This is a genomic window from Pseudomonas sp. MT3, assembly GCF_054720805.1.
This window is the reverse complement of the sequence record NZ_JBTVPY010000020.1, coordinates 1-57,671: the sequence shown is the minus strand read 5'-3', so window position 1 is coordinate 57,671 and position 57,671 is coordinate 1. Positions and strand designations below refer to the sequence as shown.

Annotated in this window: 43 protein-coding genes (1 of these 43 running past the window's edge); 26 read left to right on the top strand and 17 right to left on the bottom strand. The window is 66.5% G+C overall.

Annotated features, from left to right (window positions below):
* From ACYCAX_RS19780 to ACYCAX_RS19745, 8 genes are all read right to left on the bottom strand, one after another.
* On the bottom strand, positions 1-521 hold the 5' portion of the coding sequence (locus ACYCAX_RS19780) for a universal stress protein (RefSeq protein WP_460248664.1). Its footprint begins 286 nt before the window's first position; only the first 521 of its 807 coding nucleotides appear in the window; it begins with the start codon at positions 519-521; the stop codon falls past the left edge of the window.
* Positions 522-598: 77 nt separating this feature from the next.
* Positions 599-1,042, bottom strand: coding sequence for a YiiD C-terminal domain-containing protein (locus ACYCAX_RS19775; protein WP_294976802.1), 444 nt, complete (start codon positions 1,040-1,042; stop codon positions 599-601).
* A 103-nt stretch (positions 1,043-1,145) separates the two neighbouring features.
* On the bottom strand, positions 1,146-1,580 hold the full coding sequence (gene trxC / locus ACYCAX_RS19770) for a thioredoxin TrxC (protein WP_294976800.1): 435 nt from the start codon (positions 1,578-1,580) through the stop codon (positions 1,146-1,148).
* A gap of 544 nt (positions 1,581-2,124) precedes the next feature.
* Positions 2,125-3,402, bottom strand: coding sequence for a bifunctional O-acetylhomoserine aminocarboxypropyltransferase/cysteine synthase (locus tag ACYCAX_RS19765; RefSeq protein ID WP_460248663.1), 1,278 nt, complete (start codon positions 3,400-3,402; stop codon positions 2,125-2,127).
* A gap of 114 nt (positions 3,403-3,516) precedes the next feature.
* Entirely contained in the window at positions 3,517-4,977 is a 1,461-nt protein-coding gene (selO, locus tag ACYCAX_RS19760) for a protein adenylyltransferase SelO (RefSeq protein ID WP_460248662.1), read from the bottom strand.
* A gap of 58 nt (positions 4,978-5,035) precedes the next feature.
* Entirely contained in the window at positions 5,036-8,398 is a 3,363-nt protein-coding gene (mscK, locus tag ACYCAX_RS19755; protein WP_294976795.1) for a mechanosensitive channel MscK, read from the bottom strand.
* An 83-nt stretch (positions 8,399-8,481) separates the two neighbouring features.
* Positions 8,482-10,224: a potassium/proton antiporter gene (locus tag ACYCAX_RS19750; protein ID WP_015479222.1), complete on the bottom strand. Its 1,743-nt coding sequence runs from the start codon at positions 10,222-10,224 to the stop codon at positions 8,482-8,484.
* Positions 10,225-10,482: 258 nt separating this feature from the next.
* On the bottom strand, positions 10,483-12,300 hold the full coding sequence (locus ACYCAX_RS19745; RefSeq protein ID WP_460248661.1) for an acyl-CoA dehydrogenase: 1,818 nt from the start codon (positions 12,298-12,300) through the stop codon (positions 10,483-10,485).
* A 133-nt stretch (positions 12,301-12,433) separates the two neighbouring features.
* On the opposite strand from ACYCAX_RS19745, the gene ACYCAX_RS19740 reads away from it, so the two are divergent.
* Positions 12,434-13,270, top strand: coding sequence for a 23S rRNA (adenine(2030)-N(6))-methyltransferase RlmJ (locus ACYCAX_RS19740; protein WP_015479220.1), 837 nt, complete (start codon positions 12,434-12,436; stop codon positions 13,268-13,270).
* A gap of 71 nt (positions 13,271-13,341) precedes the next feature.
* On the opposite strand, the gene msrA is transcribed toward ACYCAX_RS19740, so the two are convergent.
* The 4 genes from msrA to aceE all read right to left on the bottom strand — a co-directional run bounded on the left by msrA (position 13,342) and on the right by aceE (position 21,410).
* On the bottom strand, positions 13,342-13,989 hold the full coding sequence (gene msrA, locus ACYCAX_RS19735; protein WP_460248660.1) for a peptide-methionine (S)-S-oxide reductase MsrA: 648 nt from the start codon (positions 13,987-13,989) through the stop codon (positions 13,342-13,344).
* Between the two features lie 110 nt (positions 13,990-14,099).
* Positions 14,100-16,799: a putative bifunctional diguanylate cyclase/phosphodiesterase gene (locus tag ACYCAX_RS19730; RefSeq protein ID WP_015479218.1), complete on the bottom strand. Its 2,700-nt coding sequence runs from the start codon at positions 16,797-16,799 to the stop codon at positions 14,100-14,102.
* 274 nt (positions 16,800-17,073) lie between these two features.
* Positions 17,074-18,750, bottom strand: a complete 1,677-nt coding sequence (gene aceF / locus ACYCAX_RS19725; protein WP_460248659.1) for a dihydrolipoyllysine-residue acetyltransferase — start codon at positions 18,748-18,750, stop codon at positions 17,074-17,076.
* An 11-nt stretch (positions 18,751-18,761) separates the two neighbouring features.
* The gene (aceE, locus tag ACYCAX_RS19720) at positions 18,762-21,410 is read right to left on the bottom strand and encodes a pyruvate dehydrogenase (acetyl-transferring), homodimeric type (RefSeq protein ID WP_015479216.1); all 2,649 of its coding nucleotides are present in this window, start codon (positions 21,408-21,410) and stop codon (positions 18,762-18,764) included.
* 245 nt (positions 21,411-21,655) lie between these two features.
* Here aceE and glnE point away from each other — a divergent pair, with 245 nt between their 5' ends.
* The 17 genes from glnE to ACYCAX_RS19635 all read left to right on the top strand — a co-directional run bounded on the left by glnE (position 21,656) and on the right by ACYCAX_RS19635 (position 41,899).
* The gene (gene glnE, locus ACYCAX_RS19715) at positions 21,656-24,601 is read left to right on the top strand and encodes a bifunctional [glutamate--ammonia ligase]-adenylyl-L-tyrosine phosphorylase/[glutamate--ammonia-ligase] adenylyltransferase (protein WP_015479215.1); all 2,946 of its coding nucleotides are present in this window, start codon (positions 21,656-21,658) and stop codon (positions 24,599-24,601) included.
* Positions 24,602-24,867: 266 nt separating this feature from the next.
* Positions 24,868-25,902: a lipopolysaccharide heptosyltransferase II gene (gene waaF / locus ACYCAX_RS19710; protein ID WP_015479214.1), complete on the top strand. Its 1,035-nt coding sequence runs from the start codon at positions 24,868-24,870 to the stop codon at positions 25,900-25,902.
* Positions 25,899-26,972, top strand: coding sequence for a lipopolysaccharide heptosyltransferase I (waaC, locus tag ACYCAX_RS19705; protein WP_460248658.1), 1,074 nt, complete (start codon positions 25,899-25,901; stop codon positions 26,970-26,972). The genes waaF and waaC overlap by 4 nt, the downstream gene beginning before the upstream one ends.
* Entirely contained in the window at positions 26,969-28,090 is a 1,122-nt protein-coding gene (locus ACYCAX_RS19700) for a glycosyltransferase family 4 protein (RefSeq protein ID WP_294974159.1), read from the top strand. Before waaC ends, ACYCAX_RS19700 begins: the two co-directional genes overlap by 4 nt.
* A gap of 115 nt (positions 28,091-28,205) precedes the next feature.
* Positions 28,206-29,012 carry a lipopolysaccharide core heptose(I) kinase RfaP gene (gene rfaP / locus ACYCAX_RS19695; protein WP_460248657.1) on the top strand — a complete coding sequence of 269 codons (807 nt, stop codon included), beginning with the start codon at positions 28,206-28,208 and terminating at the stop codon, positions 29,010-29,012.
* On the top strand, positions 29,012-29,746 hold the full coding sequence (locus tag ACYCAX_RS19690) for a lipopolysaccharide kinase InaA family protein (RefSeq protein WP_294974167.1): 735 nt from the start codon (positions 29,012-29,014) through the stop codon (positions 29,744-29,746). Before rfaP ends, ACYCAX_RS19690 begins: the two co-directional genes overlap by 1 nt.
* Positions 29,743-30,498, top strand: a complete 756-nt coding sequence (locus ACYCAX_RS19685) for a lipopolysaccharide kinase InaA family protein (RefSeq protein ID WP_460248656.1) — start codon at positions 29,743-29,745, stop codon at positions 30,496-30,498. Before ACYCAX_RS19690 ends, ACYCAX_RS19685 begins: the two co-directional genes overlap by 4 nt.
* Positions 30,495-31,982, top strand: a complete 1,488-nt coding sequence (locus tag ACYCAX_RS19680) for a lipopolysaccharide kinase InaA family protein (protein WP_015479208.1) — start codon at positions 30,495-30,497, stop codon at positions 31,980-31,982. The genes ACYCAX_RS19685 and ACYCAX_RS19680 overlap by 4 nt, the downstream gene beginning before the upstream one ends.
* 5 nt (positions 31,983-31,987) lie before the next feature.
* Positions 31,988-33,745, top strand: a complete 1,758-nt coding sequence (locus tag ACYCAX_RS19675; protein ID WP_015479207.1) for a carbamoyltransferase family protein — start codon at positions 31,988-31,990, stop codon at positions 33,743-33,745.
* Positions 33,729-34,859, top strand: a complete 1,131-nt coding sequence (locus tag ACYCAX_RS19670; protein WP_460248655.1) for a glycosyltransferase — start codon at positions 33,729-33,731, stop codon at positions 34,857-34,859. Before ACYCAX_RS19675 ends, ACYCAX_RS19670 begins: the two co-directional genes overlap by 17 nt.
* Before the next feature lie 31 nt (positions 34,860-34,890).
* Entirely contained in the window at positions 34,891-36,489 is a 1,599-nt protein-coding gene (locus tag ACYCAX_RS19665; RefSeq protein WP_294974181.1) for an aldolase catalytic domain-containing protein, read from the top strand.
* Positions 36,490-36,496: 7 nt separating this feature from the next.
* On the top strand, positions 36,497-37,240 hold the full coding sequence (locus tag ACYCAX_RS19660; protein WP_015479204.1) for a 3-deoxy-manno-octulosonate cytidylyltransferase: 744 nt from the start codon (positions 36,497-36,499) through the stop codon (positions 37,238-37,240).
* Positions 37,240-37,911: an HAD family hydrolase gene (locus ACYCAX_RS19655; RefSeq protein WP_294974186.1), complete on the top strand. Its 672-nt coding sequence runs from the start codon at positions 37,240-37,242 to the stop codon at positions 37,909-37,911. Before ACYCAX_RS19660 ends, ACYCAX_RS19655 begins: the two co-directional genes overlap by 1 nt.
* Positions 37,908-38,810: an LPS biosynthesis protein gene (locus tag ACYCAX_RS19650; protein WP_041712220.1), complete on the top strand. Its 903-nt coding sequence runs from the start codon at positions 37,908-37,910 to the stop codon at positions 38,808-38,810. Before ACYCAX_RS19655 ends, ACYCAX_RS19650 begins: the two co-directional genes overlap by 4 nt.
* Entirely contained in the window at positions 38,807-39,763 is a 957-nt protein-coding gene (locus tag ACYCAX_RS19645) for a glycosyltransferase family protein (protein ID WP_294974194.1), read from the top strand. The genes ACYCAX_RS19650 and ACYCAX_RS19645 overlap by 4 nt, the downstream gene beginning before the upstream one ends.
* Positions 39,764-39,778: 15 nt before the next feature.
* On the top strand, positions 39,779-40,660 hold the full coding sequence (locus ACYCAX_RS19640; protein WP_015479200.1) for a glycosyltransferase family 2 protein: 882 nt from the start codon (positions 39,779-39,781) through the stop codon (positions 40,658-40,660).
* Between the two features lie 15 nt (positions 40,661-40,675).
* Entirely contained in the window at positions 40,676-41,899 is a 1,224-nt protein-coding gene (locus ACYCAX_RS19635) for an O-antigen ligase family protein (RefSeq protein ID WP_460248654.1), read from the top strand.
* Here ACYCAX_RS19635 and ACYCAX_RS19630 read toward each other — a convergent pair.
* Positions 41,883-42,533: a BUD32 family EKC/KEOPS complex subunit gene (locus tag ACYCAX_RS19630; RefSeq protein ID WP_015479198.1), complete on the bottom strand. Its 651-nt coding sequence runs from the start codon at positions 42,531-42,533 to the stop codon at positions 41,883-41,885. The two genes, ACYCAX_RS19635 and ACYCAX_RS19630, sit on opposite strands and share 17 nt — an antisense overlap.
* 99 nt (positions 42,534-42,632) lie before the next feature.
* Here ACYCAX_RS19630 and msbA point away from each other — a divergent pair, with 99 nt between their 5' ends.
* The 6 genes from msbA (at position 42,633) to ACYCAX_RS19600 (ending at position 51,248) form a co-directional block, all read left to right on the top strand.
* Entirely contained in the window at positions 42,633-44,459 is a 1,827-nt protein-coding gene (gene msbA, locus ACYCAX_RS19625; RefSeq protein ID WP_015479197.1) for a lipid A export permease/ATP-binding protein MsbA, read from the top strand.
* A gap of 22 nt (positions 44,460-44,481) precedes the next feature.
* On the top strand, positions 44,482-45,378 hold the full coding sequence (locus tag ACYCAX_RS19620; protein WP_294974203.1) for a GNAT family N-acetyltransferase: 897 nt from the start codon (positions 44,482-44,484) through the stop codon (positions 45,376-45,378).
* Positions 45,379-45,546: 168 nt separating this feature from the next.
* Entirely contained in the window at positions 45,547-46,959 is a 1,413-nt protein-coding gene (locus ACYCAX_RS19615) for a PIG-L deacetylase family protein (protein ID WP_294974206.1), read from the top strand.
* Between the two features lie 87 nt (positions 46,960-47,046).
* Complete coding sequence (gene hldE / locus ACYCAX_RS19610; RefSeq protein ID WP_294974209.1) at positions 47,047-48,471, top strand: bifunctional D-glycero-beta-D-manno-heptose-7-phosphate kinase/D-glycero-beta-D-manno-heptose 1-phosphate adenylyltransferase HldE; 1,425 nt, start codon at positions 47,047-47,049, stop codon at positions 48,469-48,471.
* Positions 48,472-48,748: 277 nt separating this feature from the next.
* Positions 48,749-50,032: an acyl-CoA dehydrogenase family protein gene (locus ACYCAX_RS19605; protein ID WP_015479193.1), complete on the top strand. Its 1,284-nt coding sequence runs from the start codon at positions 48,749-48,751 to the stop codon at positions 50,030-50,032.
* A gap of 10 nt (positions 50,033-50,042) precedes the next feature.
* Positions 50,043-51,248, top strand: coding sequence for an acyl-CoA dehydrogenase family protein (locus tag ACYCAX_RS19600; RefSeq protein WP_015479192.1), 1,206 nt, complete (start codon positions 50,043-50,045; stop codon positions 51,246-51,248).
* Positions 51,249-51,400: 152 nt separating this feature from the next.
* Here the strand turns inward: ACYCAX_RS19600 and ACYCAX_RS19595 are convergent, their stop codons facing one another.
* The 4 genes from ACYCAX_RS19595 to ACYCAX_RS19580 all read right to left on the bottom strand — a co-directional run bounded on the left by ACYCAX_RS19595 (position 51,401) and on the right by ACYCAX_RS19580 (position 55,102).
* The gene (locus tag ACYCAX_RS19595) at positions 51,401-52,312 is read right to left on the bottom strand and encodes a hypothetical protein (RefSeq protein ID WP_015479191.1); all 912 of its coding nucleotides are present in this window, start codon (positions 52,310-52,312) and stop codon (positions 51,401-51,403) included.
* 311 nt (positions 52,313-52,623) lie between these two features.
* Positions 52,624-53,427 (bottom strand): aldo/keto reductase, encoded by an 804-nt coding sequence (locus ACYCAX_RS19590; protein ID WP_015479189.1) that lies wholly within the window; start codon positions 53,425-53,427, stop codon positions 52,624-52,626.
* Positions 53,424-54,599: an NAD(P)/FAD-dependent oxidoreductase gene (locus ACYCAX_RS19585; RefSeq protein ID WP_294974217.1), complete on the bottom strand. Its 1,176-nt coding sequence runs from the start codon at positions 54,597-54,599 to the stop codon at positions 53,424-53,426. Before ACYCAX_RS19585 ends, ACYCAX_RS19590 begins: the two co-directional genes overlap by 4 nt.
* Positions 54,600-54,769: 170 nt before the next feature.
* Entirely contained in the window at positions 54,770-55,102 is a 333-nt protein-coding gene (locus ACYCAX_RS19580) for a DMT family transporter (protein WP_015479187.1), read from the bottom strand.
* Positions 55,103-55,239: 137 nt separating this feature from the next.
* Here ACYCAX_RS19580 and ACYCAX_RS19575 point away from each other — a divergent pair, with 137 nt between their 5' ends.
* Both ACYCAX_RS19575 and waaA read left to right on the top strand, forming a co-directional pair.
* Positions 55,240-56,124, top strand: a complete 885-nt coding sequence (locus ACYCAX_RS19575; protein WP_460248653.1) for a LysR family transcriptional regulator — start codon at positions 55,240-55,242, stop codon at positions 56,122-56,124.
* Between the two features lie 172 nt (positions 56,125-56,296).
* Complete coding sequence (waaA, locus tag ACYCAX_RS19570) at positions 56,297-57,574, top strand: lipid IV(A) 3-deoxy-D-manno-octulosonic acid transferase (protein WP_294974221.1); 1,278 nt, start codon at positions 56,297-56,299, stop codon at positions 57,572-57,574.
* The last annotated feature ends 97 nt before the right edge of the window (positions 57,575-57,671 follow it).

Genomic DNA, 57,671 nt, shown 5'->3' with positions numbered 1-57,671 from the left:
GGCTGATAGGCGTTGAGCGCCAGCAGCGCGGCGTCGGTCGGCAGCAGCCGGTAACCGGCACGCCAGGCCTGGCAGGCGCACAGGGACAGGTCCAGGCCGGCCAGCGCCCTGGCGTAGGGCGCGGCGGACTCGTCCACTGCCAGCAGGATCGGCGTGCGGCAATGGCGGGCGATGCGCTCCAGAGTGGTGCCGTCGAAACGCTCAAGTAGTTGCTGGTGATGCGCACCGACCAGCAGCAGGTCGGTCTTGAGCTCCTGCGCCGCCTGGGTAACGGTGGTCGCGGCGCGGCCCTGGCGGATCAGCAACTGATAGTCGGCGATGGCGTTGGCCACTGCGGCGTCGCGCAGCGCGACCTCGGCAGCCTCACGGACGGTGTCCATCATGCGGTCGGGGAAATACTCCTCGATCACATGCAGCAAGGTGACGTGCGCACCGTGCTGGCGGGCCAGTTGGGCGGCGCGGCGTACCGCGATGTCCGCTTCTACGCTGAGGTCGTGGGCGACGAGCAGGTTCCTGTACATGGTGGCTTCCCTCTGTGGCGCATCCACTGTCGCGCCACGTAGGAAATTTCACCTTGATACAAGGCAACGGCCTGTCGTCAGCGGCTGCGCAACTGATAGATGGCGTGGCTCTCGGCAACGACGGTGCCGTCTTTATCCTTGAGTTGCAGGTCGAGGACGAAGTCGGACTTGCCGTTGTGGGTCGCCTCTTCGGCGATGCGCTGGATTTCTTCCTCGCTGAGCCAGGCGTCGACGGTGATGTCACTGGCGGCGGGGCGCAGGAAGCGCAGGCCGGCTTCCTTGACGATGGGGTAGTAGCGCCGCGCATCGAAGCTGGTCAGCATCAGGATGCCACCGGGCAGTTCCGCCACGGTGAACAAGGCGCCGGCGTACATGTTGTGGATGTGGTTCTCGTTGCCCTTGAGCGGCATGCGCAGGCGCACGTGGCCCGGCTCCAGCACTTCGGCCTTGAGGCCGGTGCGCTTGACGAAGGCGATGTGTTCTTCGGTGAGCTGACGGATGAACTCTTCGGGATAAGGCATGGGTGCGCTCCGGTTCGCCTGTTTGTCGTCTGCCCAAGGTTAGCTGCGCCGCGCGGCCTGGCAATGACCGCGCGGATTGACCGGAACGCTCAGGGGCGAGGCTTCAGATACCGTTGCGCGATAGCCAGTCCAGCAACTGTGGCAGTGGCATGGCGCCGCTCTGGCGCGCGACTTCCTGGCCGTTGCGCAGCAGGATCAGGCTGGGAATCGAGCGGATGCCCAGGCGTGTGGAGAGGTTCGGGTTGGCGTCGCTGTCCAGCTTGGCCAGGCGCACCTTGCCTGACAGGCGTGCGGCGGCCTGCTCGAACACCGGCGCGAAGGCCTTGCATGGGCCGCACCAGTCGGCCCAGACGTCCACCAGCAGCGGCAGGTCGCCCTTGGCCTGGGCGGCGAAGCTGGCTTCATTCAGCTCGAAGGGATGGTCGACGATGACCGCCGACTGGCAGCGGCCGCAGCGCGGCGCATCGCCCAGGCGTTCGGCGGGGACGCGGTTGAGACCGTTGCAGTGCGGGCAGGGGATGATCAGGGAATCGGACATGCTGGGGCTCCAGAGGCTATGAGGCCAAGGTGGAGGCTTGCTTGTGAATAATCAACTGCGAGGAGCATCCGGTTCTTCGGTCGGCTGATCCGCGGGATATGCCACCCGGCATGGTTCTGGCGTCTATGGGGGCTCGCTATTCGAGTTGGATGGCTTTTGTCTCGCCCCTTCGGGCGAGTCTCTTTTGGCCAATACCCCAAAAGGTCTTGCCTCATCATCCGGCCCCCGACAGGTTCCTACCCCAATGCCATACAAGCGGAGCTTGTCCGCGAAATCCAGCGCGGCGGAATTTACGCGGACAGGAAAGCACAGGTGTTTGCCGACAACCTGTAGGACCGAGGGGGACGCCCAGTCCTTGCTCGCGAACCGTCCAGAACCGATGCGGCCGGATAATTCTGTTCGCGAGCAAGCTCGCTCCTACGAAAAGCAACCGCTCACAGTCCGTAGGGCGAATAACGCGTAGCGTTATCCGCCGCGATGGGTGTCGCTTCGCTCCACGCCATCCTGCGAAAACATCCACGCTGCCGGCACGCGCCGCTGGTCATCAGCCCTCGGAGGCCTGCAGCGACTGGGCGAGGTCGGCGAGGATGTCGTCGATGTGCTCGATGCCGATGGACAGGCGCACCATGTCGCGCGGCACGCCGGCCTTCTCCAGTTCCTCGTCGTTGAGCTGGCGATGGGTGGTGGAGGCCGGGTGGCAGGCCAGGGACTTGGCATCGCCGATGTTGACCAGGCGCACCACCAGCTTCAGCGCGTCGATGAAGCGCGCACCGGCCTCCTGCCCACCCTTGATGCCGAAGGAGAGGATCGATGCCGGCTGGCCGCCCATGTAGCGCTGGGCCAGGGGGTGTTCGGGGTGATCCGGCAGCCCCGCGTACTTCACCCAGCTCACCTGCGGGTGCTGCTTGAGGTACTGCGCGACCTTCAGGGCGTTGTCGCAATGGCGCTCCATGCGCAGTGCCAGGGTTTCCAGGCCCTGCAGGATGAGGAAGGCGTTGAACGGGGAGAGCGCGGCGCCGGTGTTGCGCAGCGGCACCACGCGGCAGCGGCCGATGAAGGCCGCGGGGCCGAAGGCTTCGGTGTAGGTGACGCCGTGGTAGGACGCATCCGGCGTGTTGAGCAGCGGGAAGCGCGCCTTGTTCTCGGCCCAGGGGAATTTGCCGGAGTCCACGACCATGCCGCCGATGCTGGTGCCGTGGCCGCCGATGTATTTGGTCAGGGCGTGGACCACGATGTCGGCGCCGTGCTCGAAGGGCCGGCAGAGGATCGGCGTGGCGACGGTATTGTCGACGATCAGCGGCACGCCGTGGCGATGCGCGGCGTCGGCCAGGGCCTGCAGGTCGACGATGTTGCCCGCCGGGTTGCCGATGGATTCGCAGAACACCGCTTTGGTGCGCTCGTCGATCAGGGCTTCGAGGGCGGCGATGTCGTCATGGGGCGCGAAGCGGGTCTGGATGCCGAAGCGCGGCAGGGTATGGGCGAACAGGTTGTAGGTGCCGCCGTAGAGCTTGGCCACCGAGACAATGTTGTCGCCGGCCTCGGCCACGGTCTGGATGGCGTAGGTGATGGCGGCCATGCCCGAGGCCACGGCCAGCGCGCCGACGCCGCCTTCCAGTGCCGCCACGCGCTCCTCCAGCACCGCGTTGGTGGGGTTCATGATGCGCGTGTAGATGTTGCCGGCGACCTTGAGGTCGAACAGGTCGGCGCCGTGCTGGGTGTCGTCGAAGGCGTAGGAGGTGGTCTGGTAGATCGGCACGGCCACGGCCTTGGTGGTCGGGTCGGGGCTGTAGCCGGCGTGGATGGCCAGGGTTTCCAGTTTCATTGTTCGAGCATCCTGTTGGCAGAAAGGTCCGAGGATGCGAGCGGCGGCCGGCTCCGGTCAATGACCGGGAGCAATGCGGGGCGGGCGCCGCTAGATCGCTTTTCGCTGAGCCGCTCAAGACGAGCAGCTGATCTCCAGGTGACGGCCCCAGTCCGGCGGGCGCCGGGTGAAGACCTCGGCGTCGGGCTGCTCTTCGAAGGGTTTGCTGAGCACTTCGTGCAGCCGCCGTACCACGCTGAAATCGCCTTGCTCGGCGGCGCTGATGGCTTCCTGGGCGAGGTAGTTGCGCAGCACGTAGAGCGGGTTGACCGCATGCATGCGGGTGCGGCGGTCGTCCTGGCTGCCGCCTTCGCGCTCGACGCGGGCGCGGTAGTCGGCGGCCCAGGCGTCGAAACTGGCGAGGTCGACGAAGTCCGCGCGGACCACGGCCAGCGCCTGCTCTGGTGCCTGTTCGCCGAGGCAGCGGAAGAACAGCGAGTAGTCCACCGCGCCTTTCTGCATGGTCTGCAGCAGGCGCTGTACCCGCTCCAGGTCGCCGTCTTCGGCGCGGGTGAGGCCGAGGCGGCGGCGCATCAGGTCCAGGTAGTGCGCCTGGTAGAGCGGCAGGAACAGGTCCAGCGTGGCGCGCAGGTCGTCCACTTCGACGAAGGGCGTCAGCGCCTGGCCGAGCGCGGCGAGGTTCCAGTGGGCAATGGGCACCTGGTTGCTGAAGGCGTAGCGGCCGGTGTCGTCGGAGTGGTTGCAGATGTGGTTGGCATCGAAGTCGTCGAGGAAGGCATAGGGGCCGTAGTCGAAGGTGATGCCGAGGATCGACATGTTGTCGGTGTTCATCACGCCGTGGCAGAAGCCATAGGCCTGCCAGAGGGCGATCATCTCGGCGTTGCGCTCGACCACTTCGCGGAAGAACGCGAGGTAGGGTTTTTCGTCGGCCAGGCACTGCGGGTAGTAGGCGTCGAGGACGAACTCGCCGAGGGTGCGCAGGTGTTCTTCCTGCTTGGTGTAGTAGAAGTACTCGAAGTGGCCGAAGCGCACGTGGCTGGGCGCCAGGCGCAGCAGCATGGCGCCGGTTTCCTTGGTCTCGCGCCACACCGTGGTGCTGGAGCCGGTGACGCACAGGGCGCGGCTGCTGGGGATGCCGAGGGCGGCGAGGTATTCGCTGGCGAGAAACTCGCGGATCGACGAACGCAGCACCGCGCGGCCATCGCCCATGCGCGAGTAGGGCGTCTGCCCGGCGCCCTTTAGGTGCAAGTCCCAGTGCTCGCCGGCGTCGTTCACCACTTCGCCCAGCAGCAGGCCGCGGCCATCGCCCAGGCGCGGGTTGTAGGCGCCGAATTGATGGCCGGAGTAGACCATCGCCCGGGGTTCGGCGGCGTCCCACAGTTTGTGGCCGGCGAAGATTTCCGCGAACACCGGGTCGTCCGCTTCGCTCGGGGCGAGGTCGAGCAGCCTCATGGCCGAGGGGCTGGCGATGACCAGGCGCGGGTCGGCGATGGGGTCGGGCAGGACTTCGGTGGAGAAGACATCGCCCAGGCGGGCGAAGCGGTTATCGAAGGTCAGTTGGTCGAGCTTTTTCACAATCTAACTCCGGACAAGTCCGAGCATTGTGCTCGGACTTGTCCGAAGGCGTCCACCCTCAGGCCTTGTCGCCGCTGGGCTTGTCAGTGCCCTGGGGGGCGCTGATCTTCACCGGTGTGGCGGCGGGCTGCTGCTGCCCGACGATGACCTGCGCTTCCTGACCCTGGAAGTTCTTCAGGAACACGTCGACCTGGTTGAAGGCCATGTCGATGTTGTTCTCGCGGAAGGCCAGGGCGATGCGGGTGAGGGTTTCGTCCACCGCCGGGTTGCGGTCGCCCAGTTCGCGGACGTGGAAGCGCAGTTCGTAGTCGAAGGTGCTGGCGCTGATGGTGGTGAAGTACAGCACCGGCTCCGGGTCGCGCAGGACGCGCGAGTTGCTGTGGACGGCGTCGAGCATGATCTTGCGCGCCAGCGGCAGGTCGCTCTCGTAGGCCAGGCCGATCTTGATGGTCACCCGCGTCACCGTATCGCTCAGCGACCAGTTCACCAACTGGCCGGTGATGAAGGTCTGGTTGGGGACGATGATTTCCTTGCGGTCGAAGTCGGTGATGGTGGTGGCGCGGATGCGGATGCGGCTGACGGTGCCGGACAGGTTGCCGATGGTCACCACGTCTCCGATCCGCACCGGGCGCTCGAAGAGGATGATCAGGCCGGAGACGAAGTTGGAGAAGATCGCCTGCAGGCCGAAGCCCAGGCCGACCGACAGCGCGGCCACCAGCCATTGCAGCTTGTCCCAGCTCACCCCGAGGGTGGACAGCGCGCTGACGATGCCGACGCCGCTGATGGTGTAGGACAGCAGGGTGGTGATGGCGTAGGCGCTGCCCTGGGCCAGGGTCAGGCGCTGCAGCACCAGCACTTCCAGCAGGCCGGGCAGGTTGCGCGCCAGGGCGACGGTCACGGCGGCGATGACCAGCGCCATGATGAAGTCGCTCAGGCTGATCGGCGTGGTGGACGCCGCGTCGCCGGTGCCGCTGGTGTACTGGTAGAGGGTCACGTTGTCCAGGTAGGAGACCACGCTGATCAGGTCGGCCCAGACCCAGTAGAGGGTGACCACGAAGCCGATCAGCAGGCCCAGACGGATCAGGCGCATGGACTGGTCGTTGATCTGCTCGATGCCCAGGGTCGGCTCTTCCACCACTTCGGTGCCTTCGATGCCTTCCTTGGGCGCGTTCTGCCGCTTCGACAGCGCGCGCTGGTAGGCCAGGCGGCGGGCGGCGACGCCCATGCCGCGGACGAAGGTGGCTTCCACCACCATCCAGAACATCAGCAGGAACAGGGTGTCGATCAGCCGATCGGTGAGCTTGAGCGCGGTGTAGTAGTAGCCGAAGCCCACGGCCAGGAACAGCGCCACCGGCAGGGCGGTGAAGCCCAGGCCGACGATCATCTTGATCATCGACGGGCGCTCGCTGGACGGGCTGTTGAACAGCAGTTGGGCGAGCAACCAGGTCATGGCGGCGTAGCCGAAAAGCACCACGGCGATACCGATCACGTCATCGGCCAGGGAGGCCGGCGAGTGCTCGGCGACCGTGACCACCGCGACCAGCGACATCACCACCAGGCCCAGGCGGCGCATCAGCTTGCCGAGGAACAGTACCTGCGGCTGGCTCCAGTGGAAGTGCCGTTCGGCGATGCCGCCCGGACGCAGGATGCGGTGCGCGGTGTAGAACACCAGCCAGACCTGCGCCATTTCCAGCAGCGCGCTGCCCAGGGTGGCGTTCTGACCGCGGGCGTCGAGCAGCAGGGCGAGGCCGGCGATGGCCAGCGCCAGGGTGCCGGGCAACGCCAGCAGCACGGCGAGCAGCAGGGCCAGCGGGGTGTGGGCCTGGCTGTCGCGCTTGAAGTGGCCGATGTCGTCGTTCAGCGACTCCAGCTTGTCGTAGAGGAAGCGGCGCTTCCACAGCAGGCCGGCGACCAGCAGGAGCAACGGGAGGAACAGGAACGGGCGGTCGATCAGGCCTTCGCCCAGCTCCTTCACGCCCGAGCCCCAGGGCACTTCCGACAGTTGGTGGTGCAGCAGCGTGGGCGTCATCTTGAACCAGGACAGGTCCAGCGGGCGGTTGCTGGGGATCCAGAACATCTGCTCGTCGAGGGTGTCGCGCAGGCTGTCGCTGGTTTCCTTGAGCTGTTTCTGGTTCAGCTGCAGGGTGATGGCTTCGTTGAGCAGCGCGTTCAGTTCGTGGTTGAGGCGCTCCATCAGCTCCAGGCGGGTGTCGACCAGCGTTTCCAGGTCATGGCGCAGTTGCCGGGTGACGCTTTCCTGCGGCTGCTGGGCCAGCAGGTTGTCGAGATAGACCTGGGTGTTGTTGATCTCGTCGCGCTTCTGGTTCAGCTCGAACTGGTACAGGCGCAGGTCGGCGATTTCGTCGGCCAGGTCCCGGTCGGTCTTGATCACCGGCAGGGACTGCTTCTGCTGGTAGAGGATCTTCGCCAGCAGCAGGCTGCCGCGCAGTACGTTGATCTGCTCATCGAGCGCCTGCTCGCCCTGGGTCAGGGTGTCGAGCTGCTGCTTGGCTTCCAGGTTGCGCCGGGTCAGGGTGTTGAGGCGGTCGGTGGTGCGCAGCAGATAGTCGGACAGCTTGAGGTTGGCGGCGCTTTCCTTGCTCAACAGGCTGTCGGTGCCGGCGGCCTCGGAGTCCTTGGACAGCTCGGCGACGGTCTTCTCCGACTGCTCGCGGCGCTTGTCGCTGATCATCGCCTGCAGTTCGAGGGTCTCGCGTTCCTCGCGGCCGATGCGCTCGGCGAGCAGGTCACGCTGGCTGGAGGCGAGGTCGAGCAGCAGGTTGTTGCCGGCCAGTTGCTGGCGCAGGAGCAGGTTCTGTGCGGTGAGCGCGGCCTGTTCGGCGAGCAGCTCGTCGCGGTGCTCCTCGCCTAGCGGCTTGCTGCTTTCCTTGCCGGCCTTGAGCACGCCGGCGATCTCCAGCAGGCGGGTCTGGTTCTTGCTCAGGTCGGCCTGGGCGCGTTCCGGGCGGGTCTGCGCGGTCAGGATTTCGCTCTTGGCGTCGATGATTTCCTTTTGCCAGGCGGCCAGTTGGGCAGACTGCTCGTTGAGCACCATTTCCAGCTGGGTGGCGCTGTAGCCGTTGTAGCGCTGGCTGGCGGGCTTCTCGCTGCTGCCCTTGAGGCGATTCAGGGTCTTCTGGTTCTCGCTGATCAGGCGGGACGCGTCGGCGAGCTGGCCCTTGAGTTCGGCCAGCTGCTTCTCGCTGTCGGCCTTGGCCGCCAGCAGCTTGAGAGTGTTCTCGAGGCTGGCCTTGATCGGCTTGGCGTCGGTGTCGGGCAGCTTGCGCTCGGCAAGGCCGTCGAGGCTCTGCTGCACCTGTTCGGCGCTGGGCGGAGCGTTGTCGGCGGCCAGCGCGGGCAGGCCGGTGAGCGGGCCGCCCAGGAGGACGGCGGTCAGCAGGGTACGCAGCAGGAATGACATGGTCGCGGTCAGCGGCTCGTGCGGAAAGTGGAGTGAGGTTAGTGCTGGCTGACCGGCGCCCGCAAGCGGGCGCCGGTGGGCGGTCAGAGGAACAGGCCCGGGCCGGGCCGGCCTTCGGGGAATTTGACCCCGACCTTGCGGATCTTGTTCCCATCCAGGGCGGCGACGGTCCAGGTCAGGCCGTTCCACTCCACCTGGTCGCCGATGATCGCCTGGCCGCCGATCTCGTGGGCGATGAAGCGGCCCAGATGCTGTTCGCCGTCCACGCCTTCGAGTTTCAAGCCATAGAGCGAGGCCACGGCGGAGAGCTGGGCGTCGCCTTCGAGGACGAAGTCGCCGAAGAAGCGCGCGCTCAGACCGCGATCCGGCGCCTGGCTGAACAGCTTGCCCAGCGCGGAGAGGTCATGCTCGTGGCCGATGACGCAGAGGATGTCGTCGGCCTCGAGGATGGTACTGCCCGACGGGTGCAGCAGCTGGGTGCCACGGAACAGTGCGGCGATGCGAGTGCCCTCGGGCATCTTCAGCTCGCGCAGGGCGGCGCCGATGCACCACTTTTCCTTGCTCAGGTGGTAGACGAACAGCTCCCACTCGCTGGTCGGGTGGACTTCCAGGCCGGCGCGGGAGATCGGCGCCGGGTCCGGCGGCACGATCACCCGCAGCAGCTTGGCGGCCCAGGGCAGGCTGGTGCCCTGCACCAGCAGCGACACCAGCACGATGAAGAAGGCGACGTTGAAGAACAGTTGCGCGTTGGGCAGGCCGGCCATCAGCGGGAACACCGCGAGAATGATCGGCACCGCGCCGCGCAGGCCGACCCAGGCGATGAACGCCTTCTCGCGGCCGTGGAAGGCGCGGAACGGAATCAGGCCGACCAGCACCGACAACGGGCGGGCGAAGAGGATCATCCACAGTGCCAGGCCCAGCGCCGGCAGGGCGATGGGCAACAGGTCGTGGGGCGTGACCAGCAGGCCCAGGACCAGGAACATGCCGATCTGCGCCAGCCAGGCCATGCCATCGAGCATGTGCAGAATGCCGTGGCGGGAGCGGATCGGCTGGTTGCCCAGCATCAGGCCGCACAGATAGATGGCAAGGATGCCGCTGCCGTGCACCGCATTGGCCACGGCGAAGATCAGCAGGCCGCCGCTGATCACCAGCAGCGGGTAGAGGCCGCTGGCCAGGTGGATGCGGTTGATCACCTGCAGCAGCAGCCAACCGCCGCCCAGACCGAGCAGCGAGCCGATGCCGAACTCGCGCAGGAAATGCCAGAGGAAGCCCCAGCTCATGCCGCTTTCGCCGTGGACGAGCATGTCGATCAGGGTGACGGTGAGGAACACCGCCATCGGGTCGTTGCTGCCCGATTCGATTTCCAGGGTGGCAGTCACCCGTTCGTTGAGGCCCTTGCCGCCGAGCAGGGAGAACACCGCCGCGGCATCGGTGGAACCGACGATGGCGCCGATCAGCAGGCCTTCCATCCAGCTCAGCTTGAACAGCCAGGCGGCGGCGATGCCGGTCAGGCCGGCAGTGATCAGCACCCCGGCGGTGGCCAGCGAGAGCGCGGGCCAGAGCGCCACGCGGAAACTCGCCACCCGCGTGCGCAGGCCGCCGTCGAGCAGGATCACGGCCAGCGCCAGGTTGCCGACCAGGTAGGCGATGGGGTAGTTGGAAAAGCCGATGCCGCCGGGGCCATCGGTACCGGCGATCATGCCCACGGCGAGGAAGATGACCAGGATCGGGATGCCCAGTCGCGAGGACAACGAACTGACCAGGATGCTCATGCCGATCAGCACAGCAGCGATCAGGAAATAGCTGTTGATGGCCACGGCATCCAAAGTGTCGACCTCCAGGGAAGTGGGGAGTGGCGACGCTACTTGGGGGATCAGGATGCAGGCCGCATGCCAATTGATTCTAACCTGCGGATTTACAAGGCTGTCAAAGGCTAATTGCGTGGCCAGGGGTGAAGCTTTCAGCAGCCTTTCAGGTGGCTGGCGAGGCGTGCTGCGTTGGCTGCCCCGGAAGTGGGCACGGCGCGTGGCGAGCAGGCATAAAAAAGCCCCGGACGTGACCGGGGCCAGAGGGGCATGCGAGACCTAGAACCAGGAGTCCCGCATGGTTGAACAGGTGTCGTCGCGGGCTTCGAGCAGCGCCAGGTCGTGGTGGCAGGACGGCACTTCCCAGGTCAGGAAGTAGCGCGCGGCCTGCTGCTTGCCGTGATAGAAGTCCTCGTCCGCGGCATTGCCTTCGCCACTGCGGATTCGCACCAGGCCTTCCTCGGCGCGAATGGCCTGCTCCAGCCAGCGCCAGCCGATCACCGCGTGGCCGAAGACCTTCAGGTACAGCGCCGAGTTGGCCAGTCCTTGCGCCACGCGGCCCTGCATCAGGTCGCCGAGCAGGCTCAGGGTAGTCGCCGTCAGGCGCGCCATCAGTTGCTCCAGCGGCGCGCGTAGCGTGTCCAGCGACGGGTGCGCGCTGGCACGCTCGCAGCACTGGTTGATCAGGCGGGTGAGTTGCTTGAGGCCGGCGCCGTTGTTCTGCGCCAGCTTGCGGCCCAGCAGGTCCAGCGACTGGATGCCGTGGGTGCCCTCGTGGATGGGGTTCAGGCGGTTGTCGCGGTAGTACTGCTCCACCGGGTATTCGCGGGTGTAGCCGTGGCCGCCGAGGATCTGGATCGCCAGCTCATTGGCCTTCAGGCAGAACTCCGAGGGCCAGGACTTGACGATCGGGGTGAGCAGGTCGAGCAGTTCGTGGGCCTGCTTGCGTTCTTCCTCGGTGGGCAGGGTTTCACAGTCGTCCACCAGGCGCGCGGCATACAGGCCGAGGTCGAAGGCGCCTTCGACGTAGGCTTTCTGGGTCAGCAGCATGCGCCGCACGTCGGTGTGCTCGATGATCGACACCGGCGCGGAGGTCGGGTCCTTGGCGTCCACCGGGCGGCCCTGCGGGCGTTCGCGGGCGTACTCCAGGGAATACAGGTAGCCGGCGTAGCCGAGCATGATGGCGCCCATGCCGACGCCGATGCGCGCCTCGTTCATCATCTGGAACATGTAGGCCAGGCCGTGGTGCGGCTTGCCCACCAGATAGCCGACGCACTCGCCCTTGTCACCGAAATTGAGGGCAGTGGAGGTGGTGCCGCGCCAGCCCATCTTGTGGAACAGGCCGGCCAGGGTCACGTCGTTGCGCGCGCCCAGGGAGCCGTCGGCGTTGACCAGGAACTTGGGCACGATGAACAGGCTGATGCCCTTCACGCCGGGCGGGGCGTCCGGCAGCTTGGCCAGCACCATGTGCACGATATTGTCCGACAGCGGGTGGTCGCCGCCGGAGATGAAGATCTTGTTGCCGCGGATACGGTAGCTGCCGTCGGCGGCCGGTTCCGCGCGGGTGCGGATGTCGGCCAGGGACGAGCCGGCGTGGGGCTCGGTCAGGGCCATCGTGCCGAACCAGCGGCCTTCGATCATCGGTTGCAGGAACAGGCGCTTCTGCTCGTCGCTGCCGAAGGTCTCGATCAGGTGGCTGGCGCCCATGCTCAGCATCGGGTAGGACGAGGTGGCGATGTTGGCCGACTGGAAGTGCGCGAAGCAGGCGCGCGAGAGCAGGTGCGGCAGCTGCATGCCGCCCTGTTCGAAGCTGCGCGAGGCATTCTGGAAGCCGGCCTCGTTGAAGGCGTCCACCGCCGGCTTCACCTCCGGGATCAGCACCGCGCCGCCATCGACGTACTGCGGCTCGTTCTCGTCGTTCTTGCGGTTGTGCGGGGCGAACAGCTCCTCGGCGATGCCACGGGCGGTGCCCAGGGCGGCGTCGAAGGTCTCGCGGTTGTGCTCGGCGAAGCGTTCGCGCTGGGTCAGGGCCTGCGCATCGAGCACTTCGTAGAGTTCGAAAGCGAGGTTGCGGGAGCTGAGCAGGGTCTCGGACATGGATCGACCTCCGTGGGAATCGCCGCAGTCTAGTCTGGTGAATGAAGCGCGCACAGAATCATCCACGCGCGTGATAAAGGGCTAAAACACCTCGACTACGGCTACACTGCGCGCCTTGAGGAGTCCGCCATCCATGAACTACCGCCACGCCTACCATGCCGGCAACCACGCCGACGTGCTCAAACACATCGTCCTCGCCCGCCTCTTCGCGCTGATGGCGCGCAAGGACACGCCCTTCGCCTACCTCGACAGCCACTCCGGGATCGGCCTGTACGACCTGCTGGGCGACGAAGCCAGTCGCACCGGCGAGTGGGAGTCGGGCATCGGCCGCCTGTGGGAGCGCGATGACCTGCCGGAACTGCTGCAGGATTACCTGGAGGTGGTGCGTGCGCTCAATCCCGATGGCGGCCTGGAGTTCTACCCCGGCTCGCCGGAGCTGGCGCGCCGCCTGACCCGCCCGCAGGACCGCGTGCTGCTCAATGAGCTGCACCCGGAAGACGGCCGCCTGCTCAAGGCCAACATGGCCGGCGAGCGCCGCATCTCGGTGCACCAGGGTGACGGCTGGTTGCTGCCGCGAGCCTTCCTGCCGGTGGCGGAGAAGCGCGGCGTGCTGCTGATCGATCCGCCCTTCGAGCAGCCGGACGACCTGGAACGCTGCGTGACCGCGCTGGACGAGGCCATCGGCCGCATGCGCCAGACCGTGGTTGCGATCTGGTATCCGATCAAGGACCGCCGCCAGCTCAAGCGCTTCTACCAGCGCCTGGAGAAGAGTTCGGCGCCGAAGATGCTGCGGGTCGAACTGTGCGTGCATCCGGCGGATACGGCCGATCGCCTGAACGGCTCCGGGCTGGTCATCGTCAATCCGCCGTGGCCGCTGGATGAGGAGCTGCGCGGCCTGTTGCCGTGGCTGGCGGAGACGCTGGCGCAGAGCGAAGGCAGCAGCCAGGTGGACTGGCTGATCGCCGAATGAAAAAAGCCCCGGCAGTGCCGGGGCTTTTTGTGGTGCTGGACTGATCGCGACGTCTTTATCTAAGAGCAGGCTCAAGCCGGCAGGCAGACGCCGGTGCCGCCCAGGCCGCAATAGCCGTTGGGGTTCTTCGCCAGGTATTGCTGGTGATAGGCCTCGGCATAGTAGAACGGCGGCACCTCGCGGATTTCCGTGGTGATCGCGCCGTAGCCCTTGGCGTCGAGCTCCTTCTGGAAGGCCGCGCGGCTGGCGTCGATGGCGGCCTTCTGGGCCTGGTCGAACCAGTAGATCGCCGAGCGGTACTGGGTGCCGGTGTCGTTGCCCTGGCGCATGCCCTGGGTCGGGTCGTGGGACTCCCAGAACACCTTGAGCAGCGCCTCGATGCCGGTTTCGCGCGGGTCGTACGCCACCAGCACCACTTCGCTATGGCCGGTCAGGCTGGAGCAGACTTCGTCGTAGGTCGGGTTCGGCGTGAAGCCGCCGGCGTAGCCCACGGCGGTGACCCAGACGCCCGGCTGTTGCCAGAAGCGCCGCTCGGCGCCCCAGAAGCAACCCAGGCCAACAACGATCTGCTGCACACCGGCGGGGAAGGGCGCGGTCAGCGGGCGGCCATTGACGTAATGCGCTTCCGGCACCGGCATTGGGCTTTCCCGGCCCGGCAGGGCTTGGGCGGAGCTGGGCAGCTCCAGCTTGTGGGCAAGTATTTGCGAGCGCAGGGTCATGGCATTCGTCTCCTCTGAATAGGGGCGGCAATAGACTCGGATACTCGCCGAAGATTACAGCGTTTTTTCCGTAAGCGGGGATGGTTGCGGGCCCGCCGCGGCGGAGTGCCTCAGTGCGGGCGGCAGGGGTAGCGCTGCAGGCTGGAGGGGAGGTCGTGGCTGGGAATGGGGCGGTCGAACAGGTAGCCCTGGCCGATGTCGCAGCGGTTGCGTCGCAGGAAGGCCAGCTGCGCGGCCGTCTCCACGCCTTCGGCAACCACCTGCAGCTTGAGGTTGTGGGCCATGGCGATCACCGCCGAGGTGATTTCCATGTCGTCCTGGTTGTCGGGGATGTCCTTGATGAAGCTGCGATCGATCTTGATCACGTCGATGGGGAATTTCTTCAGGTAGCTCAGCGAGGAATAGCCGGTACCGAAGTCGTCCATCGCCAGGGTCAGGCCGAGGTTCTTCAGGCGCTCCAGTTGCTGGCGGGTGTCGTCGGTGGCGTCCAGCAGCAGGCTTTCGGTGAGTTCCAGCTCCAGTTGGCAGGCGGGGATGCCTTCCTCGTGGAGGATCGCGGCGATGGAGCCGACCAGGTCGGGGTCGCTGAACTGCTTGGGCGACAGGTTGATGGCGATGTGCAGTTCGCCCAGGCCCTTGGCGGCCAGCTCGCGCACCTGCCGGCAGGCCTGGCGGATCACCCACTTGCCGATGGGGATGATCAGCCCGGTTTCCTCGGCCACGCTGATGAATTGGTCCGGGCGGATCATGCCCTTCTCCGGGTGCTGCCAGCGCAGCAGCGCTTCCAGGCCCAGCAGCACGCCGCTGCGCAGGCACAACTTGGGCTGGTAGTGCACCGCCAGTTCGTCCTGCACCAGCGCGCGGCGCAGGTTGCTTTCGACGAACAGCTTGTAGCTGGCCTCGGCGGTCATCGCCTCGGTGAAGGTCTGCACCTGGTGCTTGCCGTTGGCCTTGGCCTTGTGCAGCGCGAGCCCCGCGTGCTTCATCAGGGTCTGCGGATCGTGGCCGTGTTGCGGCGCGTAGGCGATGCCGATGGAGCCGGTGATGCTGATCAGTTGGTTGTCGACGAACAGCGGCTTGTCGAGCACGTCGAGGATCTGTTCGGCGATCTGCTCGCCACGGCCGGCCACCGACTCTTCGAGCAGCACGGCGAACTCGTTGCTGGCGAAGCGCGCCAGGGTGGTGCTGTCGCTCAGGCTGCTGCGCAGTCGCCGGGCCAGGTTGGCCAGCAGTTTGTCGCCGGTCTGGTGGCCGAGGCTGTCGTTGATCCGCTTGAAGTTGTCGATGTCCACCAGCAGCAGGCCCAGCGAATGCTGGCTGCCGGCTTGCAGGCGTTCTTCCAGGGCGTTGATGAAGAAGTGCCGGTTGGCCAGCCCCGTGAGGTTGTCGCGGTAGGCGAGCTTCTCGATGTGCTGCTGGGCCAGCTTGCTCTGGGTGATGTCTTCGTAGATGCCGATGTAGTGGGTCAGCTCGCCCTTGTCGTCATGGACCTTCGACAACGACAGCTGGCCCCAGTAGGGCTCGAGGTTCTTGCGCCGGCTGCGGAACTCGCCCTGCCAGCTGTTCTGCGTGACCAGGGTGGAGCGCGCGTCGAACAGCAGCTCGCTGAGGTTGGCCAGCGCCGGCAGTTCCGGCAGGCGGCGGCCGCGTACTTCGTCGGCGCCGTACTGGGTGATGGCGGTGAAGCTCGGGTTGACGTACTCCACCAGGCTGTCACGGTCGATCAGCAGGAAGGCGCTGGCGCTCTGCTCGACGGCGCGCTGGAACAGGTGCAGGGCGCTGGAGACGTTGCGCCGCTCGTGGTTCATCAGCACCTGGGCGTACTGGTCGGCCAGCTCGCCGGCGAAGGCGATTTCGTCGCTCTGCCACATGCGCACTTCGCCGACGTGCTCCAGGCACAGCACGCCGACCACTTCGCCGCCGATGCGGATGGTGGCGTCCAGCAGCGCGGCGACGCCCTGCTGGCGCAGGTAGCTCTTGGCCAATTCCTGCGTGCGCGGGTCCTGCAGGGCATTGTGGGCGTCGATGGCGCGGCCGCTGTGGACCGCGTCGAGGTAGTGGGGGAAGCGGCTGGCGTCGATGTCCTGCGGCGTCTCGTACTGGTCGGTGTCGCGACGGTAGACGGTGACGGCTTCCAGGCGGTTGTCCGGGTGCAGGCGCCAGATGCCGGCGCGGGCCACGTCGTAGGCTTCGCAGGCGGCCTGGGCGATCAGTTGCGCGGCTTCGAGCAGCGGGTCGCTGGACAGGTAGCGGTGCCGGGCCAGGCGCACGATCAGGTTCTGCTGGGTGCGCGAGCGCACCAGGTGTTGCAGGTGTTCGTCCTGGGAGCGCTGGTACATCTCCAGGGACATCTTCAGGCGGATGTTCTGGGCTTCCAGGTCCAGCAGGCGCGGGTCCGGTTCGGCGGCCTGGGCATCGCCCTCGTCCTGCAGCAGGTAGCCGTGCAGCAGTTGCCGGCCGTGCTGCTGGAAGGCCTCGCCGACTTCCAGGATGTTCAGCGTACCGCGCGGCGAGTGCAGGCAGTAGCGCACCCGGTAGCGGCCGTCCGCGAGCAGTTGCTGCTGGACCAGTTCATGCAGCCGGTGGCGCGCCTGGGGCTCCATCAGGCTGGCATAGGGGGCGTCGAGGAGGCCGCAGAGGTCCTGGGCGGGCACACCGATCTGGCGCTCGCAGCCCGGGTCGAGGAACAGCAGGGTCCAGCTGGGTTCGTTCAGGCGCTCGAAGCGCAACATCCCGAGCCGCGAGGGGACGGGAAGCTGCGTGACAACCTCGGCCGCCGAACGGCTGGCGGCATCGGGATGACTCTTCATGCGCGGCGGATTTCCAGGGTGCTGGACGAGGTACATGGCCTCGGCCGAGTTCGATAAGCGTTGGCAAGGTTTGCATGAGGCGCTGGGCGCTGACAAGCCACGTCTGTTATCGGCTGTTCGGTCAGGAAGTTGAGCGCTGCGGGTCCGCGGACAGAGTGCCGGCGGGTGGGCAAAAAGAAGCCCTGCCATCCGGCAGGGCTGGAGAGTACGAGCGTGGCGTGCTCGTCGAGAGGAAGACCGGCGCGGGGCCGGCCTTTTACAACACTTGCAGCGCTTACAGGAGCAGGGTGCGGATATCACCCAGCAGGTCGGACAGGCGCTTGGTGTAGCGTGCGGCGGCGGCCCCGTTGATCACGCGGTGATCGTAGGACAGCGACAGCGGCAGCATCAGGCGCGGCTGGAAGGCCTTGCCGTCCCACACCGGCTGCATGGTGGCCTTGCTGACACCGAGGATCGCCACTTCCGGCGCGTTGACGATCGGCGTGAAGCCGGTGCCGCCAATGTGGCCGAGGCTGGAGATGGTGAAGCAGGCGCCCTGCATGGCGTCGGCGGAGAGCTTCTTGGTGCGTGCTTTCTCGGCCAGTTCGGCGGCTTCGGCGGCGAGCTGCAGGAGACTCTTCTGGTCGACGTTCTTGATCACCGGCACCAGCAGGCCGTCCGGCGTGTCCACGGCGAAGCCGATGTGCACGTACTTCTTGCGGATCAGCGCCTTGCCGCTGGGGGCCAGCGAGCTGTTGAAGTCCGGCATTTCCTTGAGCAGGTGGGCGCAGGCCTTGAGCAGGATCGGCAGCACGGTCAGCTTGACGCCGGCCTTCTCCGCAACGGCTTTCTGGGCCACGCGGAAGGCTTCCATCTCGGTGATGTCGGCCGAGTCGAACTGGGTCACGTGCGGCACGTTCAGCCAGCTGCGATGCAGGTTGGCGGCGCCGACCTGCATCAGGCGGGTCATGGCCACTTCTTCCACTTCGCCGAACTTGCTGAAGTCGACTTCCGGGATCGGCGGAATGCCCGCGCCACCGATAGCGCCAGCCGGCGCGCCGGATTTGGCGCGTTGCAGTTGTTCCTTGACGAACGCCTGCACGTCTTCCTTGAGGATACGGCCTTTCGGACCGGTGCCTTTCACTTCGGACAGCTCGACACCGAACTCGCGGGCGACCATGCGCACGGCGGGGCCGGCGTGGACCTTGGCGCCGTCGCGGCTGGGCGCGCCCACCGGAGCGGCTTCTGGCGCCTTGGCCGGAGCGGCGGCAGCAGGAGCCGGGGCAGCGGCAGGAGCAGCAGCGGCCGGAGCCGGGGCAGCGGCAGGAGCAGCAGCGGCCGGAGCCGGAGCTGCAGCCGGCGCTTCGGCGGCAGCGGGGGCAGCAGCGCCGACGACCTTGAGCTTGAGGATCAGGTCGCCGGTGCCGACTTCGTCACCGATCTTGATCGACACGCTCTCCACCACGCCGGCAGCCGGCGAGGGGATTTCCATGCTGGCCTTGTCCGATTCCAGGGTGATCAGCGACTGATCGGCCTCGACCGTGTCGCCGGCTTTCACCATGACTTCGATGACGTTGGCCTTGCCGGCCGAGCCGATGTCCGGGACGTGGATGTCCTGGACGCTGGCGGCGGCGGGCGCGGCAGCCGGCGCCGGGGCAGCGGCCGGAGCCTCTGCCTTCGGAGCTTCCGGGGCCTGCGCCGGCGCTTCGGCCTTGGGCGCTTCGGCGGCGGCCGAACCACCCTCGACTTCCAGCTCGAGGATCTCGTCGCCTTCCTTCAGGGTGTCGCCCACCTTGACCTTCAGGCTCTTCACCACGCCGGCTTTCGGCGAGGGGATCTCCATGCTGGCCTTGTCGGATTCCAGGGTCAGCAGGCTCTGGTCGGCCTCGACGGTGTCGCCGACCTTGACCAGCAGTTCGATGACTTCACCCTGACCATTGCCGATGTCGGGTACACGAATCAGTTCGCTCATCGTGCCTCTCCTCAGCAGTCCAGCGGGTTACGTTTTTCGGGGTTGATGCCGAACTTGGCAATGGCTTCCGCCACGACCTTGGGTTCGATATCGCCACGATCGGCCAGGGCTTCCAGCGCGGCCAGCACCACCCAGTGGCGGTCCACTTCGAAGAAGTCGCGCAGCTTGCGGCGGCTGTCGCTGCGGCCGAAGCCGTCGGTGCCCAGCACCTTGTACTCCTTGCTCGGAACCCACTGGCGGATCTGCTCGGCGTAGAGCTTCATGTAGTCGGTGGAGGCGATCACCGGGCCCTTGCGGCCGCCCAGGCACTCTTCGACGTAGCTCTGCTTGGGCTTCTGACCCGGGTGCAGGCGGTTCCAGCGCTCGATGGCCAGGCCGTCGCGGCGCAGTTCGTTGAAGCTCGGGACCGACCAGACGTCGGCGCCGATGCCGAAGTCTTCGCGCAGGATCTTCGCGGCGGCTTCGACTTCGCGCAGGATGGTGCCCGAACCCAGCAGCTGCACGTGGTGCGCGGCGTCCTTCTTGTCTTCGTCGAGCAGGTACATGCCCTTGATGATGCCTTCTTCCGCGCCCTTGGGCATGGCCGGCTGAACGTAGTTCTCGTTCATCACGGTGATGTAATAGAAGACGTCCTGCTGCTCTTCGATCATCTGGCGCGAGCCTTCGCGGATGATCACCGCCAGCTCGTAGGCGTAGGTCGGATCGTAGGTACGGCAGTTCGGGATGGTCGCCGCCAGCAGGTGGCTGTGACCGTCTTCATGCTGCAGGCCTTCACCGTTCAGGGTGGTACGGCCGGCGGTGCCGCCGACCAGGAAGCCGTGCGCGCGGCTGTCGCCAGCGGCCCAGGCCAGGTCGCCGATACGCTGGAAGCCGAACATCGAATAGAAGATGTAGAACGGCAGCATCGGCTGGTTGTGCGTGGAGTACGAGGTACCCGCGGCGATCCAGCTGGACATGGCGCCGGCTTCGTTGATGCCTTCCTCGAGGATCTGGCCCTTCTTGTCCTCGCGGTAGAACATCACCTGGTCTTTATCCACCGGCTCGTACAGCTGGCCGACGGAGGAGTAGATACCCAACTGGCGGAACATGCCTTCCATGCCGAAGGTACGGGCTTCGTCCGGCACGATCGGGACGATGCGCGGGCCGAGCTCCTTGTCCTTGACCAACTGCGAGATGATCCGCACGAAGGCCATGGTGGTGGAGATTTCGCGGTCGCCCGAGCCATCGAGGATGGCCTTGAGGGTGTCCAGCGGGGGAACCGGGACCTGGAAGCTCTTGGCGCGGCGAACCGGCATCACGCCACCCAGCGCGGCGCGGCGCGACGCCAGGTACTTGGCCTCGGCGCTGCCTTCGTCGGGACGGTAGAACGGCAGGTTTTCCAGGTCGGCATCCTTGATCGGGATGTCGAACTTGTCGCGGAACGACTTCAGGGACTCGACGTCGACCTTCTTGACGTTGTGCGCGATGTTCTTCGCTTCGCCCGAACCGGTGCCGTAGCCCTTGATGGTCTTGGCCAGGATGACGGTCGGCTGGCCCTTGTGGTTGACCGCCTGGTGGTAGGCCGCATAGACCTTGTAGGGGTCGTGGCCGCCACGGTTGAGTTTCCAGACTTCCTCGTCGGATAGGTCCTTGACCATCTCCAGCAGCTCCGGACGCGCACCGAAGAAGTGCTCGCGCACGTAGGCGCCGTCCTTGGCCTTGTAGTTCTGGTACTCGCCGTCGATGACCTCGTCCATGCGCTGCTGCAGCAGGCCGGCGGTGTCCTTGGCGAACAGCGGGTCCCAGAAGCGGCCCCAGACCACCTTGTTGACGTTCCACTCGGCGCCACGGAACACGCCTTCGAGTTCCTGGATGATCTTGCCGTTGCCGCGAACCGGGCCGTCGAGGCGCTGCAGGTTGCAGTTGATGACGAAGATCAGGTTGTCCAGCTTCTCGCGCCCGGCCAGGGAGATCGCGCCCAGGGACTCGGGCTCGTCGCACTCGCCGTCGCCCATGAAGCACCAGACCTTCTGCTTGCCGGCGGGGATGAAGCCGCGGCTTTCCAGGTACTTCATGAAGCGTGCCTGGTAGATCGCCTGGATCGGGCCCAGACCCATGGAGACGGTCGGGAACTGCCAGAAGTCCGGCATCAGCCAGGGGTGCGGGTAGGAGGACAGGCCGTTGCCGTCCACTTCCTGGCGGAAGTTGTTCAACTGGTCTTCGCTGATGCGGCCTTCAAGGAAGGCGCGGGCGTAGACGCCGGGGGAGGCGTGGCCCTGGAAGAACACCAGGTCGCCGCCGTGTTCGTCGGTCGGGGCCTGGAAGAAGTAGTTGAAGCCAACGTCGTACAGGGTCGCGGAGGATGCGAAGGAGGAGATGTGGCCGCCCAGGTCCGGGTCGTGCTTGTTGGCCTTCATCACCATCGCCAGGGCATTCCAGCGCACCAGCGAGCGGATCCGGCGTTCCATGAACAGGTCGCCAGGCATGCGGGCTTCGTGGGTCACCGGAATGGTGTTGCGGTACGGCGTGGTGATCGCGTAGGGCAGTTGGGTACCGGTACGGGTAGCCAGTTCGCCCATGCGGGTCATCAGGTAATGGGCGCGTTCCTCACCTTCACGGTCCAGGACCGATTCCAGGGCGTCCAGCCATTCCTGGGTTTCGACGGGATCGAGGTCTTGCATGGCTTGCTCCAGGGCGGAAAGGCTTCCAGAATCGGAAGCCAGTAGATCGTTGCCGATAGCTGCGCCGGCCTCGTGGGCGACGCGGCGAATTCTTGGAAGTGCTCCGGGGGTACGCCCGGCGGGTTGTAGTTTTACTACAAATCGCTGACAGATACACCCCTCTGCCAGAAAAAGTTAGTAGTAAAACTACAGGGGCGCGAAAAGACAGGAATGCCGGCGCCTCGCCGACCCCCTCAGGAAAGATCATGAGCCTGCCGTCCCTGGCCGCTGTGCCGGCCACGTTGAAGCCCCTCGCCGAACGGGCGGAGCAGAATCTCCGCGCCGCCGTCTCCCAGCTTTCCCCCGAACAGATCGCCAGCTTCGAGTCCTGGCCCGACGAGCGGCATGCCGATTTCGCCCGCGTGGCGGCCGGCAGCGATTTCGTCGCCGAACAGGTGCAGCGCGATCCTGCCTTTCTATTGTCGCTGGCCGCGACCGGCGAGCTGGAGCGTGCCCTGCAGCCGGGTGAGATGCTCGTCCAGCTGGAAGCGCTGCTGCGCGAATGCGCCGACGAGGACGAGCTGGGCCGCCGCCTGCGCCGCTTCCGCCGGCGCCAGCAGATGCGCATCATCTGGCGCGACCTGACCCGGCGCAGCGACCTGGCCGGTACCTGTCGCGACCTGTCGGATCTCGCCGACGTCTGCATCGACCAGGCCTATCAATGGCTGTACGTGCGCCACTGCCAGCAGTTCGGCACGCCCATCGGCCACCGTTCCGGGCTGCCGCAGCATCTGATCGTGCTGGGCATGGGCAAGCTGGGGGCGGGTGAGTTGAACCTGTCCTCGGACATCGACCTGATCTTCGGCTACCCCGAGGGCGGCGAGACCCAGGGCGTCAAGCGCACGCTGGACAACCAGGAGTTCTTCACCCGACTGGGACAGAAGCTGATCAAGGCGCTGGACGCCATTACCGTCGACGGTTTCGCCTTCCGCGTCGACATGCGCCTGCGTCCCTACGGCTCCAGCGGTCCGCTGGTGCACAGCTTCGCCGCGCTGGAGCAGTACTACCAGGACCAGGGCCGCGACTGGGAACGCTACGCGATGATCAAGGCGCGGGTGGTCGGCGGCGACCAGGACGCCGGCCAGCGCCTGCTGGAGATGCTGCGCCCGTTCGTCTACCGCCGTTACCTGGACTTCTCCGCCATCGAGGCGCTGCGCAGCATGAAGCAGCTGATCCAGCAGGAAGTCCGGCGCAAGGGCATGAGCGAGAACATCAAGCTGGGCGCCGGCGGCATCCGCGAGGTGGAGTTCATCGCCCAGGCCTTCCAGCTGATCCACGGCGGCCGCGACCTTAGCCTGCAGCAGCGGCCGTTGCTGCGCGTGCTGGCGATTCTCGAAGGGCAGGGTTACCTGCCGCCGCAGGTGGTCGCCGAGCTGCGCGAGGGCTACGAATTCCTGCGCTACGCCGAGCACGCCCTGCAGGCCATCGCCGACCGGCAGACGCAGATGCTGCCGGAGGACGAGCTGGAGCGTATCCGCGTCGCCTTCATCATGGGCTACGCCAACTGGTCGGCTTTCCACCAGGCCATCACCCAGTGGCGCGAGCGCATCGACTGGCATTTCCACCAGGTCATCGCCGACCCGGACGAAGACGAGGACGGCAAGGTCGACACCACCATCGGTGGCGAGTGGATCCCGGTCTGGGAGGAGGCGGTGGATGAGGCGTCCGCCTGCCGGCAGTTCGCCGATGCCGGATTCACCCAGCCGGCGGCGGCCTGGAAGCGTCTGACCGACCTGCGCCACGGCGCCCAGGTGCGCGCCATGCAGCGCCTGGGCCGGGAGCGGCTGGACGCCTTCATGCCGCGCCTGTTGAACATGATCGCCGAGCGCGGCCCGGCGGATGTGCTGCTGGAGCGCGTGTTGCCGCTGATCGAGGCGGTGGCGCGGCGTTCGGCCTATCTCGTGCTGCTCACCGAGAACCCCGGCGCGCTGGAGCGCCTGCTGACGCTCTGCGCGGCCAGCCCGATGGTGGCCGAGCAGATCGCCCGCTTCCCGATCCTGCTCGATGAGCTGTTGAATGAAGGGCGGCTGTTCCGCCCGCCGCAGGCCGCCGAGCTGGGCGCCGAGTTGCGCGAGCGGCTGATGCGCATCCCCGAGGACGACCTCGAACAGCAGATGGAAACCCTGCGCCACTTCAAGCTGGCCCATGCCCTGCGCGTGGTGGCCTCGGAGATCGCCGGGACCCTGCCGCTGATGAAGGTCAGCGACTACCTGACCTGGCTGGCCGAGGCGATCCTCGAGCAGGTGCTGAGCCTGACCTGGGAACAACTGGTGCAGCGCCACGGCCGTCCGGTCCGCGCCGACGGCACGCCCTGCGACCCGGACTTCATCATCATCGGCTACGGCAAGTCCGGCGGCCTGGAGCTGGGCCACGGTTCGGACCTGGACCTGGTGTTCATCCACGACGGTGATCCGCAGGGCGAGACCGACGGCGCCAAGTCCATCGATGGCGCGCAGTTCTACACGCGCCTGGGGCAGAAGATCATCCACTTCCTCACCACGCAGACGCCGTCCGGCGCGCTGTATGAGGTGGACATGCGCCTGCGCCCGAGCGGTGCCTCCGGCCTGCTGGTCAGCTCGCTGCGCGCGTTCGAGGCGTATCAGCTGGGCGAGGCCTGGACCTGGGAGCACCAGGCGTTGGTGCGCGCCCGCGTGCTGGCGGGCTGCAAGCGGGTAGCCGGGGCTTTCGAGGCGATCCGCGCGAAGGTGCTGGGCCAGCAGCGCGACCTGGCCGAGTTGCGCAGGGAAGTCAGTGAGATGCGCGCCAAGATGCGCGACAACCTCGGCACCTCCAGCACCGCCGCCGGTACCGCGCCGAATGCCTTCGAGGCCGCGTCGCCCTTCGATCTCAAGCAGGACGCCGGTGGTATCGTCGATATCGAATTTATGGTGCAATACGCGGCCCTGGCCTGGTCGTGGCAGCACCCGGAACTGGTGGAGTTCACCGACAACATCCGCATTCTGGAAGCGCTGGAGCGGGTCGGGTTGATGTCCGGTGAGGATGTCCTGCTCTTGCAGGACGCCTACAAGGCCTACCGGGCGGCGGCGCACCGATTGTCCCTGCAGAAGCAGCCGGGCGTGGTGAGCGGTGACCACTTCCATTCAGAACGCCGCATGGTGATGGCGATGTGGAAGGCCTTCGAGCTGACCTGACTCACCCGGCTTCCCCCGTAAACTCCCCTGAAGCCCTGGCGAACATGACGATGGCCGCCAGGTCGGCGGGGTTGGAACCTGAACAGGACTGGCGGGTTCTGGCACTGCGTCAGGTCACAGGGAGTGACGAAATCCGCCCGGCCGGCATGCCGGCTGGGCTAGACTGCGGGCATTCGATGCTCGGCGCCCGAGGGCGCCGCACGGCTGGACAAGATGAATGGAGTACGGGGAGGCGTGAGCCTCCCCGGTCGTTTTTCGGAAAACGCATGAGAATTCTGATCGTAGGCCCCTCCTGGGTGGGCGACATGGTGATGGCGCAGACGCTGTTCCACTGTCTGAAGCAGCGCCATCCCGACTGTGTGATCGACGTGCTGGCGCCCGACTGGAGCCGGCCGATCCTCGAACGCATGCCGCAAGTGCGCCAGGCCCTGAGCTTCCCGCTCGGCCACGGCGTGCTGGATATCGCCGCGCGCCGGCGCATCGGCAAATCCCTCAAGGGGCAATACGACCAGGCCATTCTGCTGCCGAACTCGCTGAAGTCGGCGCTGGTGCCGTACTTCGCCGGTATCCCCACGCGCACCGGCTGGAAAGGCGAGATGCGCTATGGCCTGCTCAACGACATTCGCGTGCTGGATAAAGAGCGCTACCCGCTGATGATCGAGCGCTTCATGGCGCTGGCCTATGAGCCCGGCGCCGAGCTGCCGCAGCCTTATCCACAACCGCGCCTGTCCATCGATCCGCAGAGCCGCGATGCCACGCTGGCCAAGTTCGGCCTGAGCCTGGACCGCCCGGTGCTGGCGCTGTGCCCCGGCGCCGAGTTCGGCGAGGCCAAGCGCTGGCCGGCCGAGTACTATGCCAAGGTCGCCGAGGCCAAGATCCGCGCCGGCTGGCAGGTCTGGATCTTCGGCTCGAAGAACGACCATCCCGGTGGCGAGGACATCCGCTCGCGGCTGATCCCCGGCCTGCGCGAGGAGTCGGTGAATCTGGCCGGCGAAACCGCCCTGGCCGAGGCCATCGACCTGATGTCCTGCGCCGGCGCCGTGGTCACCAACGATTCCGGCCTGATGCACGTGGCCGCCGCGCTGAACCGCCCGTTGGTGGCGGTCTACGGCTCCACATCGCCGCAGTTCACCCCGCCGCTGGCCGAGCACGTGGAAATCGTCCGCCTCGGCCTGGACTGCAGCCCCTGCTTCGACCGCGTGTGCCGCTTCGGCCACTACAACTGCCTGCGCGAGCTGCAGCCGCAGCCGGTGCTGGCCGCACTCGACCGTCTGGTCGCGGATCCGGTCGACGTGGAATGAGGGTCCTGCTGATCAAAACGTCGTCCCTGGGCGACGTCATCCATACCCTGCCGGCACTTACCGACGCGGCCCGCGCCATTCCCGGCATCCAGTTCGACTGGGTGGTCGAGGAGGGCTTCGCCGAGATTCCCGCCTGGCATCCGGCGGTGGCCCAGGTGATCCCGGTGGCGATCCGACGCTGGCGCAAGAATCTCTGGCAGACCCTCAAGAGCGGCGAGTGGAGCCGTTTCAAGCGACGCCTGAAGGAAGTCGACTACGACCTGGTGATCGATGCCCAGGGGCTGCTCAAGAGCGCCTGGCTGACCCGCTACGTACGCCGTCGCACGCCGGTTGCCGGGCTGGACCGCGAGTCCGCCCGCGAGCCGGCCGCCAGCCGCTTCTACCGTCGCACTTACCCGGTCTCCTGGGGCCAGCACGCCGTCGAGCGCGTGCGCCAGCTGTTCGCCCAGGCGCTGGACTACCCGCTGCCCGCCGGTACCGGCGACTACGGCCTGGACCGCAGCCGCCTGCTGGATTCGACGGAGAGCGAGCCCTACCTGGTGTTCCTGCATGGCACCACCTGGGTGACCAAGCACTGGCCCGAGGTCTATTGGCGCGAACTGGCCCAGCGCATGGGCGAGCGCGGCTGGTCGGTGCGCCTGCCCTGGGGTAACGACGCCGAGCGCCAGCGCGCCGAGCGACTGGCCGAGGGCTTGGAAAACGCTTCAGTGCTCCCCAGATTAAGCCTCGCAGGCATGGCCAAGGTACTGGCCGGCGCTTCCGCCTGCGTGGCGGTCGACACCGGACTCGGACACCTGGCCGCCGCCCTGGACGTGCCGGCCCTCTCGCTGTTCGGTCCGACCAATCCGGGCCTGACCGGCGCCTACGGGCGTTCGCAGGTGCACCTGGCCAGCGACTGGCCCTCGTGTGCGCCCTGCCTGCAGAAGACCTGCACCTACCAGCCGACGGCCGAAGACAAGCGCCAGTTCGACCTGCGGCATGAACAGCCTCTGTGCTTCACGCGCCTGAACCCCCAGCGCGTGGCGACCCAGCTGGAGGCACTGCTGCTGGCTCCGGAGACGCTGCGATGACCCTGGCTTTCGTCCTGTATAAATATTTCCCGTTCGGCGGGTTGCAGCGCGACTTCATGCGCATCGCCCTGGAATGCCAGCAGCGCGGCCACGCCATCCGCGTCTACACGCCGATCTGGGAGGGCGAGGTGCCGCCCGGCTTCGACGTGCGCGTGGCGCCGGTGAAGTCGCTGTTCAACCATCGCCGCAACGAGAAATTCAGCGCCTGGCTGGCCGCCGATCTCGCGCGTTCGCCGGTGGACCGGGTGATCGGCTTCAACAAGATGCCGGGCCTGGATCTGTACTACGCCGCCGATGGCTGCTTCGAGGACAAGGCGCAGACCCTGCGCAACGCCTTCTACCGTCGCTGGGGCCGCTACAAGCACTTCGCCGACTACGAGCGCGCGGTGTTCGCGCCGGAGTCCAAGACCGAGATCCTGATGATCTCCGAAGTCCAGCAGCCGCTGTTCATCAAGCATTACCGCACCCCGGAGGCGCGCTTCCACCTGCTGCCGCCGGGCATCGCCCAGGACCGGCGCGCCCCGGCCAACGCGGCCGAAATCCGCGCCGAGTTCCGCCGTGAATTCAAGCTCGCCGACGATGACCTGCTGCTGGTGCAGATCGGCTCCGGCTTCAAGACCAAGGGCCTGGACCGCAGTCTCAAGGCGCTGGCCGCGCTGCCGCGCAGCCTGCGCAAGCGCACCCGGCTGATCGCCATCGGTCAGGACGACCCCAAGCCGTTCCTGCTGCAGGTGAAGGCGCTGGGCCTGTCGGACAATGTGCAGATACTCAAGGGCCGCAGCGACATCCCGCGCTTCCTGCTCGGCGCCGATCTGCTGATCCATCCGGCCTACAACGAGAATACCGGCACCGTGCTGCTGGAGGCCGTGGTGGCGGGGTTGCCGGTGCTGGTCACCGATGTCTGCGGCTACGCCCATTACATCGCCGAGGCCAGGGCCGGTCGGGTGGTGCCGTCGCCCTTCGAACAGGAGCGTTTCAACGACCTGCTCAAGGACATGCTGGAAGACGACGCCGCGCGCGCCGAATGGTCGCGCAACGGCCTGGCCTTCGCCGATACCGCCGACCTCTACAGCATGCCGCAGCACGCCGCCGACCTGATCCTGCGGGAGCGCGCATGAACGCTTTTGCTCTCGTAGGAGCGAGCTTGCTCGCGAACCGCCCCATGCTCGGTACCAATCCGTTCGCGAGCAATGACGATGGCGTCCCCCTCGCTCCTGCAAAAGAGGACGCGCAGTGAAGCTTGATTTGAGTGAACCCTTCAAAGGCCTGTGGGCCGGCAAGGACCCCTTCGTCGAGGTCGAGCGCCTGCAGGGCAAGGTCTACCGCGAGCTGGAAGGCCGCCGTACGCTGCGCACCGAAGTCGAAGGTCGCGGCTATTTCGTCAAGATCCACCGTGGCATCGGCTGGGGCGAGATCGTCAAGAACCTGTGCAGCGCCAAACTCCCCGTGCTCGGCGCCGGCCAGGAGCAGCGCGCCCTGGAGCGCCTGCACCAGGCCGGCGTGGCGACCATGACCGCGGTGGCCTACGGCGAGCGCGGCGGCAATCCGGCCATGCAGCACTCCTTCATCATCACCGAGGAACTGGCGCCGACCACCGACCTCGAAGTCTTTTCTCTCGACTGGCTGAAAGCGCCACCCGAGCCACGCCTCAAGCGCGCGCTGATCGCCGAAGTGGCGAAGATGGTCGGCACCATGCACCGCGCCGGGGTGAACCACCGCGACTGCTATATCTGCCACTTCCTGCTGCACACCGATCGCCCGATCAGCGCCGACGACCTGCGCCTGTCGGTGATCGACCTGCACCGTGCTCAGACCCGCGCCGCCACGCCACGCCGCTGGCGCAACAAGGATCTGGCGGCGCTGTATTTCTCCGCGCTGGACATCGGCCTGACGCGCCGCGACAAGCTGCGCTTCCTGCGTGACTACTTCGGTAAGAGTCTGCGTGACATCCTCCGCGACGAGGCCGCGCTGCTGGCGTGGATGGAACGCAAGGCGGCCAAGCTGTACGACCGCAAGCAACGTTATGGAGACCTGCTCTGATGGCCGGCTGGGTACTCGAAGCCGACTACCAGCATCTGGCCGCCGATTTCGGCAGCCTGGATGCCGTGTTCTCGCTGGACGGCGAGCGCATCACCAAGGACGCGATGTCCGATGTGATCCGCGTCGAGCGCGATGGCGTGCGCTATTACGTCAAACGCTACCGCAAGCCGGGCAAGGGCTTTCGCCGCTACCTGCCGCGCCCGCGGGTGAAGGCCGAATGGCAGAACCTCAAGCAGTTCGCCAAGTGGGGCATCCCGACCGCCCAGGTGGTGGCCTACGGCCTGGAGCGCGTCAACGGCGGCTTCTCCCGTGGCGCGATCATCACCCGCGAGCTGGTCGGCACCGAGGACCTGCATGCCCTGGCCAAGCAGGACGATCCGCGCCTGAAGGATCGCGCCTGGGTCGAGCACGTCATGCGCCAGTTGGCCGGCTACACGCGGACCATGCACGACCGGCACTTCACCCACAACGACCTGAAGTGGCGCAACATCCTGGTGGACGGGGAGGGCACGGTGTATTTCATCGATTGCCCGATCGGTGATTTCTGGGTCAGCTTCATGCTGCGCTACCGCATCACCAAGGACCTGGCGACCCTCGACAAGGTCGCCAAATACCACCTTTCCTACACGCAGCGCCTGCAGTTCTACCTGCTGTACCGGCGCCGCGAACGACTGAACGCCTCGGACAAGAAGCGTGTCCGGCAGATCGTCCATTTCTTCGAGGGACGCGAGTGAAGGATTTCATTGCCAGCGATGACCAGGCGCTGCTCGAACGCAACGCCCTGGCCGATTTCGACGCCTTGTGGAACCTGCAACTGGAAGCTGTCGACGAACCCAACACCGAGCGTGGCGGCTGGAGCAGCGTCTACCGCGTCGAGCTGGACGGCACCGCCTACTACCTCAAGCGCCAGAGCAATCACCTGACCCGCAGCCTGACACGGCCGCTGGGCGAGCCGACGTTCAGTCGCGAGTTCCGCAACATCCAGCGCTATCACCAGCTCGGCATTCCGTCGATGCAGGCGGCCTTCTTTGGCGCGCGGCAGGTCGGCGGCGAGCGCCGGGCGATCCTGATGACCCGCGCGCTGGAGGGCTGGTGCGACCTGGACAGCTTCCTGCAAGGCTGGCCGAAGCTGGCGTCGGAGCGGCGCCAGGCTATCCTGCGCGCCTGCGGCATGCTCGCCCGCCGCCTGCACGAAGCCGGGCAGATGCATGGCTGCTTCTACCCCAAGCACATCTTTCTGCGCGAAACCGACGATGCCTTCGAAGCGACCCTGATCGACCTGGAGAAGACCCGCCCGCTGTGGTTCGGCCAGCGCGACCGCGTGCGCGACCTCGAGCCACTGCTGCGCCGCGCGCCGGACTGGAACGAGACCGACGTGCGCAACCTGCTGGCGGCCTATCTCGGTACCTCGGCCAGTGGGCCGGAGGTGGATGACTGGTACCGCCGCCTGGGTGCCCGCCGCAAGAAGAAGGAAGGCCGCGCATGAGGTTGTCCGCCCTGCGTGACGCCGGTCGCACACCCGCGCTGCCGCTGCGTGTCGAGCTGGAGGACGGCGCCGGCAGCGCCGAGCTGCGCCTGGACAGCCTGTTGCGCGTATTGCCCGGCCAGCGCTACGTCGGTGCGGCCAATTGGCGCGGACGTCCGGTGCTGGCCAAGCTGCTGGTCGGCGGCAGGGCCGCGCGGCACTTCCAGCGTGAGCGCGAAGGCGTGCGGCTGCTCGCCGAGCAGGGGCTGACCACGCCGGCGCTGCTGGCCGACGGCCTGAAGGACGGCGAGGGTGGCTGGCTGCTCTTCGAGTTCCTCGACGATGCCCGGAGCCTCTGGGACGCCTGGCGCGCCGTGGAAGGCGAACCGCTGCTGTCCGACGGGCAGGCCGCCGTCATCGCCGAGGCCCTCACCGCCATCGCCCGGATGCACGCCAAGGGCCTGTGGCAGGAGGACCTGCACCTGGACAACCTGCTGCGCCACGCCGGCACGCTGTACCTGATCGACGGCGCCGGCATTCGCGCGGAAACCCCCGGCCAGCCGCTGTCGCGCAAGCACGTGCTGGAAAATCTCGGGGTGTTCTTCGCCCAGCTGCCAGCCAGTCTCGATCCGTATCTGGAAGAGCTGCTGATCCACTATCTACTGGCCAACGGCGAACACGCGCTGCCGCTGGAGGCTTTGCAGAAGGAAATCGCCAGGGTTCGACGCTGGCGCGTCGGCGACCTGATGAAGAAGATCGCCCGCGACTGCAGCCTGTTCAGCGTATTCAAGGGGCCGTTCGGCCTGCGCGCGGTGCGTCGCGAGGAAGAGGAGGGCCTGCAGCCGCTGCTGGACGATCCGGACTCCTACATAGATCGCGGACATGTCTACAAGACCGGCGGCGCCGCGACTGTCGCTCGCGTCGAGCTCAATGGCCGCCCGCTGGTCATCAAGCGCTACAACATCAAGAACCTGCTGCACTGGTTCAAGCGCTTCTGGCGCCCCAGCCGCGCCTGGGCCTCGTGGCGCGAGGGCAATCGCCTGGACTTCCTCGGCATCGCCACACCCAAGCCATTGGCGGTCATCGAGCGCCGCTGGCTGTGGTTGCGCGGCCCGGCCTTCCTGATTACCGATTACCTGGCGGGTCAGGATATAATCGCCCGTTTCAAACCCTACCTGGACCAACCGGAGGGGGGCGGCCTGCCGCCGGAAACAGACCTTGCAGCCCTGGACAGACTGTTCGCGGCGCTGGTGCGCGAACGCATCAGCCACGGCGACCTCAAGGGGCACAACCTGTTCTGGCAGGAGCAGGGCGAAGGCGGGCAGTGGTCCTTGATCGACCTCGATGCCATGCAGCGCCACTCGCGAGAAGCGAGCTTCGCCCGCGCCTATGCCCGCGACCGTGCGCGCTTCCTGCGCAACTGGCCAGAGGGCAGCGCACTGCACCAGCTGCTCGACGAACGTTTACCGCGGGTGCCTGGCACCCGCCCAGATGAAAGAGGCTAGACCCTGTGGCATTGACCATCCTCGGCCTGTCCGGCGCCGTAAGCCATGACCCTTCCGCCGCCCTGTACATCGACGGCAAGCTGGTCGCGGCCGTCGAAGAAGAGCGCTTCGTCCGCGACAAGCACGCGAAGAACCGCATGCCCTACGAGTCGGCCAAGTTCTGCCTGGAGCAGGCCGGGATCAAGCCGTCGGACGTTGACGTGGTGGCCATTCCCTTCGCCCCCATCAGCATCTTCGACAAGGCCCGCTGGCACTACGCCAAGCGCTACGCCTACGCGCCGGACCGCGCGCTGGACGCCATCCTGCTCGGCAACCGCCGTTACCACCGCTACTACAAGCGCATCCAGTGGTGCCTGCAGCAGCTCGGCTTCGACCTGAAGAAGACCAAGATCCAGCCGGTCGAGCACCACCTGGCCCACGCCTCCAGCGCCTACCACTGCTCGGGCTTCAAGGAGAAGACGGCGATCCTCGGGATCGACGGCAAGGGCGAGTACGCCACTACCTTCTTCGGCTACGGCGAGAACGGCAAGATCCACAAGATCAAGGAGTTCTACGATCCGGACTCCCTCGGCGGCCTGTACGGCGCGATCACCGAATACCTCGGCTTCGACATGCTCGATGGCGAGTTCAAGGTCATGGGCATGGCGCCCTACGGTGACGCCAGCAAGTACGATTTCTCCCGTCTGGCCAAGTTCGAGAATGGCGAGCTGATCATCAACACCGACTACGCCAACGTCATCGGCTTCCGTCGCTACAAGGAAAAGGGCAAGGGCTACTACTTCTCGCCCAAGCTGATCGAGTGGCTCGGTCCGAAGCGCGAAGGCGACATCGCCGACGATCCGTACATCCACTATGCCGCCAGCATCCAGGCGCTGTTCGAGAAGCTGGCGCTGGAGATGATGGATTACTACCTGGGCGACATCATCCGCGAGACCGGCAAGGTCGCCTTCGCCGGCGGTTGCGCGCTGAACGTCAAGCTCAACCAGAAGATCATCGCCCGTCCCGAGGTCAAGGAGCTGTACGTGCAGCCCGCGTCCAGCGACGCCGGCACCGCGGTTGGCGCGGCGGCCTATGTATCCTGGGAGCGCGGCGTGCCGGTCGAGAAGATGGAGCACGTCTACCTCGGTCCGGAATACAGCAACGAAGACGTCATCGCCGCCTGCGCCCGCCACGAGGCCAAGCCGGCCTGGCGCAAGATCGACAATGTGCCCGAACTGATCGCCAAGGTGCTGGTGGACGGCAACCCGGTGGCCTGGTTCCAGGGCCGCATGGAGTTCGGCCCGCGCGCCCTCGGCGGCCGCTCGATCATCGGCTGCCCGAGCGTTCCCGGCGTCGCCGACCGCATCAACGCGCAGATCAAGTTCCGCGAGCGCTGGAGGCCCTTCTGCCCGTCGATGCTGGATACCGTCGGCCCGCAGATGTTCAAGATCGACCACCCGGCGCCGTTCATGACCTTCACCTTCGAGGTCAACGAAGAGTGGAAGACCCGCGTGCCGGAAGTCGTCCATGAAGACGGCACCTCCCGCGCCCAGGTGCTCAAGCGCGAGTTCAACCCGCGCTACTATGACATGATGAAGGAGCTGGAGAAGCTCACCGGCAACGGCGTGGCGCTCAACACCTCGCTGAACCGCCGTGGCGAGCCGATGATCTGCTCGCCGACCGACGCCCTGAACATGTTCTACGGCTCGGACCTGCAATACCTGATCATGCAGGACATCCTGGTAGTCAAGGATGGCGCGGCGGCCTATGACTCGCTCGGCTGAACCGCGCGTCCTGCAGTTCTGCCACGGCTATGACGGGCCGTTCCTCGACTGCGCCCGTCAGTACGCCAGCCTGTTCGCCGGCACCGGGTACCGGGTCACCACGGTGTTCCTCACCGGGGCGCCCGATGCCGAAGTAGCCTCCGGCTGCGCCAGCGACGAGGTGCTGTTCCTCGACTACAGCTCGCGGGATATCCGCGGGCTGAAGCTCAAGGCGATCCGCGACCTGCGCGAGATCGCCCGCTCCCGCGACTTCCGCTTCTGCATCGCGCACCGCTTCAAGCCGACCTGGATCGCCATGCTCGGCACGAAACTGCCGATCATTGGCGTGCACCACGGTTTCGGCGATTTCCAGCGCCTGGGGCGCAAGCTGTTCGCGCGCATCTTCGCCGAGCGTCTGAGCCTGCTGGGCGTCTCCAACGCGGTGCGCGACGAAATCCGCGCCTGCCTGCCGGCCTGGCCGCAGGAGCGTATCGAGACGCTGTACAACCGTATCGACGTCGACGCATTGCAGGCCGAGCAGGTCGACCGCTACCCGGCGCGCCAGCACCTGGGGCTGGCGGACAACGCCTGGGTGGTCGGCAACGTCGGCCGCCTGCACCCGGACAAGGACCAGGCCACCCTGCTGCGCGGTTTCGCCCAGGCCCTGCCGCGCTTGCCGCACAACAGCCTGCTGGCGGTCCTCGGCAAGGGCCGCCTGGAGGAAGACCTCAAGGACCTGGCCCGTGAACTGGGCATCGCCGAACGCGTGCTGTTCCTTGGCCAGGTTCCCGATGCCAAGCGCTATTTCAAGGCGTTCGACGTGTTCGCCCTGAGCTCCGATCACGAGCCCTTCGGCATGGTCCTGCTGGAAGCGATGGCCGCCGGTGTGCCGCTGATCGCAACCGCGGGCGGCGGCGCCGGCGAAGTGGTCGAAGGCGTCGGCATCCTGTTCCCGCTGCGCGACGAGAAAGCCCTGGCCGAAGGCCTGGGACACATGGCGGCGCTCGACCGTGGCCAGCGCGAGGCGTGCGTGCAGCAGATGGCGCAGCGCCTGCAGACGCGCTTCTCCGATGACGCCGTGCGCCGGGAGTTCTGGAGCCTGCCGCTGGTGAAGGCGCTCATTGCCGGGCGTTGACCGTCGCCTTATCGCGTTGGAGGGATATGACGTGAGCGATTCGAAAGTCTTCCTGCTGGATTGCACATTGCGGGACGGCGGTTACTACAACAACTGGGACTTCGACGCGGATCTGGTTCGCGAGTACCTGCAGGCTGTTGCCAGCGCGGGTATCGACTATGTCGAGTTGGGCCTGCGAGGGTTTCCCCGTCACGGTTTCCGCGGCGGATACGCCTACAGCAGCGATGCCTTTCTCGCCAGCCTGCCGCTGGTGCCGGGTGTCTGCTATGGCGTGATGGTCAATGCCAGTGAGCTGGTCCAGCATGCCGAAGGGCCGCTTGCCGCTGTGGCGCTTCTGTTTGCCTGTGCGCAGGAGTCCCCGGTCGACCTGGTGCGCATTGCCAGCCATGCCCATGAGTTCGAAGCGGTATTGCCCGCTTGCCGCTGGTTGAAGCAGCAGGGTTACCGGGTCGGCATCAACCTGATGCAGATCGCCGAACAGTCCGACGAAACCATCCTGCGATTGGCGGCATCAGCGCAGCAGTTCGGGCTGGACGTGCTCTATTTCGCCGACAGCATGGGCAGCCTGTCGCCCGTCGACGTGCGCGCGATCATCGCCCTGCTGCGTCGTGAATGGGACGGTCCGCTGGGGATCCACGCGCATGATAATCGCGCGCTGGCCCATGCCAACACACTCGAGGCCATCGCCGCTGGCGCGACCTGGGTCGACGGCACCGTGCTGGGCATGGGGCGCGGCCCGGGCAATGCGCGCATCGAATACCTCGCCATGCAGCACGGCAAGCGCAATCTCTCGGCGCTCCTGCAACTGGTTTCGAGGCGCTTCCAGCCGATGCAGCAGCGCTACGGCTGGGGCACCAATCCGTATTACTACCTGGCGGGAATGCATGGCATTCACCCCACCTACGTCCAGGAAATGCTGGCCGACTCGCGTTACAGCGATTCGGACCTGCTGGTCGCGATCCAGGCGTTGCGCACCAGCGGTGGCAAGAAGTACAACCCGGACACCCTCGAGGCATCGCGGCACTTCTACCACGGTGCTCCTCGGGGAGAGTGGGCCCCGCAGGAATGGCTGGCCGACCGGGAGGTACTGCTGCTCGGCAGCGGGACCGGCGTGGTCAGGCATCGCGATGCGATCGAGCATTACATCCGCAAGGCCGACCCCGTGGTGCTGGCGCTCAATACGCAGACCGACATCTCACCGGAGCTGATCCACCTGCGGGCGGCCTGCCATCCGCTACGGTTGATGGCCGATGGCGCCGAACACGTGCAGTTACCGCAGCCGCTGATCACACCGGCGAGCATGTTGCCCGAGGATGTGTTGAATTCCTTGAAGGGCAAAGCGCTTCTGGACTTTGGTTTGTCCATCGACAGGCAGGGCTTTGGTTTCCAGGCCCGGCACTGTACATTGCCGACGTCGCTGGTGGCGGCCTATGCCCTGGCGGTCGCGGCCAGCGGCAGGGCCCGGCGGGTCCTGTTGGCGGGGTTCGACGGCTATCCCGGCGAGGACCCGCGCAATGTCGAGGTCAACGATGTACTGGAGGCTTATCAGGCCCAGCACGCGGTGCCCGAACTACTTGCGGTAACACCGACCCGCTACCAGGTTCCCTGTTCTTCCATTTATGCCCTTTGAGTCATCTATGTCCGTTCAGCCCGATTACGCCGTGATCATTCCTGCTCGCTACCAGTCCAGCCGTTTGCCGGGCAAGCCGCTGGTGGAGCTGGATGGCGTGCCGATGATCGTGCGCACCTATCGACAATGCCTGAAGGCCTGTCCGGCCGAGCGGATCTACGTCGCGACCGACGATGAGCGGATTCGCCAGGTATGCGAGGCGCATTCCATCGCCGTGCTGATGACTTCCGGGGACTGCCTGACCGGTACCGATCGACTCGCCGAATGCGCGCAGCAACTGGCGGCGGACGTGTTCATCAACGTGCAGGGCGACGAGCCGGTCTTCAATCCGGACGATCTGCTGCGCGTGATCGAGGCCTGCGGCCAGTGGCCGGGCGAGGTGCTCAACGGATTCTGCGCCATCGAGCAGGAACCTCAGTTCCGCAGTACGAGCACGCCCAAGGTGGTCATGCGTCCCGATGGCCGTCTGCTCTATATGTCCCGTGCGACCATTCCCGGTACCAAGGCGGACGAGTTCGTCAAGGCCTGGCGCCAGGTCTGCCTGTACGCCTTTCCGCGTGCCGCGCTCGAAGCCTTTGCCGCCTGCACGAGCAAGACGCCGCTGGAAAGTCTGGAGGACATCGAGATCCTGCGTTTCCTGGAACTGGGCTGGGAAGTCCGGATGCTCGAGCTGTCGCAGGACTCCATCGCCGTGGACAACCCCGAAGACGTCGAGACGGCCGAGGCAGCCATTCGGGCGCGGGGGCTGTGATGCTGCGCGATCTCGCCGACTACCGCTGCCTGGTGTTCGATTGCGATGGCGTCGTGCTGGACTCCAATGCGGTGAAGACGCGGGCGTTCCACGAGGTCGCGCTGCCGTTCGGCGCTGACGCGGCGCAGGCCTTTGTCGATTATCACCAGGCCAATGGCGGCATATCCCGTTACCGCAAGTTCGAGTACTTCCTGCGGGACATCGCGGGGGCGGCGGATGCCCAGGCATTGCTTCCCGGACTTCTCGAACGGTATGCCGCCGCCGTGCGCCAGGGGCTGCTGGACTGCGCCGTGGCGCCGGGCCTGCAGGCGTTGCGGGCGCAACTGCCGGAGAGCCGCTGGCTGATCGTTTCGGGGGGTGATGAAGCCGAGCTGCGCGACGTGTTCTCCGTCCGCGGTCTGGACGGCCTGTTCGATGGTGGCATTTTCGGCAGCCCGACACCGAAGGACAGCATCCTCGCCCGCGAACTGGCCAGCGGCAATATCACCGGTCCGGCCCTGTTCCTGGGAGACAGCCGCTTCGATTACCTGTGTGCCCATGAGGCCGGGCTGGATTTCGTCTTCCTTGACGGTTGGAGCGAGTTCCACGACGCGGCCGTTTTCTTCGCCGACAAGCCTGTCGCGGTGCGCCGCGATATCCAGGCATTGCTCGGCAGCGAAGGAACCCCATGACGGCTGTGACCCTGGAGGCAGGGCCTTCCGGCGAGCGTACCTTGCACCTGCCTGGCGGGCAGGCGCGCCGTCTGCCGTCCTGGCCGGGGCTGCGCAGCAGTCGTGGCGGGGCAGTCTTCATCATCGCCTCGGGACCTTCGGTGGCTGAGTTTCCCCTGAAGGATTACGCCCATGTGCCAATGATCGCGATGAATGGCTCCATTGCCCGCTTCGAGCAGGAGGGCGTGCGCCCGTTCTTCTACCTTTGCGACGATGCCGGCGTGGCCGAAAAGAAAAGCACCGCCGTTGCCAGTGGCATTCATCTGTCGCAATGGGCGGCGCTGGGGATGGAGGCCATGAAACGGTTGTACGCAAAGGAGCCGCAGGCGCTGCTGGCGGAGAACCTTCTGCTGATGGAACGGGTCAATCGGTGGGTGGATGTGCCCCAGCGTTCCGACCGCGCCTTCGCCTGGTCGGCCCGGAAGGACCCGGATTTCGTCATGAACTGGTCCTTGCTGAGCCAGGCCGCCAATCGGCTGGGTTTCAGCCGGAACTTCGGTCGGGGCTACTTCTCCGCTCGCACCATCGCCTACGTCGCCATCCAGCTGGCGTACTACCTGGGCTTCGACAAGGCGTTCCTGGTGGGCGTGGATATGAATTCGTCACTCGGGCAGTTCTATGATCCTACCGGTACCCAGGTTAAGAGCCGTCTGGACGACGATTTCGACGGGCACATCCTGCCGAATTTCAACCTGCTGGCGCGGCAGGTCATCGACTCCGGCTTCCAGGTGTTCAATCTTTCCCGCGAGAGCCGCCTCCCTGGCGAGTTGATCCCCAAGGTCAGCCTTGCTCAGGTCCATGAACTGATGACCTCGGCGGCATCGCAACCATTGTCTCCAGAGGTGGGCAAGCCGGTATGAAGGTCCTGTTCCTGGTCCAGAAAGAACAACGCGCCATCCTCGATCGCCTGTATGACGGCATCGCCGAGCATTGCGAGTGCGACCTGCGCTGGCTGACCAGCGACGAGCAGGCCAACCTGCGCCGGTATTTCCGTGAGCACGTGGATGTCTCGAAGTACGACCGTATCCTGTTCTTCCTGCGCTTCAAGAAGGAAATGCGCCAGGCCTCCTTCATCCGCAGCGTGCCGAACCTGGTGATTCTCGAGCACGATGCCTACCAGAACTACATCCCCTGCAAGTACACCGGGAAGTTCAGCGCGCACTACCGCCGTCTGCCCTGGGCGCGAGTGATCAGTTCCGGCTTCATGGTCAGCGAGCGCCTGCGCCAGGAAGGCTTCGACGCGGTCTTCGTGCCCAAGGGCTACGACCAGAACCTGCTGCATGACCTGGGCAGGGAGCGCGATATCGAACTGGCCTTCGTCGGCAGTACCGGTAGCGTCGCCTACAGCGGCCGCAAGGCGCTGCTGGATGAGCTGGGCAAGGTGGAGAACCTGTTGGTCACCAAGACCAACTCGGGGGAGGACTACCTGAATACCCTCAACCGCATTCGCTTCTTCGTCAGCGCGGATGTCGGCATGGAGGAGTACATGATCAAGAATTTCGAGGCTATGGCCTGCGGCTGTGTGCTCCTGGCCTACGACCAGGGTGAGGCGGAGACCCGCGCGCTCGGCTTGCAGGATATGCACAACGTGGTGCTGTACCGCGATGTCGCTCAGCTGCGCAGCAAGCTGCAGATGCTTCGAGAAGACCCGCAACGGGTGGCGCGGATCGCCGAAGCGGGGCGGACGCTGGCGCAGGAGGGCTTCGGCTTCGGGCAGATTGGCGCCCGGATCGTCCAGGCCATGACGCCGCCTCTGCGCGAGCGGCCGCAGCCGGGGATGCTGGAACGCCTGCGCCTGGCCCTGGGAGTCTGAACCGTGTCCAGTCCAATGGCCGTTGCCGACGGGGCTGTGGAGTACCCGCTGATTTCCGTGCTGGTGCCTTGTTACAACCGCGAATGCTACATCGAAGAGACACTGCTGAGCATTCTCGAGCAGGACTATCCGAACTTCGAGTTGATCGTGGTGGATGACGGTTCGCAGGACGCCAGCGTCGAGAAAATCCAGGCCCTGCAGCAGCGTCATGGATTCCAGTTCTATCGACAGGCCAACCAGGGTGTCAGTGCCGCGCTCAATACCGCCTTGATTCATGCCCGTGGCGAGCTGGTGGCGACGCCGGACTCCGATGACATCATGATGCCGGGGCGCCTGATGCTGCAGGCGAGCTACATGCGGGAGCATCCCGAGGTCGGTTGCCTGGGGGGGCGGGCTGTCTACATCGATGCCAATGGCAAGGTGCTGAAGGGTAAGCGGGGCCAGATGGTTCGCGGTTACGACTTCGCTGAGCTGCTGGGACATGCCATTGCCGTGGGTGCCACGGTGGCGATGTATCGCCGCGAGGCCATCGAGCGGGTCGGCCGCTATGACCCGCGGATTCGTATCCAGGATTTCCAGATGACCCTGAAGATCGCCTATCTGGGCTATCGGGTCGAAGTGCTGCCGGAGGTGGTCAGCGGTTACCGTCGCCACGAGGGCAACCTGTCGAAGACGGCCTACAAGGGTCAGCTCGAATACGACCGCATGGCCGTTGCCCCCTACCGCGACCATCCGGCCTATGCCGCGGGCATGACCTGCATCGTCAACAAGGCGCTCAAGCAATCCGTGCTCAGTGAAAAGCGCTATGCCTGGTCGCTGCTGCTGCGGCTGCCGCCCTGGCGCTGGAACCGTGTCACCTTACGGCGGATTCGCCATTTGCTGTTCAAGTTCGGCTAGGAAGACGTTTTACCGATGAAGGATGTGATTGCGCACGCATGGGGGGCCTGGTGCCCGCGTCGGACTCCGACCGGAACCAGCCAGCGGCTGGGTAGCAGGATCGCCGAGGCGATGCTCGGGGTCGGGGTGCTGTGGAGCATTGGCGGCGTGATGCTGACGCCGACCATGAAGTTCTATTTCAATATGGTCCTGCTGTTCGTCTACCTGCCCGCCCTGTGGCTGTGCATCTCCCGCCGGCAGGAAATCGGGCATCTGTTCCGGACCCACAAGGAAATGTGGCTGCTGCTGGCGCTGTTTGGCTGGGCGGTCCTGTCGCTGCTCTGGGCCAAGAGCGGCGGGCATCCGCTGGGCGTGCTCAAGCGCGTGGCTCTGTTCATGCTGCTCATTCTGGGCTGGGTGCTCTGGGGGCGCGCGGATGAGCGGCGGCTGCGCCTGGCCATGCTCTCGCTGGCGCTGGTGAGCGGTCTCTACAGCATTACCGCCCTGATACTGACCCCGGAGTACGGTGGCGGGCGGCTGAGCGGCTTTGGCGGGTTCCTCGACAACCCCAATGCGGCGGCCTATTCGATCGCCTTCGTCACCGTGATGTGCGTGCCGCTGTTGCCGCGCCGGGGTTGGCGACAACTACCCTGGATCATCCTGCTGGCTGCCTCGCTGGCCTACGTGGCACTGTGCGGTAGCCGGGGCGCCCTGCTGGCCCTGATGGTCACGGCGATCTGCAGCCTGATCCTGGTGCCCGGTCGGGTCGCCAAGTTGCTGCCACTCTTGCTGCTGCTGGGCGGTGCGACCCTGTTCGTCGTCAAGCCAGAACTGATAGCGCGGGGCGATTCCCATCGCTTTGAACTGCTGCGCAGTGCCTGGCCGTTGATTCAGGAGCACTTCTGGGCGGGGGTTGGTTTGGGGGGCGACTATTCGGTGCTCATTGGCCGCATTAGCTTCCGCAACGGGGCGCATAATTTCCTGGTACATACCGCCCTCCAGTATGGCGTACCGGCGCTGTTGGTCTTCCTGCTGCTGTGGGGGATGATCGGTCTCCACGCCTGGCGTTGCCGGGCGCGGGCGCTGGGGGTGTCGGTGATGCTGCTCTGGGTGTTCTCCAGCGTGGCCATGCAGTTCGATGTCTTCAGCCTCTGGGAGCGCACGCGCGCCATGTGGCTGATGCCCTGGGTCGTCATCCTGTTGGGTCTGTGCCTGGAGCGCTGGCCGCAGGTGCGGCCGGCGGTCATGGAGCCGAACTGAGGATCCGCTTGAGTTCCGGCAAGCTCCAGCGTACCTGGCTGCGTGCGAGGTAGGCCTGCGACAGGCTGTCGGTGTTGCCTTCCAGCAGCCAGCGACGATCGTTGGCGTAGCGCAGCATATGGGCGAAGTTGCGCTTGCGCTGCGGACGGGACAGGGCACGGCGCTGTTTCTTCATGTCCGCCACATCGATCAGGCCGAGCGTGCCTTGGGGCGTTTTCACCACATTGCCCAGGTGCAATGAGCGGAAGTACACGCCCTGGTCGTGCAGCTCAGCGATCAGCGTGCCCAACTGGGCCGCCAGTCGCACATCACCTTCGCCGGCGGCGATGACCTGGCGCAGGGTGTCGCCCGGCAGTGGCCGATAGTGCACCGCATCGCGGGCGATTTCGGGAATGCGATAGACCGCGATGATCTTTGGACAGGGGACCGCCAGGCGTTGCAGTGTCTCGGTGTTATCGGCAAAGCGCTGGGCATACGGATAGAACGCCGCCGAGGAAATCAGCCGCTTGCGACGAAACAGTTTCAGGAAGTTGCCATCGGCCAGTCGCAGGACCTTGTCGCCGTGTTTGTCGGCTTCCAGCACCTGGGCGCCAGCGCGCAGCGATTCGTAGGCGGGGAGGGCGAGGTCTTGCATAACGAGGTCCTGTTCGAGAGCCGGCTATAGTAGCCCAGCCGCCGGGTAAACGAGAGCGCTGTGTTATAATCGCCGACCTTTTAAGCGTGCGACTCCTACATGTCCGGTAAAGAACCCCAGGCACCTTCGAGCCTGAAGATCTACCTCCGACTGCTCTCCTATGTGCGCCCGTACATCGGGATGTTCCTGCTCAGCATCATCGGCTTCCTGATCTTCGCGGCGACCCAGCCGATGCTGGCGGGCATCCTCAAGTATTTCGTCGACGGCCTGGCCCATCCGGACGCCAAGCTGTTCCCCAGTGCGCCGTGGCCCTGGCTGCGCGACTTGTCGCTGCTGTATGCCGTGCCGCTGCTGGTGGTGCTGATCGCGGTCTGGCAGGGGATCGGTTCGTTCCTCGGCAACTACTTCATCGCCAAGGTTTCCCTGGGGCTGGTACATGACCTGCGTATCGCGCTGTTCAATAACCTGCTGACCCTGCCCAACCGCTATTTCGACAGTAACAACTCCGGCCATCTGATCTCGCGCATCACCTTCAACGTGACGATGGTAACCGGTGCCGCCACCGATGCGATCAAGGTGGTGATCCGCGAAGGCATGACCGTGGTCTTCCTGTTCATTTCGCTGCTGTACATGAACTGGAAACTCACCCTGGTGATGCTGGCGATCCTGCCGGTCATCGCGCTGATGGTGACCAGCGCCAGCCGCAAGTTCCGCAAGCAGAGCAAGAAGATCCAGGTGGCGATGGGCGATGTCACCCATGTGTCCTCCGAGACCATCCAGGGCTACCGCGTGGTCCGCAGCTTCGGCGGCGAACCCTACGAGCGGGCCCGCTTCCTGCACGTCAGCAGCGAAAACACCAACAAGAACCTGCGCATGAACAAGACCTCGGCGATCTACACGCCGATGCTGCAACTGGTGATCTACAGCGCGATGGCGGTGCTGCTGTACCTGGTGCTGCTGCTGCGCGGCGACGCCACCGTCGGCGACCTGGTGGCGTACATCTCAATGGCCGGCCTGCTGCCCAAGCCGATCCGCCAGCTCTCCGAAGTCAGCTCGACCATCCAGAAGGGCGTGGCGGGCGCTGAAAGCATCTTCGAGCAGCTCGACGAGAAGCCCGAGGTGGACAACGGCACCGTCGAGCGCGAGCGGGTGAACGGCCGGCTGGACGTGAAGAACCTCAGCTTCACCTACCCGGGCACCGGGAAACAGGTGCTCAAGGACCTGAATTTCAGCGTCGAGCCGGGCCAGATGGTGGCGCTGGTCGGCCGCTCCGGCAGCGGCAAGTCGACCCTGGCCAACCTGATCCCGCGCTTCTACGACCACAGCGACGGGCAGATCCTGCTCGATGGCGTGGACGTCGAAGACTACAAGCTGAGCAACCTGCGCAAGCACATCTCGCTGGTGACCCAGCAGGTCAACCTGTTCAACGACAGCGTGCTGAACAACATCGCCTATGGCGATCTCGCCAGCAAACCGCGCGAGGCGGTGGAGAAGGCGGCTGATGATGCCTTCGCCCGCGAATTCATCGATCGTCTGCCCGAAGGCTTCGAGACCGAGGTCGGCGAGAACGGCGTGATGCTCTCCGGCGGCCAGCGCCAGCGCCTGGCGATTGCCCGCGCGCTGCTCAAGGACGCCCCGGTACTGATCCTCGACGAGGCCACCTCGGCGCTGGATACCGAGTCCGAGCGGCACATTCAGGCGGCCCTGGAGAAGGTGATGGAAGGCCGCACCACCCTGGTCATCGCCCACCGCCTGAGCACCATCGAGGCGGCGGACCTGATCCTGGTGATGGACCAGGGTCACATCGTCGAGCGTGGCAGCCACGACGAGCTGATCGCCCAGAACGGCTACTACGCTCGCCTGCACGCACGGCAGTTCGCCGACGACCCGGCCGAGGCCGCATCCCACGCCGAGCAGTCGGTATGAGGCCTGTGCGGAACGTCCCGACATGCTGAACCGCCTGCGCCTTTTCCGCGAACGTGGCTGGACGCCCATCGCGGCGGCTGACTATGCCGCCGCCTGGCAGACCTTCGGCGGCAGCGTCGCCACCCACCCGGACGTGGTCGAACGCCTGGCCGGCCTGGCCGGCATTCCGGTGCGCTACCTCGGCTGGTTCGAGGGCGATGAGCTGCGCGCTGCCGTGCCGACCTGGGGACATAACCTGGCGCTGTCCAAGGACGTGCTCAAGCGCGAGGGCAAGAAGGCCCTGTTCGACCTGGGCAACGCCGAGATCATCCTGCCCATCGCCGAGGGCGCCCGCATCGAGCTGCGGCACAAGGTGCGCTACCTCTCCGAACTGAACCGCGAGCAGGTCAGCGACGCCCGCGAGCAGCCCGAGCAACTGGCGATGAACCGCGCGCCGGCCGACTTCTCGAAGAAGTTCCGCTACAACCAGCGCCGCGAGCAGCGCCTGCTGGAAGAGGCGGGCGGCGTGCTGCAGCCCATGAGCGAGCTGAGCCCCGAGGAGCAGGCGCGCATCTATGCCGACCTGTTCCAGCGCCGCTGGGAGTTCGAAGTGCCGGGCAAGGCGCGCCTGACGGAAGTCTTCACCCTGATGCGCGAATTCATGCGCGGGTCCCTGGTGCGCCTGGACGGCGAGCCGGTGGCGATCCAGATTCTCTACCGGGCCGAAGCGCCAAAGTGGATCAGCGTCGAATACATCAACGGCGGCGTGGCCCCGGAGAACCGCGAGTTCAGCCCCGGCAGCGTGCTCAGCTTCGTCAATACGCAGGAAGCCTGGGCCGAGGCCGAAGCGCTGGGCAAGCCGCTGCGCTACTCCTTTGGTCGCGCCGACCGTGAATACAAGGATCGCTGGTGCCACCGCGTGCCGGTGTTCCAGGTCTGACTTCAGGCTCTTCGTAGGAGCGAGGGGGACGCCATCGTTCTTGCTCGCGAACCAATCCCGCTGCGGAGGTTGTTCGCGAGCAAGCTCGCTCCTACAGTTCGCGCACGGCGTCTTGGTCTGTGCGCAGGAGCGGACTCCGTCCGCGATTGGCTCTAACGGAGATCGACCATGAGCGCCCGCAAACAGCACCTGCTCAAACAGCACCGCCGCAAGAAGCGCGCGGTCCTGCTCATCGCCTTGCTGGCGCTGGTCCTGCTCGGCATCTTCGCGCCCTGGTGGAGCCTGCCGCTGGCCGTAGTCCTCGGCTGGGTGGCCCACGAGGCCTGGTTCGCCGACCACCTGTTCTACTCGCCACGCGACGACTATCGCTATGACTTCCCCGCGGGTTCCATTGCCCTGCCGGTGTCCCTTGGCGCGCATGGCCTGCACGTCGCTGAAGGCGCGCTGCCGGAGAACGAGGAAACCCTGGTGCTGGAAATCGAGATCAAGGCCTCGCTGCTGGGACGCTGGCTCGACCCGCAGGTACTGATCGCGGGCGTCGAGGAGGACCGCCAGGACTTCGAGCGCGGTGTCAGCGGCAAGCGCTACATCAACCTGTCCGGCCAGGGTGAAGCCCTGCGTAGCGGTTGCCTGCGCATTCGTAGCCGTCATTGCCGGCTGGCGCGGCAAGGCGTGTTGCACGCCTTCCGCAACCCGGACTACGCGCAGCAGCGCCTGCTGATCGTCGCGCCCCACGCCGATGACGCCGAGCTGGCCGCCTTCGGCCAGTACAGTCGTTGCCGTGATGCCTGGATCGTCACCCTGACTCAGGGCGAGATCGAGGCCGAGCACTACCAGCGCCTGGGCCTGGACAAGGCCGCCGCCGCTCGCCTGAAGGGCCGTCTGCGCACCTGGGACAGCCTCGCCGCGCCGCTCTGGGGCGGAGTACCGGCCGAGTGCTGCGTGCAACTGGGCTACTACTGCCTGCAATTGCCGGCGATGGCCGCCGAGCCGAGCCAGGCCTTTGCTTCGCGCGAGTCCGGCGAAAGCGATATCCGCAGCGTACGCGGCTTCAACCCGCTGCCGTTGCCCGGCGATCGCGACGGCGCAGCGACCTGGCTCAACCTGGTGGCTGACCTGACCACCCTGATCGAGCACATCCGTCCGGAGGTGATCCTCACCGCCCACCCGGAACTGGACCCCCACGCCGACCATGTCCACGCCACCCGCGCGACGCTGGAGGCCATCGCACACAGCAGCTGGAAGCCGCAAACCCTGCTGCTCTACGCCAACCACCTGCACGACAACGACCGCTGGCCGATGGGCCCGGCCGATGGCGGCATCGCCCTGCCACCCTGTATCGAGGCATTGCCGGCCGACCCGCTGTGGAGCCCGGTGCTGGATGCCGCGACCCGCATCGACAAGGCCCAGGCCCTGGCCCTGCAGCACGACCTGCAGACCCCGCTGTCCGGCAAGAAACGCCTGCGCCGGCTGATCCAGCGCGTGCTCGCCGGGCGTCAGTGGCCGGTCACCGGCGACGACGAATTCTTCCGCAAGGCGGTGCGTCGCCATGAGCTGTTCTGGGTGCGCAAAGTCCCGTAGAGATTGCCGTGACCGCTCGGTGCCCGGCGCAAGTCGCACTGGGCGGCTATGGTATTATCCGCGGCGATTTCGACCTGCGGAGTTCCCATGAAATTGACCATGCCCCGATTCGATCAGGCCCCCGTGCTGGTGGTAGGCGACGTGATGCTCGACCGCTACTGGCACGGCGCGACCTCGCGCATCTCGCCCGAGGCGCCGGTGCCCGTGGTGCGGGTCGAGCAGCATGAGGATCGCCCCGGTGGCGCCGCCAACGTCGCGCTGAACCTTGCCGCCCTCGGCGCCCCGGCCTTCCTGGTCGGCGTCACCGGTGTCGACGAAGCTGCCGACAGTCTGAGCGACAGCCTGCAGGCCGTCGGGGTGACCACCCGCTTTCAGCGTATCGCCGGCCAGCCGACCATCGTCAAGCTGCGGGTCATGAGCCGCCACCAGCAACTGCTGCGCGTGGACTTCGAGGAAGCCTTCCGCACCGACGCCGTGGCCCTGTCCGCCGACGTCGAGGCACTGCTGGAGCAGGTCCGCGTGCTGGTGCTGTCCGACTACGGCAAGGGCGCGCTGAAGAACCACCAGCAACTGATCCAGGCCGCCCGCCAGCGCGGCATCCCGGTGCTGGCCGATCCCAAGGGCAAGGACTTCGCCATCTACCGTGGCGCCAGCCTGATCACCCCGAACCTCTCCGAATTCGAAGCCATCGTCGGCCGCTGCCTTGATGAGGCCGAGCTGGTCGCCAAGGGCCAGCAACTGATGACCGAGCTGGAACTCGGCGCCCTGCTGGTCACCCGTGGCGAGCACGGCATGACCCTGCTGCGTCCCGGCCACAACGCCCTGCACCTGCCGGCCCGCGCCCGCGAAGTGTTCGACGTCACCGGCGCCGGCGACACGGTGATTTCCACCCTGGCCGGGGCGATCGCCGCCGGTGAGGACCTGCCGCAAGCCGTGGCCCTGGCCAACCTCGCCGCCGGCATCGTCGTCGGCAAGCTCGGCACCGCCGCCATCAGCGCCCCGGAACTGCGTCGCGCCGTGCAGCGCGAGCAGGGCTCCGAGCGTGGCGTGCTGAGCCTAGACCAACTGCTGCTGGCCATCGAGGACGCCCGCGCCCACGGCGAGAAGATCGTCTTCACCAACGGCTGCTTCGACATCCTCCACGCCGGCCACGTGACCTACCTGGAACAGGCGCGCGCCCAGGGCGACCGCCTGATCGTCGGGGTCAACGACGACGGCTCGGTGACCCGTCTGAAAGGCCCGGGCCGCCCGATCAACAGCGTCGACCGCCGCATGGCCGTGCTCGCCGGCCTCGGCGCGGTGGACTGGGTCGTCAGCTTCGCCGAAGACACCCCCGAACGCCTGCTCAGCGAAGTCCGCCCGGACGTGCTGGTGAAGGGCGGTGACTATGGCGTCGAGCAGGTGGTTGGCGCGGACATCGTCAAGGCCTACGGCGGCGAAGTCCGCGTGCTGGGCCTGGTGGAAAACAGCTCCACCACCGCCATCGTCGAGAAGATCCGCCACCAGGGCTGACTCTTCGTTCCTGCGGACTCCCCTCACCCTAACCCTCTCCCAGGGGGAGAGGGGACCGTTCGGTGCAGGATGAAACCATGACGTCAGCCGGCACAATCTGCCCCCTCTCCCTGAGGGAGAGGGCTGGGGTGAGGGGGAAGCCCAGGCACACTCTCTCCGGTTGCCTCCGCTGCCCTCACTGACCGCTCTGCCAATCACCGGCGGCAAAGCGGTCATGGTCCCTGCAACATTTTGCAGCGCATGATCGGGGCATCCACCCTCCGCGGAGCGAGATGCCATGACCACCGACGTGCAGGGCCGCGCCCTGGCCGTGCTGAACCGTGTCGCCCAGGCCGACTGGCCGGACCGACTCAAGCTGCGCAAACCCTTCGAACGACTGCTCTACAGCGGCAGTCGCACCGGCTTCCGGCTGGCCAGCGAGCGTGCGGCCAAGCAACCCAAGACGCCGCGCAAGGCCGACCCGGACGGGCTGTTCGACCTGTCCCTGTCCGACGAGCAGCAGATGCTGGTGGAGATGCTCGAAGGCTTTGCCGCCGAGGTGCTGCGCCCGGCCGCCCACGAGGCCGATGCCAAGGCCAACCTGAGCCTGGAGCTATTGGCCCAGGCGCAGGAGCTGGGCCTGACCCACTACGGCGTCAGCGAAGTGCACGGCGGCATGGCCGGCGAGCGCACCGTGGTGAGCAACGCGCTGATCGCCGAATCCCTGGCCCGTGGCGACCTGGGCCTCGCGGCCGCGCTGCTGGTGCCGCTGTCGGCGGCCAACTGCATCCGCCGCTGGGCCTCCTCCGAGCAGCAGTCGCGCTGGCTGCCGGCGTTCGTCGGCGAGGACGCGGCACCCGTGATCGCCATCGCCGTGAACGAGCCGCAGCTGTTGGCCGACCCGCAGCGCTTGTCCACCAAAGCCCGCAAGCGCGGTACGGGTTACACGCTGTCCGGCGAGAAGTGCCTCGTGGTGCGGGGCGTGGATGCGCAGAAGCTGATCGTTGCGGCGGATGCCGGCGATGGTCCGGCGTTGTTCCTGGTGGACACCCGCGCCAAGGGCGTCGAAGTCCACGCCGAGCCGGCAATGGGCCTGAAGGCCACGGGCACGGCGCGGATCCGCTTCAAGGGCGTGAAGGTTCCGGCGGAACAGCGGCTGGCGGCGGAACGCTTCGATTATCAGACCTTCCTCGATTACACCGTGCTGGCCTGGTGTGCACTGGCCGTGGGCACCGGACAGGCTGCGCTGGACTACGTGATCACCTACTGCAACGAGCGCGAGGCCTTCGGCGAGCCGATCAGCCATCGCCAGGGCGTGGCCTTCATGGTCGCGGACATCGCGGTCGAGCTGGATGCCATGCGCCTGATGGTCTGGCGCGCCTGCGCGCTGGCCGAGCGTGGCCAGGCGTTCCACCGCGAGGCTTATCTGGCGAAGCTGCTCTGCGCCGAGAAGGCGATGAAGATCGGTACCGACGCGGTGCAACTGCTCGGCGGCCACGGTTTCACCCAGGAACACCCGGCCGAGCGCTGGTACCGCGACCTGCGCGCCGTCGGCCTGATGGCTGGTGGGCTGCACCTGTAAGGAGTTTTCCATGTACCTCGAGACGCCGAAAAAATTCCGCACCCTGCAGAACCAGGCCCGCCAGGTGGCGGAGAACTACCTGCGGCCGATTTCGCGCAAGTACGACAAGGCCGAGCACGCCTACCCCAAGGAACTGGACCTGCTTGCCGCGCTGCTGGACGGCATGAACGCCGGCTCGCCGGACGCCGTGGGCGCTACCTCGGCCAGCAAGCGCAAGGCTGGCGCGGAGGAGGGCGTGAAGAACGGCGGCAACCTGTCCGCCTGCCTGGGCGTGATGGAAATGTGCTGGGGCGACACCGGCCTGCTGCTGGCCATGCCGCGCCAGGGGTTGGGCAATGCCGCCATCGCCGCGGTGGCCAACGAGGAGCAGCTCAAGCGCTTCTCCGGTACCTGGGCGGCGATGGCCATCACCGAGCCGGGCTGCGGCTCGGACTCGGCGGCGATCCGCACCACCGCCACCCGCGATGGCGATCACTACGTGCTCAACGGCGAGAAGATCTTCGTCACCTCCGGCGCCCGCGCCGACGCGGTGGTGGTCTGGGCGACCCTGGACAAGAGCCTGGGGCGTGCGGCGATCAAGTCCTTCGTGGTGGAGAAAGGCACGCCGGGGATGACCGTCACCCGTCTGGAGAAGAAGCTCGGCATCAAGGCCTCGGACACCGCGTCCATCAGCTTCAGCGACTGCCGTGTGCCGGCCGCCAACCTGCTGGGCAATGCCGAGATCGACGTGCAGAAGGGCTTTGCCGGGGTGATGGAAACCTTCGACAACACCCGCCCACTGGTGGCCGCAATGGCCATCGGCGTGGCCAGGGCGTCGCTGGATCGTACCCGCGAGCTGTTGAAGAAGGCCGGCTGTCGCTTCGACTATCGCCAGCCGCTGCTCAGCGCCAGCCACGCCGAAGCCACGCTGTATCGCCTGGAGGCCGAATGGGAAGCGGCGCGTCTGCTGACCCTGAAGGCGGCGTGGATGGCCGACAACCGTCTGCCGAACTCCAAGGAGGCCTCCATCGCCAAGGCCAAGGCCGGGCGGATGGCCAACGAGGTAACGCTGAAATGCGTCGAGCTGGCCGGTGCGCTGGGCTACGGGGAAGAGGAGTTGCTGGAGAAGTGGGCGCGGGATTCGAAGATCCTCGACATCTTCGAAGGCACCCAGCAGATCCAGCTGCTGATCGTGGCGCGGCGGCTGCTGGGCAAGAGTTCCAGTCAGCTCAAGTAAGACGGAGCACTTTTTTGTAGGAGCGAGGGGGACGCCTGGTTATTGCTCACGAACCGCCCAGCGCCAGCGTGGCCGGTTGATCTGGTTCGCGAGCAAGCTCGCTCCTATAGGGTTGATCCGACCATCAGCGTGGCCGGTTCAGGTCGGCGGAATCAGGCTGTGCGCCGCCCGCTGCCGGCATTGCCGGCGGCGGGCGGCCACTGCTCCATCCAGTCGCGGAAGCGGATGCGTTCCTCACGCACCAGCCAGCCATCCTGTTCGGCAAAACCCTCCGACAGCCACACGCCGCGCGTAGCGGCCTTGCGCAGTTCGCCCTTGCTCAGGGTGTAGAGCTCGCCGCTGGGCTGGCCGTGGTCCAGCGGCAACAGGTAGAGGTCCGGGCGGCGGCGGTCCAGGCGAGCCACCAGCGGGCCGCTTTCGAGTTTTTCGTCGACGTGGAACAGGCTGACGTCACGGGCGTCCTTGGGCAGCTCCATGCGCAGGTCGTAGACCAGTTGCAGCGAGGCCGTCGGCAGGTGCACGTAGGCCTGCGGGCGCTCCAGCAGGCGCAGCGCACCGGCCTGCACCGGGCGCGAGGCGCCGGACAGCGGGGTGAGGGAGAAGTGGCTGCTCTCTCGGTAGCGCAGGCAGCCCTCGTAGGGCGTCGGCAGCCAGGTGTCGCCGAAGCGCCCGCCGAGCCAGCCGTCGGCGGTTTCCACCAGGCACTCCTCGGCGACTTCCTGGATCGCGGTGAGCAGCGGCAGGTTCAGTTCGTGGGCCGGCACGTAGCCGGAGATCAGCTTGAGCACGGTGTCACCGCGGTCCAGGCGGCGTTGGCGCACCAGGATCCAGTGGTCGCGGCCCTGGAAGTTCAGGGTCAGGCGCACCGAGACGCCGAGGTTGGCCAGTTCGGTGACGAAACGTTCGTTCTCGCCGATCTGGATGGGGCGGCGGCGCTCCAGCACCTGGGCGAAGTTCAGGGGCTTGCCGAGGGTCTGGTAGGCAAGACCTTCCGGGCTGGCTTCCACCAGCAACGGCAGGGTCTTGAAGGCGGTCGGGTCCTTGCGGGCGAGCGTACGGGGCATGGGGGCTTCCTTCTCGTACAGGGCGCCGGGTTGCGCCGGGCGTGCCCATCGGGGCGGCGCCGACGCCAACGCTGACCGTCTGCTGGAGACGGTCCGGCCGATCGATTTCGGGGGTCGCTATAGCCCGGACAGCCTGACACCGATCCTGATGTCATCGAAAATCAAAAGGATTTCCGAATTTTTCCCTGAAAGGCTGGGCGATTCCGAGGTTTTTGCGTGGGAATCACCGGCTGGCGACATTTTCTCTGACCGCGATTTTCACCGCGGAGTCTGAGCATGGCACAGGAATAGGTAATCCACATGACCGCCGATCAGCGGTCGAGGACCTCGGCGGCGATGCTCACATTGTGCGCGAGGTGCAGCGGATTGATGGTGCCGACGATGGCGCCGGCCACACCCGGATGCCCCAGCACCAGCTCGAAGCTGGCGCGCAGCGGATCGACACCGGGGGCGAGGGTGGCATGGCCGCTGGCCAGGGCCTTCTTGATCAGGATGCCCCGCCCGTGGGCCTGGGCGTGGTCGATCACGGCCTTTTCCGCCTGCTCCTGGAGGTTGTAGGTGACCATCGCGCAGTCGCCGCGCTCCAGGGCCAGCAGGCCGCCGTCGACGGTCTTGCCGGAGAAGCCGAAGCCGCGGATCAGCCCTTCCTCCTTCAGGCGCTCCAGGGTTGCGTAGACCTCGGTGCCGCGCAGGATGTCCAGGTCGTTGCCGTCGGAGTGCACCAGCACCAGGTCGATGTAGTCGGTCTCCAGGCGCTTGAGGCTGCGCTCCACCGAGCGACGGGTGTGCGCGGCGCTGAAGTCGAAGTGCGACTGGCCGCCGACGAACTCCTCGCCGGTCTTGCTGACGATCACCCACGCATCGCGCTGGCCGCGCAGCAGCGGGCCGAGGCGTTCCTCGCTGTGGCCATAGGCCGGCGCGGTGTCGATCAGGTTGATGCCCAGTTCGCGGGCCAGCGCGATCAGGTCGGCGGCTTCGCGGTCGTTGGGAATGCGGAAGCCTTCGGGGTATTTCACGCCCTGGTCGCGGCCCAGTTTCACGGTGCCCAGGCCCAACGGCGAGATGTTCAGGCCGGTGCTGCCCAGCGGGCGGTGCAGGTGATGCAGGGTCTTCATCCGAGCAGTTCCTCCCAGACCGGGCGGGCCAGGGCCGGGCGCGGCAGTTCGGGCAGGGCGGCGCTCGCTTGTGGGCGGATGCCGTTCTTTTCCAGGGACTCCAGCACGCGATCGGCGAAGTTCGGCGCCAGGGCCAGCTTGGTTGGCCAGCCCGCCAGCAGCGCGCCGTCTTCGGCGAGGAAGGCGCTGTCCGGGCGCAGCAGGTTGCTTTGCGCAGGTTCGGCGCGGTCCACGCGCAGGGTTGCCCAGCGAGCGGCGGAGAGGTCGACCCAGGGCACCAGCTTGTGCAGTTCGCGCTGCGCCTCGGCGATCTGCTCGGCCTCGTCGCGGGCCACGCCGCCGGCCTCGGCGATGTCGCCGCCCAGGTACCAGACCCAGTCGCCGTTGCTCAGCGGGTGGGTGGTGACGGTGACGCGCGGCTTCGGGCCGCCGCCCAGGCAGTGGGCGTACAGCGGCTTCAGGGTCGGCGCGGTGACCAGCACCATGTGCAGGGGACGACGCTGCATTTCCGGGCGCTCCAGCCCCAGTTCGCGCAGCAGCGCCTGGTTGCCGGCGCCGGCGCTGAGCACCACGCGCTGGGCGCGGATTTCGCGGCCGTCCACGCGCAGGCCGACCAACTTATCGCCTTCGCGCAGCGCTTCGATGCGCTCGCCGGCCAGCAGGCTGCCGCCGGCCAGTTCGGCGAGGCGGGCGATCAGGCTGGGTACGTCCAGCACCAGTTCGGTGAGGCGGTAGGCCTTGCCCTTGAAGGCCTTGTCCTGCAAGGCTGGCGGCAGGTCGGCACCTTTCACCTGGGCGACCCGGCTGCGCACCGCCTTGCTGGCGAAGAAGCTGGTGAGGTTGCCGGCCAGACCGCCGGGCGACCACAGGTAGTGCGCGTCGGAGAGCACGCGTACGCCGCGGAGGTCCACTTCGCCGGTGCCGGCCAGGCAGTCGCGCCACAGCGCGGGCATGTCGGCGATGGCTTCCGAGGCGCCGCTCAGCGCACCGTGCAGGGCGTATTTGGTGCCGCCGTGGATGATCCCTTGCGAGCGCATGCTCTGCACGCCGCCCAGCGCGGTGTTTTCCACCAGCACGGTGGAAAAACCGGCCTGCCGCAGGCGGGCATTGAGCCAGAGACCGGCGATGCCGCCGCCGACGATGAGGATGTCGGTGCTCAGGGATTCGGACATGAAAGCGCCTCGAGGGAAAAACGAAGGGCGCAGTATAACGCTTGAGGGCGGCGGCAAACGCCCGTTGGCTCAGGCTGCTTTTGTAGGAGCGAGCTTGCTCGCGAACGCCTTGCGCGGAGGAGGAAGGTTCGCGAGCAAGCTTACTCCTACAGAATGCCGAGGGCGCCGCATCAGTGTCCGGCGGTGCCGGAGAACAGCTGGATCACCACCACCCCGCTGACGATCAGGCCCATGCCCAGCAGGGCGGGGGTGTCGAGCTTCTGCTGGTAGAGCACCAGTGCCGCGACGCTGACCAGCACGATGCCCAGGCCGGCCCAGATGGCGTAGGCGATGCCCACCGGGATGCTGCGCACCACCAGGGTGAGCATCCAGAAGGAGATCGCGTAGCCGACGATCACCAGTCCCAGCGGCAGGGGCGTGGAGAGGCCCTTGACCGACTTCAGCGACGCGGTGGCGATCACTTCGGCGACGATGGCAATGGCGAGGTAGAGATAGCCGGGCATGTTCGGTCCTCCCGATAACGACGCACCGCATGGCGCGGCGAGTGGGTTGCATTCGGTCTGGCGGCCATTCTAGTCATCCGGGTGATGGGATAAAGTCATTGCCTATCTGGTTTCGAGATAGGTTGCGGAGATAGCTCATGCAGTGGAACCTGGATCAGTTGCGCCTCTTCGTCAGCGTCGCCGATCAAGCGTCCTTCTCGGCGGCGGCGCGCCAGCTCAAGCGCGTGCAGTCGGCGGTGAGTTCGTCCATCGCGCTGCTGGAAAGCGACCTGGGCGTGACCCTGTTCGAGCGCAGCAGCGGCCGCCAGCCGGTGCTGACCGCCGAGGGCAGGGCGCTGCTGGATGAGGCCCGCGAGGTGCTGCGCCAGTGCGAGCGCCTGGAAAGCCGCGCGCTGGCACTGGTGCGCGGCACCGAGCCGTTGCTGCGGCTGGCGCAGGATGAGGCGATGCCCTATCAGCCGGTGCTCTCGGGGTTGCAGGCGCTGGCGCAGGAGTTCCCCTCGCTGGAAGTGCAGTTGGCCAGCGGCGCCCAGGGCGACGTGGCGCGCAAGCTGCTGGAGCGCCGGGCCGATCTCGGGCTGCTGTTCCATCACGAGGGCATGCCGGAGCAGTTGGAGCGGCAGCGCCTGGGCACCATCGAGATGGTCACCGTGTGCGGCGCCGGGCATGAGCTGGCGAAGCTCGACTACGCCGATCGCCGCGAGCTGGCGCGGCACCGCCAGTTGCTGATGGCGCCGCAGGACAGCCATTACCCCGGTGGTGAGCAGATTAGCCCGCTGGTGTGGCGCGCCGACAGCTTCTACGCGATGGCCGAGTTGCTGATGCGCGACCTCGGCTGGGCCTGGCTGCCGACCCACGTGGCGCAGTACCCGGCGTATCAGCCGCTGCTGGTGGAACTGGCCAGCGACTGGACGCCGCCGCCCTTGGTGGTGGAACTGGTCTGGCGCCGCGACGAGCCGCTGGGGCCGGCGGCGCAGTGGCTGGGCGAGTGCTTTGCGGAGCATCTCGCTTCGCCGGTGTGACATCGCCTGCTCTCGCGCCGATCTGCTTTTCGTAGGAGCGAGCTTGCTCGCGAACAGAATTTTCCAGCCGCTCCAGCGTCAAGCGGTTCGCGAGCAAGCTCGCTCCTACAGAACGCTACCCCATCAGGATTGTGCGGCGTCCAGGGGTGCTAATTTGCTACTCTCCGCCGCCATGAACCGGACCCTCTATACCCTGCTGTTCCACCTGGGCCTGCCGCTGGTCGCGCTGCGCCTGTTCCTGCGTTCGCGCAAGGCGCCGGCGTATGCCCGGCGCGTCGGCGAGCGCTTCGCCCTCGACCTGCCGGCGCTCAAGCCCGGCGGCATCTGGGTGCACGCGGTGTCGGTGGGCGAGAGCATCGCCGCCGCGCCGATGATCCGCGCGCTGATGCAGCGCCACCCCGGCCTGCCGATCACCGTCACCTGCATGACGCCCACCGGCTCCGAGCGCATCCGCGCGCTGTTCGGCGACCAGGTGCAACACTGCTACCTGCCCTACGACCTGCCCTGGGCGGCGGCGCGCTTCCTCGAGCGCGCGCGGCCGGTGCTGGGCGTGATCATGGAAACCGAGCTATGGCCGAACCATATCCATCAGTGCGCCAAACGCGGCATTCCGGTGGCGCTGGCCAATGCGCGGTTGTCCGAACGCTCGGCGCGAGGCTACGCGCGTTTTGCCGGGCTGACCCGGCCGATGCTCGAAGAGATGAGCTGGATCGCCGTGCAGACCGAGGCCGAGGCCGAACGCTTCCGCCAGCTTGGCGCGCGTCCGGATTGCGTGAGCGTGACCGGTTCGATCAAGTTCGACCTGAGCATTGATCCCGAACTGCTGGCGCGCGCCGATGATCTTCGCGGGCAGTGGCAGGCGCAGCAGCGGCCGGTGTGGATCGCCGCCAGCACCCATGCCGGCGAGGACGAGATTGTCCTGACCGCCCATCGCCAGTTGCTGGAGAAGCATCCCGACGCGCTGTTGATCCTGGTGCCGCGCCATCCCGAGCGCTTCAACCCGATGTTCGAGCTGTGCCGCCGCGAAGGCTTCCGCACCCAGCGCCGTTCCACGGGCGAGCGGGTCGTGGCGGAGACCCAGGTGCTGCTCGGCGACACGATGGGCGAGCTGCTGTTCCTCTATGCGCTGGTGGACGTCGCCTTCGTCGGCGGCAGCCTGGTGCCCAACGGCGGGCACAACCTGCTGGAGCCGGCGGCGCTGGGCAAGCCGGTGTTGTCCGGCCCACACCTGTTCAACTTCCTGGAAATCGCCGCGCAACTGCGCGAGGTCGGTGCGTTGCGCGAAGTGGTCGATGCGCCGTCGCTGGCGGTGGCCGTGGCGGCGCTGTGGGACGAGCCGGCTATTGCTGGGCACATGGCGGAGGCCGGGCTGGGCGTGATGAAGGCCAACCAGGGCGCGCTGGAGCGTTTGCTGGATGGCCTTGGGCGACTGATCAAGGGGTGGGCCTAGCGCCTGGAACTTGCCGGGACCTCGACTGTAGGAGCGAGCTTGCTCGCGAACCCCGCATCGGCTCCGGCGCCGTCGGTGAATCCGTTCGCGAGCAAGC

Excerpts from the sequence above, each read along its gene's own strand:
- ACYCAX_RS19775 (WP_294976802.1), bottom strand. The coding sequence starts at position 1,042 with ATGCCTTATCCCGAAGAGTTCATCCGTCAGCTCACCGAAGAACACATC.
- trxC (WP_294976800.1), bottom strand. The coding sequence starts at position 1,580 with ATGTCCGATTCCCTGATCATCCCCTGCCCGCACTGCAACGGTCTCAAC.
- ACYCAX_RS19765 (WP_460248663.1), bottom strand. The coding sequence starts at position 3,402 with ATGAAACTGGAAACCCTGGCCATCCACGCCGGCTACAGCCCCGACCCG.
- mscK (WP_294976795.1), bottom strand. The coding sequence starts at position 8,398 with ATGTCATTCCTGCTGCGTACCCTGCTGACCGCCGTCCTCCTGGGCGGC.
- ACYCAX_RS19745 (WP_460248661.1), bottom strand. The coding sequence starts at position 12,300 with ATGTCCGAGACCCTGCTCAGCTCCCGCAACCTCGCTTTCGAACTCTAC.
- ACYCAX_RS19740 (WP_015479220.1), top strand. The coding sequence starts at position 12,434 with ATGAACTACCGCCACGCCTACCATGCCGGCAACCACGCCGACGTGCTC.
- msrA (WP_460248660.1), bottom strand. The coding sequence starts at position 13,989 with ATGACCCTGCGCTCGCAAATACTTGCCCACAAGCTGGAGCTGCCCAGC.
- ACYCAX_RS19730 (WP_015479218.1), bottom strand. The coding sequence starts at position 16,799 with ATGAAGAGTCATCCCGATGCCGCCAGCCGTTCGGCGGCCGAGGTTGTC.
- aceF (WP_460248659.1), bottom strand. The coding sequence starts at position 18,750 with ATGAGCGAACTGATTCGTGTACCCGACATCGGCAATGGTCAGGGTGAA.
- aceE (WP_015479216.1), bottom strand. The coding sequence starts at position 21,410 with ATGCAAGACCTCGATCCCGTCGAAACCCAGGAATGGCTGGACGCCCTG.
- glnE (WP_015479215.1), top strand. The coding sequence starts at position 21,656 with ATGAGCCTGCCGTCCCTGGCCGCTGTGCCGGCCACGTTGAAGCCCCTC.
- waaF (WP_015479214.1), top strand. The coding sequence starts at position 24,868 with ATGAGAATTCTGATCGTAGGCCCCTCCTGGGTGGGCGACATGGTGATG.
- waaC (WP_460248658.1), top strand. The coding sequence starts at position 25,899 with ATGAGGGTCCTGCTGATCAAAACGTCGTCCCTGGGCGACGTCATCCAT.
- ACYCAX_RS19700 (WP_294974159.1), top strand. The coding sequence starts at position 26,969 with ATGACCCTGGCTTTCGTCCTGTATAAATATTTCCCGTTCGGCGGGTTG.
- ACYCAX_RS19690 (WP_294974167.1), top strand. The coding sequence starts at position 29,012 with ATGGCCGGCTGGGTACTCGAAGCCGACTACCAGCATCTGGCCGCCGAT.
- ACYCAX_RS19680 (WP_015479208.1), top strand. The coding sequence starts at position 30,495 with ATGAGGTTGTCCGCCCTGCGTGACGCCGGTCGCACACCCGCGCTGCCG.
- ACYCAX_RS19670 (WP_460248655.1), top strand. The coding sequence starts at position 33,729 with ATGACTCGCTCGGCTGAACCGCGCGTCCTGCAGTTCTGCCACGGCTAT.
- ACYCAX_RS19660 (WP_015479204.1), top strand. The coding sequence starts at position 36,497 with ATGTCCGTTCAGCCCGATTACGCCGTGATCATTCCTGCTCGCTACCAG.
- ACYCAX_RS19655 (WP_294974186.1), top strand. The coding sequence starts at position 37,240 with ATGCTGCGCGATCTCGCCGACTACCGCTGCCTGGTGTTCGATTGCGAT.
- ACYCAX_RS19650 (WP_041712220.1), top strand. The coding sequence starts at position 37,908 with ATGACGGCTGTGACCCTGGAGGCAGGGCCTTCCGGCGAGCGTACCTTG.
- ACYCAX_RS19645 (WP_294974194.1), top strand. The coding sequence starts at position 38,807 with ATGAAGGTCCTGTTCCTGGTCCAGAAAGAACAACGCGCCATCCTCGAT.
- ACYCAX_RS19640 (WP_015479200.1), top strand. The coding sequence starts at position 39,779 with ATGGCCGTTGCCGACGGGGCTGTGGAGTACCCGCTGATTTCCGTGCTG.
- ACYCAX_RS19635 (WP_460248654.1), top strand. The coding sequence starts at position 40,676 with ATGAAGGATGTGATTGCGCACGCATGGGGGGCCTGGTGCCCGCGTCGG.
- ACYCAX_RS19630 (WP_015479198.1), bottom strand. The coding sequence starts at position 42,533 with ATGCAAGACCTCGCCCTCCCCGCCTACGAATCGCTGCGCGCTGGCGCC.
- msbA (WP_015479197.1), top strand. The coding sequence starts at position 42,633 with ATGTCCGGTAAAGAACCCCAGGCACCTTCGAGCCTGAAGATCTACCTC.
- ACYCAX_RS19620 (WP_294974203.1), top strand. The coding sequence starts at position 44,482 with ATGCTGAACCGCCTGCGCCTTTTCCGCGAACGTGGCTGGACGCCCATC.
- ACYCAX_RS19615 (WP_294974206.1), top strand. The coding sequence starts at position 45,547 with ATGAGCGCCCGCAAACAGCACCTGCTCAAACAGCACCGCCGCAAGAAG.
- hldE (WP_294974209.1), top strand. The coding sequence starts at position 47,047 with ATGAAATTGACCATGCCCCGATTCGATCAGGCCCCCGTGCTGGTGGTA.
- ACYCAX_RS19605 (WP_015479193.1), top strand. The coding sequence starts at position 48,749 with ATGACCACCGACGTGCAGGGCCGCGCCCTGGCCGTGCTGAACCGTGTC.
- ACYCAX_RS19600 (WP_015479192.1), top strand. The coding sequence starts at position 50,043 with ATGTACCTCGAGACGCCGAAAAAATTCCGCACCCTGCAGAACCAGGCC.
- ACYCAX_RS19595 (WP_015479191.1), bottom strand. The coding sequence starts at position 52,312 with ATGCCCCGTACGCTCGCCCGCAAGGACCCGACCGCCTTCAAGACCCTG.
- ACYCAX_RS19590 (WP_015479189.1), bottom strand. The coding sequence starts at position 53,427 with ATGAAGACCCTGCATCACCTGCACCGCCCGCTGGGCAGCACCGGCCTG.
- ACYCAX_RS19585 (WP_294974217.1), bottom strand. The coding sequence starts at position 54,599 with ATGTCCGAATCCCTGAGCACCGACATCCTCATCGTCGGCGGCGGCATC.
- ACYCAX_RS19580 (WP_015479187.1), bottom strand. The coding sequence starts at position 55,102 with ATGCCCGGCTATCTCTACCTCGCCATTGCCATCGTCGCCGAAGTGATC.
- ACYCAX_RS19575 (WP_460248653.1), top strand. The coding sequence starts at position 55,240 with ATGCAGTGGAACCTGGATCAGTTGCGCCTCTTCGTCAGCGTCGCCGAT.
- waaA (WP_294974221.1), top strand. The coding sequence starts at position 56,297 with ATGAACCGGACCCTCTATACCCTGCTGTTCCACCTGGGCCTGCCGCTG.